The following is a 57,050-nucleotide window of genomic DNA, read 5'->3' on the forward strand; positions in this document are numbered from 1 at the left end:
TCGGTGAGCGGTCGTTTAAGGGTAGCCGGCTCGCCTGTCAACTCGTTCGGATCCGGGGGGATCTCGGCCGAGGTGGCGAGGGGAGGGCAGGGGACTGCCCGGTCCCGGCGGCCGGCACGTAACCTAGGTGGGTATATGCGCCCTGGGTTCAAGAGGCGACGTCAGTACCCCTGCGAGCGATCGATGGCGTGCGCGATCGGCTCGCCGCGCAAGTGCGCGCGCACGCCCTGGATCACTTGCCGGGCCGCGCCCGCCGGCTGGGTGGCGCTGGCCACGTGCGGCGTCACCATCACCAGAGGATGCGCCAGAAGGGAGTGGCTGGCCGGCGGCGGTTCCGTCGCGAGCACGTCGAGGACAGCGCCGGAGAGCCGGCCGTCATCGAGAGCGGCGAGCAAATCGGCCTCGACCGCATGGCCGCCACGGCCGACATTCACCAGCCCGGCGCCGCGGGGCAAGCGGGCGAACAGATCGCGGTTCAGCAGGCCGCGGGTCGCTTGCGTGAGCGGCAGGAGGCAGACCAGGATGTCGGTGCCGGACAGGAAGTCTTCGAGCTCGGCATCGCCCGCGAAGGTCTCGATCCCGTCGAGGGTCTTCGGGGACGCGCTCCAGCCGCGGATCGCGAAGCCGAACCCGGCCAGAGCCCGCGCCGCCGCTTGGCCGAGCACGCCGAGCCCCATGATGCCGACCCGGCGCTCCGTCGCCGGTCGCACCGGCCGCGGGGTCCAGCGCCCGGCGGCCTGCTCGGTCCGGTAGAAGGGGAGGTCGCGGTGGAGCGCCAGAACCGCCATCACGACGTACTCGACCATCGAGGCAGTGAGGTTCGGATCGACCATCCGCACCACTTGCACGGCTTGTGGCAAGTCGTGGACGGGAAGGTGGTCAATGCCGGCGCCGATGCAGAACAGCACTTCCAGGTTCGGCATTGCGCGGGGGAGGTCCGGCGGCGTCCAGGCGACGAGGTAGGGGGCCTGCGCGGCCTCGCCCTCCGGCGTCCAGTCGACGAGGCGCAACTCCGGCGCCTCTCGGGCGAAGATGTCGTGCCAGACGGCACCGCGGACCGGGTCCGACTTGTAGGCGACAACAGGGGTGGTCATTCGGGGCCTCGCTGGCTCTGAGAGGCGGCTTCCGTCCCGGTAGTGCCGCCGATGGACCGACGATAGGGGACTTCGCCTGCGGGAGGCGCTGAATCACGGGGCCTCGGCAGGCGGAACGTCGTGACGGGGGAGCCCGCGACGGCAGAGGCTGCCGCGAGGCCGTCCGGCAGGACATGCCGTCCGGCGGCGGCGAAAGCGCAGGAACACCGCTCCGGAGGGCGGGATATCGGCGTCCGCGCGCCGTCAGCCGGCCTTAGGTTTCGCCACGGCCGAACCCCGCAGGGAGATTCCGATGACCCGCATGGCGCCCAAGTACATCACCTTCGATTGCTACGGCACGCTGATCTACTTCGAGATGGCACCCGTCGCCCGCCGGCTCTACGCCGACCGCGTGCCCGTAGCGCGCATGGACGCCTTCGTGGACGACTTCTCGGCCTACCGCCTCGACGAGGTGCTGGGGGCGTGGAAGCCCTACAAGGAGGTGGTCGCCAACGCGCTGATCCGCACCTGCGAGCGCAACGACGTGGAATACCGCGACAGCGACGCCGACGCAGTCTACGCCGCGGTACCGACCTGGGGCCCGCACCCCGACACGGTCGAGGGCCTTGCCGAGGTCGCCAAGGAATTCCCCCTGGTGATCCTGTCGAATTCGATGACGGACCTGATCCCGCACTCCGTCGCCAAGCTCGGTGCGCCGTTCCACGCCGCCTACACCGCCGAGGAGGCTCAGGCCTACAAGCCGCGGATGCAAGCCTTCGAGTACATGCTCGACCAGCTCGGCTGCGGACCCGAGGACATCCTGCACTGCTCCTCGAGCTTCCGCTACGACCTGATGACCGCGCACGACATGCGCATCACCAACAAGGTGTGGGTGAACCGCGGCCACGAGCCGGCCAATCCCTATTACGGCTATCACGAGATCAAGGACATCCGCGGATTGCCGGGCCTGCTCGGCCTGTGAGGCCGGCCACCGCACCGATACGGTGAACGCGATCGGCAGCCGCGAACCAGCCTCGCAGGATCGCGGCTGCCGGACGATCTGGCCGGCGCCGCGCGTCCCGATTCATCTCCGTTTTGACGCCCCGAGGACGACCCATGTTCACCAAGGACCGCCTGCGCGATCCCGCGCTCCTGCGCTTCCAGGCCTTCATCGCCGGCGAGTGGCGCGACGCCGACAACGGCGGCAGCCTGCCGGTGACCGACCCGGCGACGGGCGAGACCCTCGGCACCGTGCCGGATTGCGGCGCATCGGAGACCCGCGCGGCGATCGCCGCGGCAGAGGCCGCCTTTCCTGCCTGGCGCCGCACGCCGCCGGCGGAGCGGGCCGCGATCCTCGAGCGCTGGAACGCCCTGATCCTGGAGAATGCCGAGGATCTGGCGGCGATCATGACCGCGGAGCAGGGCAAGCCGCTGGCGGAAGCCCGCGGCGAGGTCGCCTATGGGGCGAGCTTCGCGAAGTGGTTCGCGGAAGAGGCGCGCCGCATCACCGGCGACGTGTTCACCGCACCGGTGGGCGACCGCCGGGTGCTGGTGCTCAAGGAGCCGGTCGGCGTCTGCGCGGCGATCACGCCGTGGAACTTCCCGATCGCGATGATCACCCGCAAGGTGGCGCCGGCCTTCGCCGCCGGCTGCCCGATCGTGGTCAAGCCCGCCGACCTGACGCCGCTCTCGGCGCTGGCGCTCGCGGTGCTCGCCGAGCGGGCCGGGGTGCCGAAGGGCGTGTTCAGCGTCGTCACCGGCCAGGCGGTGCCGATCGGCGCCGAGATGACCGGTTGCGAGACCGTGCGCAAGCTGTCCTTCACCGGTTCGACCGCAGTCGGCCGGCTGCTGATGGCCCAGTCGGCCCCGACCATCAAGCGGCTCAGCCTCGAGCTCGGCGGCAACGCACCGTTCATCGTCTTTGACGACGCCGATCTCGACCAGGCGGTCGCCGGCGTGATGGCCTCGAAGTTCCGCAATGCCGGCCAGACCTGCGTCTGCGCCAACCGCATCCTGGTGCAGGACGGCATCCACGACCGCTTCGCCGCGCGCCTCGCGCAGGCCGCCGCCGGGCTCACCCTCGGCAACGGCTTCACGCCGGGCGTGAATCTCGGGCCGCTGATCAACGACGCCGCCGCCGCCAAGGTCGTCGGCCATCTCGACGACGCGCTCGCCCGCGGCGCGCGCCTCGTGGCGGGTGATCCCGACGCGGTGCGCGGCCGCTTCGTGCCGCCACTGGTGCTGACCGGGGCCGACACCGGCATGCGGCTCGCCGTCGAGGAAACCTTCGGGCCGCTCGCCCCGCTGATGCGCTTCTCCCGCGAGGAGGACGCCATCGCCGTCGCCAACGCGACGCCGTTCGGCCTCGCGTCGTATTTCTACACCTCCGACATCCGCCGGGCCTGGCGGGTCGGCGAGGCGCTGGAATTCGGCATGGTCGGGCTCAATACCGGCACGGTCTCGATGGAGGCGGCGCCCTTCGGCGGCGTCAAGCAGTCGGGCCTCGGCCGCGAGGGCTCGGCCTACGGCATCGACGAGTATCTGGAGCTGAAGTCGCTCCACATGGGCGGCCTCTGACCGTCCCGTTCCTCCGGCGCGCGGGCTCTCGTCGCATGGCCGGGGCGCCCCTCCTTTCCCGGCCCCGGCACGGAGACACGACGCGATGACGAACCCTGCCACGATCCCCCAGACGGACGTCACCCGGACAGACATGGCCCAGACGATCCGCCCGATGACCGAGGCCGACATCGGGGCGGTGCACGGCCTCTCGGGCGAGGTGCGCTGGCCGCATCGGGCGGAGGACTGGCGCCTGATGCTGGAGGTCGGCCACGGCCTCGTCGCCTGCGACGAGGCGGGCGAGGTGACGGGCTCGGCAATGTGGTGGCCCTTCGGTGACGGGCTCGCCACCATCGGCATGGTGATCGTCTCGCCCCGAATGCAGGCCAGGGGCACCGGCCGGCGGCTGATGCGGGAGCTCTTCTCCGCCGCCGGCGCGCGCACCATCCGGCTCACAGCGACGGAGGCGGGCCGGCCGCTCTACGAATCCGAGGGTTTTCGCGTCACCGGCACCAACACGCAGCATCAGGGCATCGCGGACGCGGCCGCCGTGATCGACGACAAGCGGGTGCGCCCCGTCGCGGAGGCCGATTGGCCAGCCGTCGCGGCCCTCGACCGCGAGGCGTCGGGTGGCGACCGGAGCCGGATGCTCGACGCCCTGCGCCGGGCCGGGCGGATCTCCGTCCTGGACGAGGGCGGCCGGATCGCCGGCTACTCGGTCTGCCGGCCCTTCGGCCGAGGCCACATCGTCGGCCCGATCGTCGCCGCCGACGCCGCATCCGCCGTCGCGCTCGCCAGCCCGCATGTGCGGGCCCATGCCGGCGCGTTCCTGCGCCTCGACACGCCGGAGCGCAACGGGCCGCTCGCCGACTTCGCGAAGGCCATCGGCCTTGCCAATGTCGACCGGTCGGTGACGATGACCCGGGGCTTGCCGCCCCGGATCGGACCGGCCCGAATCTTAGCCCTCGCCAATCAGGCTCTTGGGTAAACGCAGTGGAGGAGCGCGGCGCGCCGCGTCTCGTCGCGCTCGGCGCCGGGGAAGGGGCCGCGAGGCAGACAGGGTTCTGCTTCAGTCACGCGATTCGCATAATTAGCATTATGGAATGAGAACGGGGCTCGGGGACGCCATCGCGCACGGCCGGTTGAGCCATACCGGCTTTCGACCCGCAGCTGGGATGGATTGGGGCGTCCCGCACCGCCTCATGGCCGGCGCCACAGCCGGGTCAACGGCCCGCCAGGCCCGTGGACCGGGTCGCTGTCGGGAAAGCCGAGACGGGCCATCCGGGCGAGCGCGGCAGCGTCCGGGGCCGCGCGGCACAGATCGAAGCGCTGGCCCGGTGGGTAAGCGCCGACGACCAGGAAGTCCGGGCTCGCCGACAGCCGGCAATGGCCGGTGCCGACCGGCAGCACCAGCACATCACCGGCTTCGGCCCCGACCTCGCCGCCGAGGATCAGGCGGGCGCGGCCCTCGGCGATGCCCAGCACCTCGTGGGCGGTCGAGTGGTAGTGATGGTACGCGAACACGCCGTCGCGCCACTGCGCCGGCCAGCCGTGTCGGGCAAACAGCGCCTCCAGGGCGGCGGCCCGGTCCACGGCCCCTGCGACGACGCCGCGATAGTGCAGTACCGGAAGGACCGGGTTGTTCGGCACGAATCCGTTGCCGGCCAGGATGATGCGGTCGGGCTCCATCGGCGGCTCCTGCCTCACCTCACCCCGCCCGGTGTCCCGATCCCGGCCGGGTGACCCGGCGCAGGATCTGGCCGAGCTGCTCGGCCGAGTACGGCTTGTGCAGCAGCTCGAAGCCGTGGGCATCGTCCTGGGCGAGCACGTGGCTGTAGCCGGAGGCGAGCACCACCGGCAGGCGCGGCAGGCGCCGGCGCAGCTCGTGGGCGAGCGCGAGGCCGCCCATGCCGGGCATCACCACGTCGGAGAAGACCACGTCGAACCCGGCCCCGTCGGCCCCGAGCCGGTCGAGCGCCTCCTCGGCGTTGGTCGCCCAGGTGGTGCGGTAGCCGAGATCCTGCAGGATCTGGGTGCAGAAGCGGCCGACCTCGATATTGTCCTCGACCACGAGCACGCTCTCGCCCGCGCCCATCGGCGAGGCCGAGGCGTCGGCGCCGCCGCGGTCGCCGGATTCGGTGGCGGCCGGCGCCTCCGGCAGGTAGAGGGTGAAGGTGGCGCCGCCACCGGGGCGGCTCGTCACGTCGACGTCCCCGCCCGACTGCTTGGCGAAGCCGAACACCTGGCTCAACCCCAAGCCCGTGCCCCGGCCGACCTCCTTGGTGGTGAAGAACGGCTCGAAGATGCGGCCGATCAGGTCCGGCGGCACGCCCAGCCCGGTATCGGTCAGCGAGACCGCCGCGAAGGCGTTCTGCGAGCCGGCATGGCCCCGGATCGGCGGCATCGGGACGCCGCCGGTCAGGCTCAAGGTCAGCGTGCCCTCGCCCTCCATCGCGTCGCGGGCATTGACCGCCATGTTGATCAGGGCCGTCTCGAACTGGCTCAGGTCGGCGCGCACGAAGCACGGCTCGTCCGGCACCGCCACCACCACCCGCACCCGCGTGCCCGTGACCGTGTCGATCATGTCGGCCACGCCCCGCACCTTGTCGCCGACGTCGAACACCGCCGGCGACAGCGCCTGCCGACGGGCGAAGGCGAGGAGCTGGCCGGTGAGCTTGGCGGCACGGTCGACCGTGTCGGACACCGCATCGAGGTAGCGCGCCTTGCGCGCCTCCGGCAGCTCCGGCCGGCGCAGGAAATCCACCGACGAGCGGATGATGGTGAGCAGGTTGTTGAAGTCGTGCGCCACGCCCCCGGTCAGCTGGCCCACCGCCTCCATCTTCTGCGACTGCCGCAGCGCCTCCTCGGCCTGGGCCAGGGCGACGGTCTGCGCCTTGAGCGCCGTCACGTCGCGCACCGTGGCGTAGATGCGCCCGTCCCGCGGCACGGCGTTCCAGGACAGCCAGCGGTGCGAGCCGTCCCGGTGCCGGTAGCGGTTCTCGAAGGTCGGCAGCGGCTCGCCCCGCGCCAGGCCCTCGGCTGCCGCGACCGTCGCCGGCACGTCGTCCGGATGCACGAGGTCGAGGAACGGGCGGGCCAGGAGCTCGCTCTCGCTCCACCCGAGAAGCGCGGTCCAGGCCGGGTTGAGGCTGACGAAGTATCCGTCGAGGGTGGCGACGCAGAACAGGTCGGTCGAGGCCCGCCAGATCTGGTCGCGCTCGGCGGTGCGCTGGGCGACCTGCTCCTCCAGCGAGGCGTTGAGGACCCGCAGCGCCTCCTCCATGCGCTTGCGGTCCGAGATGTCGCTGAAGAACACCGCGACCTTGGGCTGTGCCGGGTCGCCGACCCGCAGGGCCCGCACGTCGAACCAGCGCCCGAACACGTCGGCCTGGTTCTCGAAATGGACCGGCTCGCCGGTCAGGGCCACGCGGCCGTAGCTGTCGAACCAGTGCCGCTCGAGGTCGGGGGCGAACTCGCTCACCCATAATCCCGCGACGTCGGCCCCGGTCTGGCGGACGAAGGCCGGGTTGGCCTCGGCGATCCGGTAATCGACCGCGCACCCCTCGCCGTCGAACTTCATCTCGAGGATGCAGAACCCGACATCGATGCTCTCGAGCAGGGTGCGGTAGCGGTCCTCGCTGTCGCGCAAAGCGGCTCGCGAGCGAACCTGCTCGGTGACGTCGTAGCCGCCGACGAAGATGCCGGTGACCGAGCCGGACCCGTCCCGCAGCGGCTGGTACAGCAGGTCGATGGCGCGCTCGCCCTCGTCGCCGGTGAGGAGGATCGGCATGGCGCGGGCCGCGAAAGGCCGGCCGGTGCGGTAGACCGTGTCGAGGAGCTCGTAGAAGCCCTGGTCGGCGAGTTCGGGGAAGGCCTCGTGCACGGTGTGGCCGACGAAGTCGCGCTCGCCGGCGATCGCCACGTAGGCGTCGTTGACGTATTCGAAGACGTGGGTGGGCCCGCGCAGCACTGCGACGAAGCCCGGCATCTGCTGGAAGATCTGCTCCCGCCGCTGATGCGCCTCCTGCAGGGCCGAGGTGTCTTGCAGGTCCAAGGTGTCTTGCGAGGCGGGAGACGGGATCGCCGGGCAGCTCCGGTGATGCAGCACCGCGCCGACCGCGCCGGTGGCGTCGCGCACCGGGATGTGAGTGACGCTCCAGGCAACGCCCTCCGGCGCCACCGTGTCGGGCCGGCCGGTCGCGACCGCGCGGGCGATGGAGGCCTGCAACGGCGCGCCTTCGTCCGGACACACCTCACCCAGGTGCCGGCCGACGAGGCCGTCCGGGCCGCGATCCGCGTCGTCGCGACAGCTCAGGCGGTAGGCCCGATTCGCCGCCACGACGCGGCCCTGCGGGTCGAGGACCAGGTAGGGATGGGGGGCGGCCTCGAAGAGGCTGCGGTAATCAGGGGCCGGCGGCTGGGCAGTCATGAGGCGGGGCAAGGGGTCAGGCCGCAGGCAAGATACGGGGTGGAGCCGGATCGGGACCGTGAGGTGCCGGGTGCGGAGGGGTGGCGCAGCGGACGCGTGCAGGCAACCATGGTCCGCCAGCCTATCACGCGCGAGGCGATCTGTCGCTGATCGTCCGGGAACGGACGGTCGGCCCGCGGAGAGAGCGCCCGAGGGCGCGGCGGGTTCCCTTGCGTCTCATCACCGGGCTCGATCCGGGCGACGCGCCGCCGCCGTGAGTCAGGCCTTGATCTCGGCGGCTTTTGCGTGTTCGGCATCGGCCGCGCCCGTTCCCTAATCGTCAGCCCATCGCCGCACCGGTCCGCATGCTCCTGAAAGGCTCGTCTCCCGCGAAGGTCCTGGTGGCGAGCACGAGCCCGGACGCGGTGAACCACAACGCGCCGATCCGCGACGCCCTCCGAGACGGCTTCGCGGAGGTGCTCGGCGCCTCCGCCGTGCGGTCGAGTCCGCTGGAACTCGCCGAGGAGGCCGTCGCGGGCTTTCGCCCGAGCCTCGTCGTGGCTCTGGGCAGCGTCGCGGTGGATGCCGCCCCGTTGCGCGCCCTGGCGCGGAGCGTCCGGCGGGTCGGCGCGCGCCTCGCCTTCTGGCTGCACGACGACCCCTACGAGTTCGATTACGGGCCGAAGGCCGAGACCCTGGCCGACCACGTCTTCACCAACGACCGCTGGGCCCTGCCCCATTACCGGCACCCCTCGGTCTCGCACTTGCCGCTGGCCGCCTGCCGCCGGACCCACGACCGCCCGGTGCGGCCGATGGCCGAGCGGAGTCTCGACCTGTTCTTCTGCGGTGCCGCCTTTCCCAACCGGATCGCGCTGCTGGAGCGGGCGCAAGGCAGCCTCGCCGGGCGCCGGGTCGAGGTGCGCGGCGCGGGCTGGCCGGCCGCCCTGCCCTTCGCCGAGAACACCCGGCTCAGCCCCGCCGCGATGGCCGACCGGGCGAGCATGGCGCGCCTGACCCTGGCGATCGGCCGCGACCTCGACATCGCCAACCGGCGCTGCCAGTTGCCCGCCTCGACCCCGGGTCCCCGGGTCTTCGAGGCGGCGCTCGCCGGCGCGCCGCAGCTCTGCTTCGCCGCCGGGCTCGAGATTCTGGACGCCTTCGAGGAGGGCCGCGAGATCCTGCTCTTCGACGACGTCGACGAGATCGCGGAGGCCATCGCCCGCTCCCACCGCGAGCCTGCCGCCTTCGAGGCGATGGCCGAGCGCGCCCGCGCCCGGGCGCTCGACGCCCACACCTATCGCCACCGGGCCGAGACCATCCTGGCGGTGATGGCCGCGTGACCGGAACCGCCATGCCCCTCTCCGTGCTTCTCCTGGACACCGAGCCGAGGACCAGCAACGCCTACATCACCCTGGCGGTCGCCGACGCCCTGCGGCGCCACCCGGCCGTCGGGCGGGTGGTCCGGGCGACCCATGCCGACGCGGTGGCACTGGCGCAGGATGAGCGGTTCGACCTCGTCCTCACGCTGGGCGGGGCGAGCCGCCACCACGCGCTGCTGCGGCGCCTCTGCGCGCTCGCCGGCACCAGCGCGCTGTGGACCACCGAGGATCCCTACCTGAGCGCCGCGAATGCCCGACTCTCGGGCTGCTTCGACCTCGTCTTCACCAACGATCGCGGCTCGCTTCCCCGCTACGGGGCCGGCGCCCGTCACCTGCCGCTCGCAGCCACGACCCTGTTCCAGGATCTGCCCGTCCGGATGGAGGATGCGGCCTACCGCTACGATCTCCTGTTCGTCGGAACGGCCTGGCCGAACCGGGTGGCGACGCTCAACCGGATCCTGTCGGCCTTTCCCCGCGACCTCAAGGTGAAGGTCGCGCTGCCGGCGAACGCCTACCTGCCGCAAGCCGTGCTGGTGCGCGACGACCTGATCACCGACTGGCGCTGCGGCAACGAGGATTTCGCCCGATTCGCCAATGCCAGCCGGGTGGTGCTGACCCTGCCCCGCATCTTCACCGCGGGCGCGGACGAGACGGCGTCCGGCACCACGCCGCCGCCGCGGCTGTTCGAGGTCGCGCTCGCCGGCGGGGCGCAGCTCGTGGTCGGCGCCGATCCCGAAACCTTCGCCTATTACGAGGCCGACCGCGAGATCCGCGCCTGCGCGGAGGAGGACGCCGTCCGGACGATCGCCGCCATGCTGGCCGATCCCGCGGCGCGCATCGCCATGGCCGAGCGGGCCCGGGCGCGCACCCGCGCCGAGCACCTCTACGACCACCGGGTCGACGTGATCCTGCGGGCGGTCATGGAGCGCGGGATTCCGGCTCCGGGCCGCGCTGCGCCCGCCGCGACCAGGCCCCGCCTGCTCTTCGTCGCCCACAACCGGGCCGGGCGGCGCCAGGGCGGCGGGGTGGAATTCTACCAGGAGCAGCTCGCTCGCGCGCTCGACGGGTTCGAGGCCCTGTTCCTCTATCCGTCGTTCGAGGAGGATGCCTGGGTCATGCGCCTCGACGAGGGCGAGACCTCGGAGGCGCTGCCGATCCCGCCGGCGGAACGGCTGCTCGCGAGCCCCGAGATCGAGGCCCTGTTCGAGCGCATCCTGGTCGAGCGCCGCATCGACCTCGTCCACGTCCACCACCTGCTCGGCCTTCCCCTGAGCCTGCCGGCGATCGCCCGAGCCCACGGCGTGCCGGTGGTGGCCCAGCTGCACGACTTCTTCCTGGTCTGCCACCGATACACCCTGATGAACCAGCACGGCGCGTTCTGCGACGTGGTGAACCGGGGCGAAGGACAGTGCGACGGCTGCCTCGCCACCGCCGAAGGATTGCCCGCCGGCGCGAAGGTCCGGCGCGACGGGTTCGTGGCACGGATGCTCGGGAGCGTCGACGCCTTCGTGACCAGCACGCCGGCCACCGCCGCGTATGTCCGAGCCTTCTATCCCGAGGCGGCGGCCCGGGTCGCGGTGATCGAGATGGTGGATGCGGAGCCGGCCCGCCTCCCGCCGCAGCCCGTCCCGCCGGAGAATTGCGCACCCAAATCGCCTCCCCCTCTGCGGGTCGCGGTGCTCGGCAACGTCGTCGACCACAAGGGCGCCCGGACACTGCTCGAGCTCGTCCGCACCACGGACGGCGAGAATGTCGTCTTCGAGGTCTTCGGCTATATCGAGACCTACCTCGTCGCCGCCTTCGAGGCGCAAGCCGGGGAGCGGTTGACCTTGCGCGGCGGCTATGCCCGCGAGGAGGTGCCGGCGCTGCTCGCCGGCTGCGACGTGTCCCTCCACCTCTCGCTCTGGCCCGAGACCTACATGATCTCGCTGACCGAGGCGTGGCGGGCCGGCCTGATTCCGATCGTCACCGATCTTGGCGCACCGGGGGAGCGGGTCACCGACGGCGTCGACGGTCTGAAGGTTCCGCCCGGCGAGTCGGGCGCCGTGCGCCAGGCCCTGCGGCGCCTGGCGCACGATCCCGGCCTCGTCGCAGGCTTGCGCGCCGCCATCGCGCAGAAGACCTTTCCGACCGTGGCCGGGCACGCCGCGCAGATGGCTGCGCTCTACCGCGACCTGATCGCGGCCCGGCCCACCCCGCACGCCGCGCCGGACGAGCCGTCCGCACCCTTCACCCTCTCGGCCCTCGATCTTGGCTTCCGCCTCAATCACCCGGACTGGACCGACCCGGCGATCGTCTGGGACGGGGCGGAGGAGACGAGCACCGTCACCGACGCCCTGCCGCCGGCGGTCGCTGGCCTGCCCGAGCGGGCGCTGGCGCCGAACGACCCCGGCCTGTCATGGGAGATCGCCGACCTCGTCGTCGACGGGCAGCGGCTGCCCGGCCGGATCGGCGCCTGCGCGGCCTGCGACAGCCTCTCGCTGCGCGGCTGGATCTGGCGGCCGGAGGCCGGCCGGCCGGTCCAGACCTGGCTGCGGCTGCGCTCCGCATCGGCCACGCGCTTCGTCACCGCCCTCCCCGAGCGCCGCCCCGAGCTTGCCGGCCGGTTCGGCACCGGCCGGGCCGAGCAGGCCGGCTTCGCGGCGCAGGTCCGCACCGCAGACCTGCCGGTGGGGCCGCACGCGATCGACCTCCTCCAGGTCTTTCCCGACCACGTCGCGGTCGCCCACGAGGTCGCGCGCTTCACCGCCCCGGGCTTCCCCGCGGCGGGGCCCGTGACGCCGTGGCGGACCGGGCTGCCGGTACCGGAGTCCGCTCTACGCCGGAGCGCGGAGCCCGCGCGCCTCGTCGGCCACGGGCTGCAGGTGATCGAGGGCGTGCCGGTGGCACGCCAGGGCGGCCTCACCCGCATCGAGGTGGTGTTGCCGGCCGGGACGCGGCGCGGGCCGTCCTTCCTCGTCCTCGAGGGCGATGGTCTTGAGGGGCATGAGGGTACGGCGTGGGCCCGGGCTTCGTGGCAGGACGAGGATGGGACGACGCGGATCGGCGCCGAGGCGCAGGCCCGCGAGATCCCGCCCGGCCATTACCGCGTCCGCGCCCTGATCGGGGACGAGGGTGGCGCGGACCTCCACGAGACCGGCACCACGCTCTTCGTCGCGCCCACCGCCCGCGCCTGCCTGGTCACGGCCGAGCCGCCGCCGGCCCTGCGCCGGGCGTGGATCCCTCAGGTGCGCGGCCGCCCGAACCTCGACGCCGTCACGGTCGGGGAGGCCTCGCCCCTCCTCGGCACGCCCGTCACGGTCTCGGGCTGGTGCTTCACGCCCGGGCGCGGCCGGCCGCTCGCCTGGATCGCCCGCTGGGGCGCGCGGGGACGGCGCCGGTTCATGATCGCCGAGAGCTTCGCCCGGCAGGATGTGGCGGCGCATCTGGCGGAAGCCGACGCCGTCACCGCCGGCTTCGAGGTCCAGCTGCCCCTCGCCGCCCTGCGGGACGGGAGCGTGCGGGTGTTCCAGGTCTACGAGCGCGGCGCGGTCGCCCTGCCGGATTTCCCGCGCCACGTCCTCGGGATGATCCCGGCGGGGACGAACGCGGGGTGACGGGCGGGGGGCGAGCCCCCTCACCCGCCGCCCGGCCTCACCACTTGTAGCTCAGGCTCGCGGTGATGCGGCGCTGCTCGCCGTAGAAGCAGGCGGTGACCGACTGGCACGAGGAGACGAAGCGCTTGTCGGCGAGGTTGGCGGCGTTGATGGCGAAGCGCCAGTTGTCGCGGCTGTAGTGGATCACGGCGTCGATCAGCGCCCGCTCCGGCACCGTCAGGGTGTTGTTCACGTCGGCGAAGGAGCGGCCGACGTAGCGCACCCCGGCGCCGAAGCCGAAGCCGGCCCAGTCGCCGGTCGGGATGGTGTAGTCGGCGAAGACCGAGGCCAGGGTCTCCGGCACGTTGGTCGGGGTCCGGCCGATCGTGCCGACGTCGCCCTTGGTGATCTCGAGGTTGTAGCTCGTGAACGACGCGACGACGTTGAAGTCCTTGGTGATGTTGGCGACGAGCTGAGCCTCGAAGCCGCGCGAGCGGGTCTCGCCGAGCTGAAGCTGGTTGAGATTGTTGGTCGGGTCGGCGGTCAGGGTATTGGCGAGCGCGAGATCGAAGGCCGCCAGCGTCAGGAAGGCGTTCGCGCCCGGGATCTCGTACTTGACGCCGACCTCGTACTGGTTGCCGGTGGTCGGCTTGAACGGCTGGCTGAAGAAGTTGGTGCCGACCTGCGGGTTGAAGAAGCTGGCGTAGCTGACGTAGGGCGCCAGGCCGAAATCGAAGTTGTAGATCAGGCCGTAGCGCTGCGTGAAGGCGTTGGCCGATTGCCGCGTCTGCGTGCTGGTGAGGCGGTTGTTGACCTCGTTCGAGGTGAAGTCGCCGCGGCCGGACACGACCAGGGTCAGCTCGGGCGTGAGCTTGATCTGGTCCTGGTAGTAGAGGCCGAGCTGCTGGAAGACGTCGTAGTTGACGAGGTAGGGCGCGACCGGGACGCTCGGGCTGCCGTAATTCGGCGTGATGATGTTGAAGTTCGCGACCGTCGGGCCGACGAAGCCGCCGGTGGCGTTGTTGTCGTTGAGCTGGAAGTTCTTGTAGTCGAGGCCCATCAGGAATGTGTGCTTGAACAGGCCGTCGTCGAACCGGGCCACCGCCTGGTTGTCGACGTTGAACAGGCGGGCCCGCGACGAGGCGCGGAAGCGATAGCGCGCGATCTGGGTCTGGTTCGCGTCGGCGTAGCCGAACCCGTTGAGGCCGAACAGGCCGCCCAGGAACGCGTCGTCGAGCGAATCGCTGAACGCGTAGCGCAGGTTCTGCCGGAAGGTCCAGGTGTCGTCGAAGACGTGCTCGAACTCGTAGCCGACACTGGCCTGGCTGCGCCGGTAGGTGTTGTTGAACGGATCCGAGACGTTGTAGTTCTGCGGGATGCGCAGGCCGAGCACCGTCGGCCGCACTGTGCCGTAATACGGCAGGAACGCGTTGAGGCGGCCGGTGTCGTCGTACTGGAAGCTCGACAGCAGCGTGAACGTGGTGGCGCCGTCCGGCCTGTAGGTGAAGGTCGGGGCGATATAGCCGCGATTCTCGTCGAGCCCGTCGACCTGGGTGCCGCCCTGCCGGCCGATGCCGGTCAGGCGGTAGAACCAGTGGCCCTCCTTGTCGGCCGGTCCGCCGAAATCGAAGGCGAGGTACTTCTGGCCGAACGAGCCGCCGCCGACCTCGACGTAGTTCAGGGGCTCGACGGGCGGCTTCTTGCTGATCAGGTTGATCAGGCCGCCGGGGCCGCCCTGGCCGAACAGCACCGAGGCCGGCCCGCGCAGCACGTCGATGCGCTCGAGGCCGAACGGGTCGACCTTGTAGGTGGCGAAGCCGTAATTGAAGAGCTGCAAGCCGTCCCGGTACAGGCCGGTGTCGTTCGCGGTGAAGCCGCGGATCAGGAAGAAGTCGACCCGCGGGTCGGGCCCGAAGACGTTGCCGTAGACGCCGGCCGAGTAGCTGATCGCCTCGCCGACCTGCTGCGGCTTGAGGGCGTCGAGCTGCTCGCGCCCGATCACGGTGATCGATTGCGGCGTCTCGATCAGCGGGGTGTCGGTCTTGGTCGAGGTCAGCGTGCGCTTGGCGACGTAGCCCTCGATCGGGCCGCGGGGATCCTCCTGCGGACGGGCCGCGATCGCTGTGCCCCCGGGGCGAGCGCCGTTGCCGGCGACGTCGATCGCCTCAAGCTGGATCGAGCCGCCGGCGGCCGCGCCCTGGCGGGGCGGCGTAGCCTCCTGCGCCGCCGCGCTCTGGGCCGCCACGGCCAGACCGATCAGGGAGACGCCGGCGGCGAGAGCGGCAACGAGACGGTGGGATCGGACGGAGACGGGGGGATGGGGACGCATGGCGTAACCTTCGGGCACGGCTCACCGGCCCTGGGAGCCGAGGCCGCCCGGGGTGACGCCGTTCTTTAGAATGATACTAAGCTTTTGTTCCAGTTCGATTTTTCCTAGCACGACGGGTCGGCGCGCGAATGCGGAATCCCGGATTGCGCGGTAGATGTTAGTGCCCGTGGCATATCCGCAACGACGCGGCGGCCGGGGGGTGATGCCCGCACCGGCGAGGATCTGTGAGGCCGATATCGGCGCGGATTCTCTCCTCTCCCCGCGGGCGGGGAGAGGAGAAGGCACCGCTCTTCTTGTCCTGACCAGCCCTGCGGCTGGACGAGAGAACGGGTCCCGTTTTCCCGTCAGCCCGCCCTATTGAACCGGAGCGGCATCACCGCCCCGCGAACGTATCCCGGATCGCCTTCGCGTTGCGCCGGACCATCGGGCGGAGCCAGGCGCCCGAGGCAAGGTAGGCGCCGGGGCGGACCGGCGCGAGGGCGGCGGCGAGGTCCCGCGCCAGGCCGGGCGCGGCGAGGCCCGGCGCGTCGGACGCACCGGCCTGACGGTAGACCGCCGTGGTGTCCTCGCGCCAATATTCCGGATGCGGTGCCAATCCGGCGCGGCGGGCGGCGCGGTCGAGGGTCTCGCGCACGAAGCCGTGGACATGGGCGAAGTGGAAGCGCTCGTGCGGCGGCTTGCCCGTCGCCGCCATGTTGGGCACCGCGGCGTAGAGCACGCCGCCCGGCGCGAGCCGGCGGGCGAGCCGCACCAGGGTGTCGACCGGATCGCGCAGGTGCTCCAGCACGTGGTGGACCGTGACGACGTCGAAGGTTTCGTCGGGCGCGAGATCGTCGAACCCGTCGAGCACCCGCACGCCGTGCTCCGCGCGGGCATAGGCCGCGTAGGCGCGCCCGGGCTCCACGCCGGTCACGTCGCAGCCCCGCTCCCGCGCGGCGGCGAGGAACTCGCCCGAGCCGGCGCCGAAATCGAGCACCCGGGCCCCGGGCCGCAGGGCGGGGCCGAGGAGATCCGCCCGGAAACCGGCCTCGCGCCGCGAGCGGTGGAGGTGGTGGCGCGGCGGGCGCCGGCCGAGGGCGAACTGGTAGGCGGCGCGGTAGGCCGAGGCGTAATAGGCATCGAGCTCGGCGGCGGTCGGCATCGGATCGGTGCGGATCAGCCCGCAGCCCGTGCAGGCGACGGAGCGCAGCCGCTTCAGCCGCCGGTCGGTCTCGGCCACGGTCAGGGTCTCGGTGCCGCCGCAGAGATTGCACGCCATCCCCTCGCCCCGGTACGGATAGGCGGTGAACGGGACGGCATGCAGGACGAGGTGGAGCGGCGAGGACATCGGCGGCCTTCTCTTGCAGATCGCGGCCGGCGGATCGCCAGGGCCGCCAGGTTGAGGACGTGCGAGCGCCCGGTTTTCATCCCGCCGGCGCGGAGTACCCTGAATGTTCGAACTGAGCCAGCTGCGCTGCTTCGTGGCGGTGGCCGAAGAGCTGCATTTCGGTCGCGCCGCCGAGCGGCTGCACCTGACCCAGCCGCCGGTGAGCCGGCAGATCCAGGTGCTGGAGCGCGTCCTCGACGTCGCGCTCCTCAACCGCACCAGCCGCGCCGTGCGCCTGACCCCGGCCGGGCGCCGCTTCCTGGTCGAGGCGCGCCGGATCCTGCGCCTGTCGGACGAGGCGGCGGCCACGGCCCGCCGGGTGGCGTCGGGCCAGGCCGGCAGCGTCACCCTCGGCTTCACGGCGGCCGCCGCCTACCGCACCCTGCCCGACCTGGTGCGGGCGGCCCGCGTGCGGCTGCCGGAAGCCGACATCCTCTTGAAGGAGATGGTCAGCGCGGCCCAGGCCGAGGCGCTCGGCGCGCAAGCGATCGATCTCGGCCTGATGCGCCCGCCCCTGCCGCCGGCGGCCGACGGCAGCTTACGCATCGCCCGCGAGACCCTGGTGGCGGCGCTTCCCGATGATCATTCCCTGGCGGCGGGCGAGGGCGTGACGGCGGAGGCCGTCGCGGCCGAGCCCCTGATCGCCTACGCCCCCGACGAGGCGCGCTACTTCCACGACCTCGTCGGCGACTACTTCGCCGAGTCCGACCTGAGCCCCCGGGCGGTGCAGCACCTGGCGCAGATCCACACCATCCTGTCGCTGGTGCGCTCAGGGCTCGGCCTCGCCCTGGTGCCGGAATCGGCGGCCTCGCTCCGGGTCGCCGGCGTGACGCTCCGACCCCTGATCCCGGCGCCGCGCCGGCCGGTGGAGCTCTTCCTGGTCTGGCGCCGCGGCAACGACAACCCGCTGATCCCGATCATCGCCGAGCTCGCGGCATCGATGCCGGAATTGAATTGAACCATGCCGACATGGTGCTGGAGGGGCATGATGCGGAGGGCTAGACCTCGAGACCAGCGGGGACAGCCCCGAGCCCCAGAAGCCCGTACCCGAGGATGAGGAAACAACCCCCGATGGCCACCGCGCTCTCGCCCGTCGACGTCGCCCAGCGCCTCGGCGCCGGTCTGCTCTCCTTCCCGGTGACCCCCTTCACCGCCGATTTCGCCATCGACGAGGCGCAGTACCGCAGCAACCTCGACTGGCTGTGCGGCTACGACGTCGCCGGCCTGTTCGCGGCGGGCGGCACCGGCGAGTTCTTCTCCCTGACCCCGGCCGAGGTTGCCCGTGTCGTCGGCATCGCGGTGGCCGAGACCAACGGCCGGGTGCCGGTGCTCGCCGGCGCCGGCTACGGCACCGCCATCGCCTGCGAGATGGCCCGCGCCGCCGAGACGGCCGGCGCCGACGGCCTGCTGCTGCTGCCGCCCTACCTCGTCGGCTCGGAGCAGGAGGGCCTCTCGGCCCATATCGAGGCGGTGTGCCGTTCGACGGGTCTCGGCGTGATCGTCTACAACCGCGACAACGCGGTGATCGGCCCCGACGCCCTGGCGCGGCTCTGCGACAAGCTGCCGAACCTCGTCGGCTACAAGGACGGCATCGGCGACATCGAGCTGATGACCCGGGTCTATTCGCGGCTGGGCGACCGGCTGACCTATATCGGCGGCCTGCCCACCGCCGAGACCTTCGCCCTGCCCTATCTCGAGATGGGCGTCACCACCTATTCCTCGGCGGTGTTCAACTTCGTGCCGGGCTTCGCCCTCGACTTCTACGCCGCCGTGCGCCGGCGCGACCGGGCGGCGGTGGCGAAAGGACTGCGCGACTTCATCCTGCCCCTGATCGAGATCCGCAACCGCCGCAAGGGCTACGCCGTCTCGATCATCAAGGCCGGCATGCGGGCGGTCGGGCGCGATTCCGGCCCGGTGCGCCACCCGCTCACCGACCTGACCGCGGCGGAGCAGGCGGAGCTGGCAGCCCTGGTCGCTCGGATCAGCCCGGCGCAGGCGCTGGCCGCCGAGTAAGCTCGGACACGTTCAGGCGGTGCCGTCTCCCGTGGACGGCACCGTCGTTTTACGCTCAAGAACCGGCACCCACGACGCCGGCCATACCGGGAGGGAGCCGATGCTGGACGAGCCGCGGACGACCGAGGGAACGACCCCCGAGACCACCCCCGCGCCGCGGGGCGACGCGCCCCGCACCATCCGCCTGCACGAGACCGACAACGTCGCCATCGTGGTCAACGCCTTCGGGCTGCCGGCCGGCACGGTCTTCCCCGACGGCCTGGTGCTCCAGGAATTCGTGCCGCAAGGCCACAAGGTCGCGCTCCGGGACATCCAAGAGGGGGCCGAGATCCGCCGCTACGGCGAGGTGATCGGCACCGCGTTGCGCGCCATCCCGCGCGGCGGCTGGGTCGAGGAATCGCGGGTGCACACCCCAATAGCGCCCGACCTCGACCAGCTGCCGCTGGCCACCCGCGTGCCGGCGCCGCTGCCGCCGCTCGACGGCTACACTTTCGAGGGCTACCGCAATCCGGACGGCTCGGTCGGCACCCGCAACATCCTGGCGATCTCGACCAGCGTGCAATGCGTCGCCGGCACCCTCGAGGTGGCGATCCGGCGCATCAAGAAGGAGCTGCTGCCGCACTTTCCCAACGTCGACGACGTGATCGGGCTGACCCACGCCTATGGCTGCGGCGTCGCCATCAACGCGCCACAGGCGGTCATCCCGATCCGCACGCTCCAGAGCCTGGCCCAGAACCCGAATTTCGGCGGCGAGGTGATGGTGGTCGGCCTCGGCTGCGAGAAGCTGGTCTCCGAGCGGCTGCTGCCGGACGGACAGTCCGACGGCGTGGTGCGGCTCCAGGACGAGCGCCACGAGGGCTTCGGGATGATGCTCGACAGCATCATGGCGATGGCGGAAGCCCGGCTCGCGGTGCTGAACACGCGCCAGCGCGAGACCTGCCCGGCGGCCGACCTCGTGGTCGGCCTGCAATGCGGCGGCAGCGACGCGTTCTCGGGCGTCACCGCCAATCCGGCGCTCGGCTTCGCCGCCGACCTGCTGGTGCGGGCCGGCGCCACCGTGATGTTCTCGGAAGTCACCGAGGTGCGCGACGCGATCCACCTCCTCACCCCCCGGGCCGAGACCGAGGCGGTGGCGCGGGCGCTGGTGCGCGAGATGGCCTGGTACGACGACTACCTCGCGCAAGGCGGGGCCGACCGCAGCGCCAACCCGTCCCCCGGCAACAAGAAGGGCGGACTCAACAACATCGTCGAGAAGGCGCTCGGCTCGGTGGCGAAATCCGGCACCAGCGCGATCCGCGGCGTGCTCGCGCCCGGCGAGCGGGTGCGCCAGAAGGGCCTGATCTTCGCCGCGACGCCGGCGAGCGACTTCGTCTGCGGCACGCTGCAGCTCGCCTCCGGCATCACCCTCCAGGTCTTCTCCACCGGCCGCGGCACGCCCTACGGCCTCGCCGAGGCGCCGGTGATCAAGGTCGCGACCCGCACCGAACTCAGCCAGCGCTGGTCCGACCTGATCGACCTCGATGCCGGCAAGATCGCCACCGGCGAGGTGACGATCGAGGAGACCGGCTGGGAGCTGTTTCGCCTGATCCTCGACGTGGCGAGCGGCAGGAAGAAGCCGTGGTCGGACCATTGGGGGCTGTACAACGACCTGACGCTCTTCAACCCGGCGCCGATTACCTGACGATCCACGACACGCCCGGGTCGTTCGCCCGGGCGTGTCGCATCACCGAAAAACCAAACAATCAATAAAGTTGCGGCGAGCGCTGGAAGCACCGCCGCAGGGGAGGACAGCATGAGTTTCGACCGCAGGGCGTTCCTGGCGGCGGGCGCCGCCACGATCGCGGCCAGCGCGGCGCGGGCCTGGGAGCCGGCACAGCGACTGCCCGATCCGGCCGTGGAGATCCTCGATCCGAGCTTCGCCAAGTACCGCATCGGCCTTGCCAGCATCGAGCGCCTCGCCACCGGCTTCCGCTGGGCCGAGGGGCCGGTCTGGTTCGGTGACATGCGGATGCTGCTGTTCAGCGACGTCTCGAACGACCGCATCCTGAAGTGGGACGAGGAGACCGGCGCGGTCACGGTGTTCCGCCGGCCGGCCGACTACGCCAACGGCAATGCCCGCGACCGCCAGGGGCGGCTCCTCACCTGCGAGCACCGCACCCGGCGGGTGACGCGGACCGAGCATGACGGGCGCCTCACGGTCCTGGCCGATCGGTTCGAGGGCAAGCCGCTCAACTCGCCGAACGACGTCGTGTGCCGCTCCGACGACTCGGTCTGGTTCACCGATCCGGCCTTCGGCCCGAACCCGCTCGAGGCCATGGCCTCGCCCGAGCTGCCCGGCACCATCTACCGGGTCGATCCCGCCACCGGGGCGGTCCAGGCGGTCGCCCGCGGCCTGAAAGGGCCGAACGGCCTGTGCTTCTCCCCGGACGAGCGCATCCTCTACGTCATCGAGGCGCGGGCCGAGCCGAACCGCCTGATCCGCGCCTTCGACGTGGCGCCGGACGGCACCGGCCTCTCCGGCGAGGGCCGGGTGTTCTTCGATTGCGGCAAGGGCACCGCCGACGGCTTCCGGGCCGACCGCGACGGCAATCTGTGGTGCGGCTGGGGCATGGGCGAAGCCGAGGACGGCGTCGTGGTGCTCTCGCCTCAGGCCAAGATGATCGGCCGCATCCGCCTGCCGGAGCGCTGCGCCAATCTCTGCTTCGGCGGCCGCGACCGCAACCGCCTGCTGATGGCCTCGACCCGCTCGCTCTACGCGCTCTACGTCAACACGCAGGGGGCGGATCTGGGCTGAGGGCGCACGACTCCCGCACGCCCGCGCTCACCAACGAATCACCTTTCGTGCCCCGCCGTCGAGGTCGTCTCGCGCACCGGCGACAGCAGGTAGTCGATCACCCGCCGCCGCCCGGTGCGGATCTCCACCGTGGCGGTCATGCCCGGCGTCAGCGCCACCTCCTTGCCGTCGGCCTTGATGAAGGTCTGCGACAGGGCGACCGTCACCGGGAAGATCAGGTTCTGGGTCTTGGGCATGCCGGTCACCGGGTTCACGCCCTGGCCGCGCGCCACCGACAGGGCGTCGCTGCCGCCGCCCGCCTCGCGGTCGTCGACCGCGTCGCGCGACACCCGCACGACCTTGCCCTCGATCGAGCCGTAGCGGGTGAACGGGAAGGCGTCGATCTTCACCACCGCCTCCTGGTCGGGGAGGATGAAGCCGATATCCTTGTTCTGGACCTGGGCCTCGACCTCGATCGGCCCGTCGGTCGGCACCACCACCATCAAGGGCTGGCCGGCGGTGACGACCTGGCCCAGCGTCGTCACGGCGAGTTGCTGCACCGTGCCGGAGATCGGGGCCTTCAGCTGCGTGCGCTCGCGCTTGAGCGTCGCCTTCACCACGTCCTGCACCAGGGCGTCGCGCTTCTGCGCCGCTTCCGTCAGCGCCTGGTACTGGCGCGCCACGGTCTCGCTGGTGAGCTGGGTGATGCGCCGCTGGAGCGAGGTGGCGGCGGCCTTGGCCTCGGTCAGCTGCCCGCGGTCATAGGCGAGATCGGCCGCGACCTGCTCGACCTGCTGCACCGCGTCGATCACCGCCGCCCGCGTACCGGCAGCCTTGGCCACCAGGGTCTCGCGCATGTCGGCGCGCTCCTTCAGTACTGCCTGCAGCCGCAGGCGGGCGGCGATGCTGGCGGTGAAGCGCTCCTGCGTCGCCACCTTCTCGGCGAGCTGCGCCTCGAACGCCTCGCGGGTGGTGACGTACTGGCCGATCTCGGCCAGCATCGCGCCCTCCTCGCGGGCGCGCACCGCCGGGGGGACCGCGGCCGGGAAATCCACCTTGGTGGTGGGCAGGTTCTTCTCCACCGCCGCGATCGTAGCGCGCCGGCGGGCGATCTGCGCCTCGAGCGCCGCGAGGTCGCCCTGGCGCGAGGACAGGTCGGCCTCCGCCTCGGTCGGCTCCAGGGTCAGGAGCACGTCGCCGGCCTGGACCCGGCTGCCGTTCTCGACCGCGATGGTCTGGACCTTGCCGGTGTCGAAGGGCTGCACGACCTTCGAGCGCCCGGAGGGCTGGATGCGTGCGGTGGCGACGGCGTGGATGTCGATCTGGGCGAAGATGCTCCAGACCAAAGCCGCCCCGAACATCAGGCACATCACCCAGGTGAACACCACCGCGTAGGGCGAGGGCGGGGTGTCGAGGATCTCGAGATGGGCCGGCAGGAATTCCTGGTCGGAGCGGTCGTCGGCGAGGCGCCGCACCCGCTCGGAAAGGCCGCGCGGGCTGAAGCGGGCCGGCGGCGGTACCGCGCGCCGCGGGGTGGGCAGGTTGGCGGGCGGGGGGGCGGGTTGCGGGTTGGCGCTCACGCGGCCTCTCCCTGGGCTGAGCCGTGGTCGGATTGCAGGCGCCAGAGGCGGCCGTAGAGCGAGGCCGGCCGCTCGACCAGCTCGCGGTGGGTACCGTCCTCGACGATGCGTCCGTCCTGGAGGGCGATGATGCGGTCGCAGATCCGCACCGCCGCCAGCCGGTGGGCGATGATGATGACGGTGCGGCCGCGCACGATGTGCTTCATGTTCTCCTGGATGATCCGCTCGCTCTCGTAGTCGAGGGCCGAGGTCGCCTCGTCCAGGATCAGGATGCGCGGGTTGGTGGCGAGCGCCCGGGCGATCGCCAGCCGCTGGCGCTGCCCGCCCGACAGGTTGGCGCCGCGCTCCTCGATCGGGGTATCGTAACCGAGCGGCAGGCGGTTGATGAACTCGTCGGCACCGGCGAGGCGGGCCACCTGCATCACCTGGGCCCGCGACAGGCCCGGATTGGCGAGCGCGATGTTCTCGAACACCGTCTTGTTGAACAGCAGGTTCTCCTGCAGCACGACGCCGATCTGGCGCCGCAGCCAGGCCGGATCGACCTGGGCGATGTCGACGCCGTCGACCAGCACCTGGCCCTTCTCGGGCACGTAGAGGCGTTGCAGCAACTTCGTGAAGGTCGACTTGCCCGAGCCGGACGGCCCGACGATGCCGATGACCTGGCCGGCCGGGATGTCGAGGCTGACGTCCTTCAGCACTTCCGCCGTGCCGGGCTGGTAGCGGAACGACACGCCCCGCACCGTGACTTGGCCCTTGGCCGGCGGCAGGTGGGCCTGCGCCAGCGCCCGTGTCTCCAGCGGGCAGTTGAGCACGTCGCCGAGGCGCTCCAGCGACACCTTGACCTGCTGGAAGTCCTGCCAGAGCTGGGACAGGCGCAGGATCGGCGCAGTGACCTGGCCCATGATCATGTTGAAGGCGATCAGGCTGCCGACCGTCAATTCGCCGTTCATCACCGCGTAGGCGCCGAAGAACAGCACCAGAGCGGTCGTGACCTTGGAGATGTACTGGATCGCGTTCTGGCCGATGCTGGCGACGAGGCCGGCGACGAACGAGGTCTTGACGTAGGCGGCGAGCCGCTCCTCCCACTGGCTCTTGAGGGTCGGTTCGACCGCGAGCGCCTTGACGGTATGGATGCCGACCACCGACTCGATCAGGAATTGGCTCGACAGGGCCGAGCGGTTGAACCGCTCCAGGGTCTTGTCGCGCAGGATCGGCCGCAGCAGCACCGCCACCAGGATGTAGCAGGGGATCGACAAGGTGACGATCAGCGCGAGCAGCGGCGAGTAGAAGTACAGGATGGCGAGGAAGAGCAGCGTGAACGGAATGTCGATCGCCGAGGTGAGGGCCTGTCCGGTGAGGAAGTTGCGCACCGTCTCGAGCTCGCGCACCCGGGCGACGGTCTGGCCGGCGGGCCTGGTCTCGAAATAGCCGAGGGGCAGGCGCATCAGGTGGTCGAACAGCCGCGCGCCGAGCTCGACGTCGATGCGGCTCGCGGTGTGGGTGAGGATGTAGCCGCGCAAGTATTGCAGCACGACGTGGAACAGGCCGAGCACCACGAGGCCGACCGCGACCAGCGTCAGGGTCGAGTAGCCGCGATGGACCAGGACCTTGTCGATGGTGATCTGGAAGAAGATCGGTGTGATGAGGGCGCAGAGCTGGATGAAGAGCGAGGCGACCAGCACCGTGGTGAGCGGCTTGCGGTAGCGCCAGATCGAGGGCACGAACCAGGTCAGGCCGAAACTGTGGAGCGCCGTCTGGAGGTTGGCCCGGCGCGCGACGAGCACGATGGTGCCGGTCCATCGGGCCAGGAACGCCTCGGCCGCGACGTGCTCGGCGGTGCGGGCGACCGGGTCGATGATCCTGAGCTTGCCGTCCTCGAAACGGCGGCCGAGGACGACGAAGCGCCCGTCGTCGACTTCCAGGATCGCCGGGAGCGGGATGGTGTCGAGGCGCGCCGGCTTCTGGTTCTGCAGCAGGCGGCCCTTGAGGCCGAGCCGGCGTGCGCCGCGCACGATGTCGGTGGCGCCCATGACCGTCTGGCCGAGGCCGAGATCGTGGCGGACCTGCGCCGGCTCGCAGGGGATCTGGTGGAACGAGGCGACGAGGGCGAGCGCGCCGAGGCCCGAATCGGGCCGTGCCGCCGGCAGCTCCGCGGGTCCAGGACCAGCTTGGCCGGGGCTGGCCTGTGCGGCCGCGTCTTGCACCATGTTCCGTTCCCCCACTCCTCGGCCATGCCGACGTCGGCTTCACGCCACGCTCCATTCCCGAGCAGCAACGTATACGAGAATTGCACCGTTCATGACCAGCTTGGAGCAATCCGAAGGCCGCAATGGCTCAGCATGGATTGCAGGCCGCGAGTGTTTCGCGCCGGCCGTGTCGGGAAACGTCTTCGTCAGGGCCAATGATGGTTTCATGACAGTCCGGTGGACGATCGCCCCCAAGCTCTGCCTGCTTCGGGGCGGTGGCGCAGCGCCGGCGGGTGGCGGGGCGCCCGGTTTCTGATCTCGGGCGGAATTGTCGCGCGGGCTCCGCGGGGTCGCGCGCCCGCCGCGCGGTCGGACGGGTCCTGCTTCCGTACGGCACACGATAGCGGCAGGCCGATGCTGGGCGAGCGGTCCAAGCTCCCCCTGTCCCGGACGATTGAAGCGACGTGGAAGGAGATCCGGGATCCGGGAGAGAGCTGCCGCGAAGCGGGTCCGCTGACACGGCCCTGCACCACGGCCGCGTACCGTTCTTCTCCGGAATTTCCGGTGCTTGCCACGCATCGGCCTGCCGACAAACGCAGCGGTTGCGCACGCGCGTTCCCTGGCGCTTTCCGCCGCCTGCCGGCCCGCTTCCTGCATGAGGGCGCAGATCGATCACGAGGACAGCGCGTGCCGGTACCTCCCCATCGCGACGACCCGGGCACGCCGAGGCTGATGTCGTCACCATGAGCATCGTCATCCTGGGTGGTGCCGGCTTCGTCGGGCTGAACCTCGCCGACGCCCTGCTCGGGCGCGGCATCGCCGTGCGGCTCGTCGACCGGGCGCCGCCCCCGCCACCCCTGCTGGGGGCGCTCGCGGCCCGGCCCGGTGCCCTCTCCCTCGACCTCGGCGACGTGACCGACCCGGCCTGCCTGGACGCGGCGATCCGGCCCGGCACCGACGCGGTGGTGATCGCCGCCGCGGTGACGGCGGATGCCGCCCGGGAGGCGGCGGATCCGGGCACGATCCTTGCCGTCAACCTCACCGCCCTGGTGCCGATCCTCGAGGCCTGCCGCCGGGCCGGGGTGCGCCGGGTGGTGAACCTGTCCTCGGCGGCAGCCTACGGAAGCGTGCAGGGAGAAGTCCTGTCCGAGGACCGTCCGGCGCAGCCGGAGAGCCTCTACGCCGTCACCAAGTTCGCGTCGGAAGCCGTGCTGGCGCGGCTCTGCGGCCATTGGGGCCTCGACGGGGTGAGCGTGCGCCTGAGCGCGGTGTTCGGCCCGTTCGAACGCGACACCGGCTTGCGGGATACGTTGAGCCCGCAGGCGCAGATCTGGGCCGCCGCCGAGGCCGGTACCCCGGCCCTGCTGCCGCGACCCGGCCGGCGCGACTGGCTCTACGCCCCCGACGCCGCCGAGGCCGTGGGGCGTCTGATCGCGGCGGAGCGCTTGAGGTCCCGGCTCTACAACGTATCGAGCCCCGCCGTCTGGCCGGTCCTGGCCTGGGGCGAGCGGGTGGCGCGTGCGCGGCCGGGTCTCGTCTGCCGCCTCGTCGCACCGGGCGAGACAGCGACGATCTCGCTGCACGGCGACCGCGACCGGCCGCCTCTCGCCACCGACCGGCTGCGCGGCGAACTCGGCTGGGAGGCGGCGCACGGCCTCGAAGCCTCGGCGGACGCATTTCTGGCCTGGCAGACGCGATTGCGGGAGAAATTTTCGTGAGGCTCGACGGCAAGGTCGCGGTGGTGACGGGGGGCGGCTCCGGCATCGGCGCCGCGACGGCACGGCTCTTCGCCGAGGCCGGCGCCCGGGTGGCGGTGATCGACCGGGACGGCCCGGCGGCGGAGGCGGTGGCGGCCGAGATCGGCGGCCTGGCCCGCCTCTCGGATGTCGGCGATCCCGGCACCGTGGCGGCCGACGCCGCCGCCATCATCGCTGCTCTCGGTGGCATCGACGTGCTGGTGACGGCGGCGGGCTTCTCGGTCGGCGGCACCGTCGAGACCACCGATCCGGCCGACTGGGATGCGGTGTTCCGCGCCCATGTCGGCGGCACGTGGCTCTGGGCCGGACAAGCGGTGCCGTCGATGCGGGGCCGGGGCGGCGGCGCGATCGTCACGGTCGCCTCGCAGCTGGCGCTGGCCGGCGGACGCGGCAACAGCGCCTACATCGCCGCCAAGGGCGCGGTGCTCAGCCTCACCCGCACCATGGCGCTCGACTTCGCCGCCGACCGCATCCGCGTCAACGCCGTGGTGCCCGGCGCGATCGAGACCCCTCTGCTCGCCCGCAGCTTCCGCCGGGCCGCCGACCCGGACGCCGCCCGCGCGGCCTCCGAGGCCCGGCACGCCCTCAAGCGCCTCGGGCAGCCCGAGGAGGTCGCCCGGGCTGCCCTCTACCTCGCCAGCGACGCCTCCTCGTTCACCACCGGCGCAGCCCTGCCGGTGGAGGGGGGCTGGCTCTCCGCCTGAAGGATCTGCATGTCCCTCGACGCTCTCCTCGTCCGAATCCGCGACGAGATCGCCCGCACGGCCCATCCCCGCGCGCCCTGGCTCACCCCCCGCACCGGCCTGGATGGGGAGCCGGCCTACGATGTGATCGTGGTCGGGGCCGGGCAGTCCGGACTCGCCATCGCCTTCGGGCTGATGCGGGCACAGGTGACCAACATCCTGGTGCTCGACCAGGCGCCGAAAGGCCAGGAAGGCCCCTGGCTCACCTATGCGCGCATGCGCACCCTGCGCAGCCCGAAGGATTTCACCGGGCCGGATCTCGGCCTGCCGGCGCTCACCTACCAATCCTGGCACGAGGCCCGCTACGGGCAGGCCGCTTGGGACGCCCTCGACCTGATCCCCCGGGAGGACTGGGCCGCCTACCTGGCCTTCGTGCGCGACGCGACCGACGTGCCGGTCGAGAACCGCGTCACCGTCACCGGCATCGCGCCGGCGGACGGGCTGCTGGCCGTGACCGACGCGGACGGCACGGTGCGCTACGCCCGCAAGGTGGTCCTCGCCACCGGCCAGGAGGGGGCCGGCTCCTGGGCGATCCCCGAGGTGCTGGCCGACCTGCCGGCCGGTCGCGTCGCCCGCACCGACGACCCGGTCGATTTCGCGGCCTTCGAGGGCCAGCGCGTCGCGGTGATCGGCGCCGGCGCCTCGGCCTTCGACAATGCGGCGACGGCTTTGGAAGCCGGCGCCGCCGAGGTCACCCTGCTCTGCCGGCGCGCGGAGGCGCAGGTGGTTCAGCCCTATCGCTGGCTCACCTTCGCGGGCTTCCTGCGCCATCTCGGCGACCTCGACGATGCCTGGCGCTGGCGCTTCATGAGCGCGGTGATGGGCCTGCGCGAGGGTTTCCCGCAGGCGACCTGGGACCGCTGCGCCCGGCATCCGAACTTCCGCTTCCGCCCCGGCGCGCCCGTCCGCGCGGCGCGGATGCAGGGCGGCGCGGTCCTCCTCGATACGCCGCAGGGCACGGTCGCCGCCGATCTCGTCATCGCCGCCACCGGCATCGCCATCGATTACGCCGCGCGGCCCGAACTATCAGCGTTTGCTCACAACATCGCCACCTGGGGTGACCGCTACGCCCCGCCGCCGGAGGAGCGCGACGACCGCCTGTCCACCTATCCCTATCTCGGCGACGACTACGCCTTCGCCGAGCGCGAGCCCGGCCTGACGCCGTGGATCACCGACATCCACCTGTTCGGCATCGCCTCGACGGTGAGCCACGGCCCGTCCGGCTCGTCGATCAACGCCATGACGACCGCCGTGCCGCGCCTCGTCTCCGGCCTCACCCGCGGACTGTTCACCGCCGACCTCGACCGGCACTGGGCCGACTTCCGCGCCTACGACGTGCCGCAGGCGGTTCTGCGCTGAAGCCCCCGGACGCCCCGTGCTGGAACGCTCCTTGCTAGACGTCCGGCCGACCGACCAGGGATGCAGGAAGGGATGGGCGTGACGAAGACCAGCATGCGGATGGGCGGCCTCGCCGGCGCCCTCATCGTCGCGCTCGCGGTGGGGGCGGCGCCGGCTCTGGCCCAGAGCCGGGCCGAGACCCTGCGCTACGTCACGGGCGCTTCGGTCAACACCCTCGACCCGACGATGCCGGGCACCACCCGCGAGGCCTTCGCGATCAGCCTCAGCACCTACGACCGTCTCGTCACCTTCGGCCGCAAGAAGCTCGGCGACAACTGGGTGTTCGACCTCGACACCATTCGCGGCGAGCTGGCCGAGCGCTACGAGGTCAGCCCCGACGGCCTGACCCTCACCTTCTACCTGCGCAAGGACGCCAAGTTCCAGGACGGTACCCCGGTCACGGCCGACGACGTGAAGTGGTCGCTCGACCGCGCCGTCTCGGCGAAGTCGCTCGCCGGGCCGCAGCTCCTCACCGGCTCGCTGACGAGCCCCGGCCAGTTCACGGTGGTCGATCCCCACACCTTCAAGGTCACGCTGCCGAAGCCCGACCGGCTGGCGCTGCCGAACCTCGCCACCGTCTACGCCATCGTGATCAATTCCAAGGCCGCCAAGGCCCACGCGACGCCGGAGGATCCCTGGGCGCAAAGCTGGCTCAAGGACCACGCCGTCGGCAGCGGCGCCTACAGCGTCGACGTGTTCAAGCCCGGCGAGCAGGTCGTGCTGAAGCGGAACGCCGACTGGACCGGGGCGGCGCCGGACAAGCCGGCCGGCTTCAAGCGCGTCATCGCCCAGACCATCCCCGATCCGGCGACCCGCGCCAACCTCGTCGAGAAGGGCGACGCCGACATCGTCATCGACCTCCAGGCCAACGACGCGCTCGCGCTCAAGGAGCGGGGCAAGCTCAAGGTGATCGCCACGCCGCAATTCAACGCGGTCACGCTGATCTCCTTCAACACGAAGATGCCGCCCTTCGACAAGGTCGAGGTGCGCCAGGCCCTCGCCTACGCCCTGCCCTACGACGCGATGTTCAAGGCCGCCCTGTTCGGCCGCGGCAAGCCGCTCTTCGGGGCGACCTGGGGTGAAGGCGATCCGCAGCCGGTCTTCCCCGTCGCCCAGCCGGTGACCCTCGATCTGCCGAAGGCCAAGACGCTTCTCGCCAAGGCCGGGCTGCCGGACGGGTTCTCGACCACATTCAGCTTCAATGTCGGCCAGGCCGCCACCGCCGAGCCGATGGCGGCGCTCATCCGCGAATCGCTGGAGAAGATCGGCGTCAAGGTCGAGATCCAGAAGCTGCCCGACGCGCAGATGTCGACCCAGGTCAGCGAGAAGAAGCTGCCGTTCTTCACCGAAGGCATCGTCGCCTGGCTGCCCTCGCCGGACTACTTCTACCGCAACTTCTACACTGGCAACCAGCGCTGGAACTACAGCTCGATCGACGATCCCGAGATCAACGAGATCGCCGCGAAGGCCCGCTTCGAGCGCGATCCGGCGAAGTACGACGACGACGCCCGGGCCCTCAACCGGCGCAACTTCGCCCTGATGCCGCAGATCCCGATCTGGCAGCCGAACCAGGACGCCGTGATGGCGCAATCGGTCGAGGGCTACACCTACCAGTTCCACCGGCAGGTCGATTACCGCGACCTGTCGCGCAAAGCCGCGGAGAAGTAGGCGGGATGGCTTCCGCCTCCGGCATCGCCCGGCGCACCGGGCGGCGCTTCCTGTCCTCGCTGCCGGCGCTGCTCGGTGTCCTGGTCTTCACCTTCCTGCTGATGCGGGTGCTGCCCGGCGACCCGGCGGTGTTCTTCGCCTCCGGGCCGAATGCCGGCAAGGCGGAGATCGAGGAGATCCGCCGCCAGATGGGCCTCGACAAGCCGGTGCCCGAGCAGCTGGTGCGCTACCTCGGCGACGTCGCCCGCGGCCAGCTCGGCCGCTCGATGACGACCGGCCAGCCGGTGCTGACGGATCTGCGCCAGCGCCTGCCGGCCTCGCTCGAACTCACCTTCACGGCGCTGGTCATCGCGCTGCTGCTGGCGATCCCGCTCGGCATCGCGGCGGCGCTCCGGCCCGGCTCGGCGGTGGACCACGCCGTGCGCTTCCTCTGCGCGCTCGGAGTCTGCGTGCCGACCTTCGTGTCGGGGCTGTTGCTGATCTATGTGTTCTATTACCTGCTCGGCGTCGCCCCCGATCCCACCGGCCGCATCGACGTCTTCGCGGCGAGCCCGCCGGACATCACCGGCTTCCTGCTCGTCGATTTCCTCCTCGTCGGCGACTGGGAGGGCTGGCGCGCCGCGGCGGGGCAGCTGGTACTGCCGGCGCTCACCATGGCGCTGTTCGTGCTGGCGCCGCTCGCCCGCATCACCCGGGCGGCGATGCTGAGCGTGCTCGGCAGCGACTTCATCCGCACCGCCCGCTCGCTGGGCCTGCCGCGCCGGCGGGTGATCGTCACCTATGCCCTGCGCAACGCGATCCTGCCGGTGCTGACCATCGCGGGCATCGTGTTCTCCACCATGCTCGGAGCCAACGTGCTGGTCGAGAAGGTGTTTTCCTGGCCCGGCGTCGCCTCCTACGCCCTCGATGCGCTGCTCGCCTCCGACTACGCACCGGTCCAGGGCTTCGTGCTCCTGATGGCGAGCCTGTTCGTCGTCGTGAACCTCACGGTCGACGTGCTCTATGGCCTCGCCGACCCGCGCGTCTCGATCGAGTGATCCGATGCGAGTGATCCGATGAACGCCGTATCCCCCACCCTCGCGCCCCCGCCCAGCACCTTGCAGCACGCCGGCCACGTCCTGCGCGAGAATCCGCTCACGGCGGTTGCCGCCGCCGGCGCCACGCTGCTCTGCCTCGTGGCCGTCTTCAGCCCCTGGCTCACCCCTTACGATCCCGTCGCCTCCGACGTCTCGGTGGCGCTGCAGCCGCCGAGCGCGGCGCACTGGGCCGGCACCGACCAGCTCGGCCGCGACGTGCTCAGCCGCATCATCGCGGCGACGCGGCTCGATCTCGCCATCGCGCTCTCGGCGGTGAGCCTGTCCTTCGCGCTCGGCGCGGTGATCGGGGGGGTGAGCGGCTATGCGGGCGGGCGGCTCGACCGGGTGGTCGGGCGCCTCGTCGACGTGCTGATGGCCTTCCCGCTCTTCGTGCTGGCGATGGCGCTGGTGGCGGCGCTCGGCAACCGGGTCGAGAACATCGTCGTCGCGACGGCCATCATCAACCTGCCGTTCTACATCCGCTTCGCCCGGGCCGAGGTGAACGTGCGGCGCGACGCCGGCTACGTCGAGGCGGCGCGGGCGGGCGGCGAGGGCCACCTCGCGGTGGTCCTGCGCTTCCTCCTGCCGAACGTCCTGCCTGCCATGGCGGTGCAGATCTCACTCAACCTCGGCTGGGCGATCCTCAACGCGGCGGGCCTGTCCTTCATCGGGCTCGGCGTGCGCCCGCCGACGCCGGAATGGGGCATCCTGGTGGCGGAGGGCGCGCGCTTCATCACCACCGGCAAGTGGTGGCTCGTGGCCTTCCCGGGCCTCGCCCTGATGCTGGCGGTGCTGTGCTTCAACCTGCTCGGCGACGGCCTGCGGGACATCCTCGATCCCCGGATGCGGACCTGATGCAGCCCTCTCTTCTCTCGGTCGAGGACCTGAAGGTCACCTTCGCGACCCGTCGCGGCCCGGTCGAGGCCTTGCGCGGCGTCTCCCTCGCGGTTGCGCCTGGCGAGAGCCTCGGCCTCGTCGGCGAATCGGGCTCCGGCAAGTCCGTCACCGCCTTCGCGGCGGCGCGCCTCCTCGACCGGGCGGGGCGCATCACCGGCGGCCGGGTCCGCTTTCGCGGCCAGGACGTCAGCCGGCTCTCGGCGGCGGACCTGCGGGCGGCGCACGGGTCGGCCATCGGCATGATCTTCCAGAACCCGCGGGCGGCTCTCAACCCGATCCGCACCATCGGCCGGCAGCTCGCCGACGTGCTGGTGGCGGGCGGCCTCTCGAAGGCCCAGGCGCGGGAGCGGGCCCTGGAGAGCCTGGAGGCGGTGCGGATCCGCGACGCCGCGCGCCGCCTCGACGCCTACCCGCACGAGCTCTCCGGCGGCATGTGCCAGCGGGTGATGATCGCGCTGGCGCTGGCCTGCCGGCCGGCGCTCCTCATCGCCGACGAGCCGACCACCGGCCTCGACGTGACCACCCAGAAGACCGTGATGGACCTTGTCGCCCGGCTCACCGCCGAGCGCGGCATGGCGATGATCCTGATCACCCACGATCTCGGCCTCGCGGCGCAGTATTGCGGCCGCATCGCCGTGATGGAGCAGGGCCGCCTCGTCGAGGAGGGCGAGCCCGGAACGCTGTTCTCGGCGCCCCGCCACCCCTACACGAAGCGCCTCGTGGCCGCCTCGCCGACCCCGACCTCCACCCTGGCCGACCTGGTGCCGGAGGGTGCGCGCCCCTCCGCATCCCCGCGACCGGCCCCGGCGCCCGGCACCCCGGCCCTCCTCGAGGTTCAGGGGCTCGGCAAGCAGTTCGGAGGCGCCATGGCGGTGGAGGACGTCTCCTTCTCGCTCCGCGAGGGCGAGAGCCTCGGCCTCGTCGGCGAGTCGGGTTCCGGCAAGAGCACCACGTCGCGGATGATCTGCCGCCTGCTCGATGCGAGCGAAGGGCGGATCCTGTTCGACGGTGAGTCGATCGGCACGATCCCGGCCCGTGACTTCCACCGCTCGCCCCACCGGCGCGCGATCCAGATCGTGTTCCAGGACCCGACCGACAGCCTCAACCCGCGCTTCTCGGCCTTCGACTGCATCGCCCACCCGCTGAAGCGCCTGACCGCCTTGCGCGGCGAGGCCCTGCGCCTGCGGGTGTTCGAGAGCGCCGAGCGGGCGGGCCTGCCCGCCGCCCTCCTCGACCGCTTCCCGCACCAGCTCTCCGGCGGCCAGAAGGCCCGCATCGGCATCGCCCGGGCGATCGCCGTGAAGCCGCGGCTCCTCGTCCTCGACGAACCGACGGCGGCCCTGGACGTCTCGGTCCAGGCCGGGGTGCTGCGCCTCCTCGACGACCTGCGCCGGCAGGACGGCCTCGCCTTCCTGTTCGTGAGCCACGACCTCAACGTGGTGCGGATGATGTGCGAGCGCACCCTGGTGCTCCAGGGCGGGCGGGTGGTCGAGGAGGGCGTCAGCCGCGACCTCTTCCGGACCCCGCGCACCGCCTATACGCGGGACTTGCTGGCCGCGATCCCGCATTTCCGGCCGGGGGCGCCGCGGGGACTCGCGGCGGCGGAGCCGGCGGCGTGAGGTCGACGCGGCGGAGGTGCTCGCATCCCACCCGCGACCTCATCCCGAGGCGCCCGGCGATCGCAGATCGCTGGGCCTCGAAGGAGGCCCCCAGAAGCCTCCGCGATCCCAGAGGCCTCCGCGATCCCAGAGGCCTCCGCGATCCCTGGAGCCCGCCTCCGCGGCTCCGCGATCTGCGATCGCTCCACACCTCAGGATGAGGTCGTGGGTGGGATAGATCCCACGGTCAAAACTCTTCAATCACGAACTCTTGCAGGTTTTTTCTCATGCGCGTGATCCGCACCGCCGCCGCCCAGCTCGGACCGATCCAGAAGGCCGAGGACCGCGACAGCGTCGTCGCCCGGATGATCGCCCTGATGGACGAGGCGAAGCGCCAGGACGCCGACCTGATCGTCTATCCGGAACTGGCGCTCACCACCTTCTTCCCGCGCTGGTACCACGAGGATCGGGCCGAGGCCGATCACTGGTTCGAGCGCGAGATGCCGGGGCCGGCCACCGCCCCGCTCTTCGCCCGGGCGCGCGAGCACGGCATGGCGCTATCCTTCGGCTACGCCGAGCTGACGCCGGAGGGCCGGCACTTCAACACCTCGATCCTGGTCGACCGCGACGGCACCATCGTCGGCAAGTACCGCAAGGTGCACCTTCCCGGCCACGACGAGTTCGATCCCGAGCGCAGCCACCAGCACCTGGAGAAGCGCTACTTCGAGCCCGGCGATCTCGGCTTCCCGGTCTGGCGGATGCTCGACGGCATCCTCGGCATGTGCATCTGCAACGACCGGCGCTGGCCCGAGACCTACCGGGTGATGGGTCTGCAGGGCGTCGAGATGGTGGTGCTCGGCTTCAACACGCCCTCGGTCAACGCGCAGCGCAACGCCGAGGGCATCGAGGAGCGGCTCTTCCACCACCGCCTCTCGGTCCAGGCCGGCGCCTACCAGAACGGGACCTGGGTCGTCGCGGTGGCCAAGGCCGGCGACGAGGACGGACACCACCTCACCGGCGGCACCCTGATCGTCGATCCGAACGGGAAGATCGTGGCGGAACTCCCCGGCGAGGCCGACGGGGTGATCGTCCACCCCTGCGACCTCGACGAGACCCGGTTCGGCAAGGAGACGATCTTCGACTTCGCCCGCCACCGCCGCATCGAGCATTACGGCCGCATCACCGCCCAGACCGGCGTCGTGCTCCCCGAGTGATGTCAGGCGACCGCCACGATCCCGATCGCCATCGCCACCGCGGCCTGCGTCGGGTCGATGACCGGGGTGCCGAGCTCCTGCTCGAGGCCGCGCCGGTGCACCGCCATGCCGGCGCAGCCCATCACGATGACGCCGGCCCCATCCCGGTCGCGCAGGTCGCGGCCGACGGCGATCATCCGGGCGAGCGTGTCCTTGCCGCTCGCGGTCTCGGCGACCGTCATCTCCAGCGCCCGCTCGCCCGCCAGCCGCTCGCTCACGCCCATCTGGCGCAGGGCGCGCAGGTGGCGCGGGATCGAGCGGCTCGCCACCGCGATGACGCCGAACCGGTCGGCCCGGGCGAGCGCGGTGAGGATCCCGCACTCGGCGATGCCGAGCACCGGCCGGTCGGTCGCCTCGCGGCAGACGTGGAGGCCGGGATCGGAGTAGCAGGCGATCACATAGGCGTCGGCGGATTCCCGCCGCACGAGGTCGCGCAGCGGCAGCGCCACCTGCTCGACATCGGCCTGCGACTGGATGCCGAACGGCCCCTCGGCAAGCGTGCGGCAGTCGATGGCGATGCCGGGGCGCACGAGCGGCGCGAGCGCCGCGTCAAGACCGCGCGTGACGGCGTCGTTCGAGTTCGGGTTGATGACGAGGATGCGCCGGTCGCAAGCCCTATCGGTCATCTGCATGGTGGTCCCCTGGTGTGGCAGGCCTCGAGCCTAGCAAGTTTCGGGCGCGAGGCCCGTCACGGTTCGGCTGCTGTCAGAAGCGCCGCTTCGATGAAGGAGATGCGGGACATGCCGCGAGCCTCAGCCGCCGCGTCGGTCAGGCGCAGGAGCGCCGCGTCGATCATCAGGTCGACGCGTGCCCGGTGCCGGATCCGGCGCGATGATCTGGATCAGGCCGCCTTCCATCATCGCCATGGCCTCGGGATCGGCACACAAATCGGCCAAGCTGCGCGCGGGAGGCAGCGGATCGCCCTCGGCACGCATGACGGCCAGATGGCCGGACAGGGCCTCGCGCCCGCTAGCGATGGCGGCCTCGAAGGTCTCACAACTAGACACCTTGCCCGGCTTCGTCGGATGCTTGAAGTGGCGATCGCTGCCTGTGGTGGAATGCCAGACCCAGCCGTCCCGCTCCAGTTCGCCGATCAGATCCCTGGAATCCATCGGCAGCCCCGCGCGTCCCACCGGGCGCGATCATGACACGGGCGGGCGACCTGCCGGAAGGCATTCCGAACGCCCACTCCCTCCTCCTCTCCGCGAGCCAGAGCGTGACGCGTATGTCCGATTCCACATTGCCCACCTTCGACACCGTGATCCGCGGGGGCACCGTCGCAACCGCGAGCGACGTCTTCTCCGCCGATCTCGGCATCAGCGACGGCCGGATCACCGCGATCGGCCTCGATCTCGCCCCCGGCCGGCGGGAGATCGACGCGACGGACAAGCTGGTGCTGCCGGGCGGGGTCGACAGCCACGCCCATATCGAGCAGCTCTCGGCCTCCGGGCTGATGAACGCCGATACCTGGGAGAGCGCCACCCGCTCGGCGGCGCTCGGCGGCACCACCAGCGTCATCGCCTTCGCGGCCCAGCATGTCGGCATGGATCTGGCGAAGGTCGTCGAGGATTACACGGCGCTGGCTCGGGCCGGCGCGGTGATCGACTACGCCTTCCACCTCATCATCGCGGACGCGACCGAGAAGGCGCTGACGCAGGACATCCCGGCGCTGGTGCAGGCCGGGCATTCCTCGCTCAAGGCGTTCATGACCTATGATCGCCTGCGGCTCGCCGACGAGGCCTTGCTCGACCTGATGGCGGCGGCCAAGGAATCGGGCGCGCTCGTCTGCGTCCACGCCGAGAATCACGGGCTGATCGCCTTCGCGAGCCGGCAGCTGCTCAAGGAGGGCAAGACGGCGCCGAAGTACCACGCCGCCAGCCATCCCCGCCTGTCAGAGTCGGAGGCCTTCGAGCGGGTGGTGCGGTTCTCGCAGTTCCTCGACCAGCCGGTGATGATCTTCCACGTCTCGACGGAGGAGGGCGCCGCGATCCTGCGCCGGGCCCGCGGCGAGGGGGCCAAGGTCTATGCCGAGACCTGCCCGCAATACCTCTTCCTCACCGAATCCGACCTCGACCGGCCGGGCCTGGAGGGGGCGAAGTGGATGTGCTCCCCGCCCCTGCGCGAGGCCCGCGACCAGGAGGCGCTGTGGCGCGCCCTCGATCTCGGGGACCTCCAGACCGTCTCCTCCGACCACGCGCCCTACCGCTACGACGAGACCGGCAAGCTCAAGGCGGGCCCCGGCGCGACCTTCAAGGAGATCGCCAACGGCATGCCGGGCCTGCAGATGCGTCTGCCGCTCCTGTTCGACGCCATGGTGTCGGGCGGGCGGCTCGGCCTGCGGAAATTCGTCGAGATCACCGCGACGGCGCCGGCCCGGATCTACGGCCTCGCCAACAAGGGCTCGGTGGCGGTGGGCCAGGATGCCGACCTCTGCCTGTGGGATCCTTCACGGCGCGTGACGCTCTCGGACGAGATCGTCGAGGACCGCACCGGCTTCACGCCCTATGCCGGCCGTACGGTGACCGGCTGGCCCGAGACGGTCCTGTGCCGCGGCCGGGTCATCGTGGAGGGTGGCGCGGTCACGGCGGAGGCCGGCAGCGGCGCGCCGATCAGCCGAGGCTAGCCGTCGGAACATCCGACGGGCCTCCCGGTTGCGCCAGCGGGGCCATGCTCGCCCCCAGCATGGAGGCCCGCATGACCGACCTGCACAACGCCGTCGTGGTGCTCACCGGCGCCTCGAGCGGCATCGGCCGCGCCGCCGCCCTGGCCTTCGCCCGGCGGGGCGCCCGGTTGGTGCTGGCGGCGCGCCGCCGCGACGCCCTGGAGGAGGTCGCGGAGGCCTGCCGGCGCCTGGGCGCGGAGGCGATCGCCGTGCCGACGGACGTGACCGAGCCGGAGGCCGTGCAGGCCCTGGCCGACGAGGCCGAGCGGGTCTTCGGCGGCATTGACGTCTGGATCAACAATGCCGGCACCGGGGTGTTCGGCCCCTACCAGGACGCGCCCCTCGACCTCCACCGCCTGACCATCGCCGTGAACCTGTTGGGGGGCATGCACGGCGCCTACGCGGTCCTGCCGGTCTTCCGGCGCCAAGGCCACGGCACGCTCATCACCAACATCTCGCTCGGCGGCTGGGCGCCGGCGCCGTTCGCCGCGGCCTACACGGCGAGCAAGTTCGGGCTGCGCGGCTTCACCGCGGCGCTGCGACAGGAACTGCGCCGGCACCGGCACATCCATGTCTGCTCGGTCTTCCCGGCGATGATCGACACGCCCGGGCTCGACCACGGTGCCAACGTCTCGGGCAAGCGCATCGATGCCGGCCCCTTCGTCTACGCGCCCGAGGACGTGGCCGAGGCCTTCGTGCACCTGGCGCGCCATCCCCATGACGAGGTCGCGGTCGGCTGGCCGGCCCGGGCGGCGCAGGCTGCCTACGCCCTCGCGCCGGGCCCGACCGAGCACCTGATGGGCATCGCGATCCACCGCGCCCTCGACCGGGCTCGGCCGGCACCGGTGACCCACGGCGCACTGCGCGCGCCCCTCGACGATCGCCGCAGCACGAGCGGCGGCTGGCGCGCCCGGCACGGCGTGCCCTCCGCCCGGCGCCTCAGCACCGGCCTCGGCCTCGCTCTCGGGGCAGGCGCACTGCTCCTCGCCGCGAACGCGGCGGCGAGGTCGCGGTGACGGACGTCGTCGCGATGACAGCGGGCCGTTCATCCCCTGCTCACTCCCGCCGGGCTTCATGGACCGGGCTCGCCGAATCGGATTAAGCTCGCGGCCTGGATCAAGGAGCCACCCCACTGCCAATTGCCGAACCGACGGCCCCGGCTTCGTCCTTCCAGGCCGCGCCGGCGCAGGCGTCACGTCGCAGCCGGTTCTGGAGCGTGATCCAGGCGACCGAGTCCCTGCGCGCACGGCCCTGGCTCGGCGACCTCGTGGCACTCGGTGCCACGGCCGTCGCCCTCGGCGTGCGGCTGGCCGTCGACGACGTGCTGCCGCCGGGCTTTCCCTACCTGACTTTCTTCCCGGCGGTCATCCTCACCACGTTCTTCTGCGGGCTGCGCGCTGGCATCACCTGCGCGACGTTGAGCGGGCTGTTCGCCTGGTACTTCTTCCTGCCGCCGAGCATGGGCTTCATCGTCTCGGCGCAGTCCGCGCTGGCGCTGGCCTTCTACGTCTTCATCGTCGCGGTCGACATCGCGCTGATCCACATCATGCACACGGCGAGCGCGCGGCTGCGCCGCGAACGCACGGTCACGGCCGGGCTCTACGAGCAGCAGCGGACCATGTTCCAGGAGCTGCAGCACCGGGTGGCGAACAACATGCAGTTCGTCGCCGCGCTCTTGACCTTGCAGAGGCGGCGGGTCGGCAACGACCCTCAGGCGGCTCTCGCCGCCCTCGACGAGGCGCGGGTGCGGCTCGAGACGATCTCGCGCATCCACCGCCGGCTCTACGACCCGGGCCGAATCAGCCTGCCGGTCGACCAGTACCTGCAGGAGCTCTGCACCGACCTCCTCGACGCGACGGGCGCCCGCAACATCGTCTGCCTGGTCGATGTCCCCCCGGTGCGCTTCGACCTGACGCGGCTCACCACCCTGTCGCTCCTGATGGTCGAGGTGGTGACCAACGCCCTCAAGCACGCCTTCCCGGACGGCGCACCCGGGACGATCACCATCCGCCTGGAGGCGACCACGCCGGAGCGGATGGCGCTCACCATCGCGGATGACGGGCGGGGCATTCCCGCCGGATTCGATCCCGAGACGAGCCGCAGCCTGGGCCTGCGCATCGCGCAAGGGCTGGCGGCCCAGCTCGACGGCACGCTCACCTATGGGGGCGGGGCCGGCACGGTGGTGCGGCTGGACTTCGCCGCCGCGTCGCCGACGGTCTAGGCGAGACGCAGCAGCAGCACCAAGGCGGCGACGATCAGCACCGCGACGGTTGCCAGGATGCCGCCGCCCCGGCAGGCATATTGCCGGGGAGAGTTCGCCGGCGCCGTCATGCCGAACGGGTGCAGCACCCGGCCGACCAGCAGCACGAGGAGGAGGCCGTGCACCAGGGCCCGGCTCGCCCCGTGCGCCTCGAGCAGGCCGACGAGGAGCAGGATGAGCGGCACGTACTCGGCGAAGTTGGCTTGGGCGCGGGAGCGGTGCAGCAGCACGGCATCGCCGCCATCGCCGTGCAGCACGTTGGCGGAGAGGCGCCGGGCCATCACCCAGCCGGAGAGCCCGGCGAACAGGAGCGCCAGCACGGCCCCGTAGGCGGCGGTCAGCGACGGGAACACCATGGCCAAGTTCTTCCTTCGTCACGCCTTCCTTCAGGCGCGGGTGGGTTCGTGAATCGGGCAGCCGTTGTGCCGGGCCCGGAAGCCGGCCGAGCACGGATAGACGGCGCGGCGCGCCCGCATCACCGAGCCGAGGGGCCGGTGCGCCGCGATCCCGTGCCATGGGCTGAAGGCGAGGCCGTCATCGAGGCAACGGACCTTCTCGTCGCTCCAACTCTCCTGCGGCGGGACGGTGATCCGGGCGACCGGCACGTAGGGGCTCTCGTGCTCCGGCCAGGGCTTCGAGGCGTCCTCGACCGGCATCGTCTCGCGATTCGTGAGGAGCTGGGCGCGCAGCTCCCACACGCCCTCGTGGGCGGAGAAGAACGCCGAGACCGCCTCGCGCAGGCCATTCGGCTTGTCGTTGACGTCGAGCGACGCACCGGTCAGCGCGGTGAGGCCCGGCGAGACCGGGGCCACTGCGACCTTGGCGACGTAGCCACCCCAGCGTAAGGGGGCCTGGCTGTAGAAGGTCTCGCCGAGGATGTGCGTCTCGGGATGGCCGCCGAGGCTGATCAGCGTCGCGCTCTTGCCGCCCACCGCCTCAAGGGCGGTCTCGACGCCGCGGAGTGCCGCGGAAAGGACCGTCTTGAATACCTGCGGCGTATCGGTGGTGGCGGCCAGGAGCTTCAGGCTCTTGAGGAACGCCTTGGCGTCCGGCGCCGTGAAGGCGGGGGCGTTCGCCATCACGAAATCCTGGGCGTCACCCTCCGCCCCCGGCAGCCGCTCGCCAGGTACGCCGATCACCTTCACGGCAAGGCCGCGCGGGGTCGAGACGCTGTCGTTCAGGATGTCGCCAGGATTGGTCGAGAGCCGCAAGATCACGTCATACGTGCCCGGCGTCGCGAACAGGCCCTGCGCCAGCGATGGGGGAAGATCCGGCAGCACCGTGAACCGGCCGGTCAGGAGGCCATGGCTCTTGGCATGGACGCTGCGCACCGCGTGGCCGTAATCCTTCAGCGTCGTCTCCTGGATCGTCTCGAAGACGCGGATCATCTCCGCCTGCACCTCCTCTTCATCGGGATGCATGCTCTCCAGGGAGGGATCGAAGCGGATCGGCGCCTGCATTCCGGGGTGTACCTTGCTCGTCTCGGGACGCTCAGGCGCGTCGCTGCGTCAGCGGCAACGGCGCCGCTCCGCTGGTGTTCCGTTGCGCTTCGATTCCCGTCGCGACGCTGCGGAGCGGCCCGGCATCGTGGTCATCTTGCCGCCGCGCCGAATCCGGGATGGAGGACGGGACGAGTCGCGCGCGCGGGAGAACCGAGCGGGAGAACCGATTAGTCTCCTTCGGCGTGTCAAAGGCGAAGCGCCAGAAAAATATCCTACAAGAACGGGAATCGGTAGTCGTATTATTCTAAATCCTGGCACCTCTTTGGGAGGTGCGTTCATTGACGGCGAGGGCATCGCCCGGCTTGAATGTGCCCGGGGAGCGACACCGTGCGTGCAGCCGGATCTCGCGACCACACGCATCCCCTGCGAACCACCTAGCGGGCGCCGCTCGCCCCTCACCGAGGAGCCCTGTTCCATGCCCGCCGCCGTCAAGACCCGCACCCTGGTCGAGCGCAGCCGCTACCTGGCCTGGAACGCGCTGACGGTCCTCGTCTTCCTCATCCTGACAGCCTACGTGGCGCGGGCGGAGGAGGTGGTGCTCACCGCCATCGCCGGGTAGCTGGGTTCGGCTGATCCGACGCCTAAGGTTTCGCTCCATCGGGCACGATTCGGGGATCCCGGCTCGGATTGGGATGACGAAGGAGGGTTTGAACTCCGTCGACATACGCGAACAGGCTCTGGGTGGCCTGAGGTTCAGCCATTACGGGATCCTCCCGGGTGAATGGCGGTCGGGTTGAAGCGCGGTCGCAACGACGATCCGGTGAGCGGTCTCCGAATGTCCGATCCCGAGATCGTATTTCCCTGCTGCACCCGCCACAAAGCCATCACCATCGGCCAAGCTGAGAACCGCCCTGCCCGCGCCTTCTCGGTGAGGTCGCGCAGATAGGCACCCGGCACGGCGATCGCCGGCCCGCGCTGCAGGATGCCCGCGACCACGACCGCCGCCTGTTCCTCGCCCATCGCCTCGACCGCGGCGTTCCAGGCCAGCGGCGCGATCCCGAGGCTCGCCCGGGCCACCACGGCCGCACCGAGGAAGTCCCGCCAGTTCCCGACTCCGTGCCGGGCGTAGGCCACGATGTCGGGGCAGGCCTCGAGCACCAGCCCCAGTGGCAGGGCCCTGTTCGCCGGCACCACGCTGGCCGTCCGGGGGACCGCGACCTCGTCGTCCTGTCCCCGCAAACCCCGTTCAAGATTCTGGAAAGACTCAGGTTTTGAACTCTGATGGTGGCAGCCGGCCTGGGACTCACTGGCGTCCGTTTCTTGGAATTCGATCGAGTCCGCCAGGCACTTATCCACTGCGGCGCGCAAGGTCCGCAATCCCGTTGCGATCTCGGCCAGGACCGCGTTGCCGGCCGAGCGCGGCGGCATGGCGCCCGCTCCCTGCAACTGTGCCTCGATCCCGTCCCACGCGCCGCTCAGTCCCGTCTCGCGGGCGAACGCGACGATCTTCCCGATGTCCCGGCGCAGGAGCGAGATCTCCTCGCGCAGGAGCGTCCGCGCCTTGGCGGCGGCCCGCACCTCGGCGGCCAGCGCCTCGAATTCGCTCGCCCGCGCCACCAGAGGCGAGAGGTCGAAGCCGAAGGCCTGCTCGATATGCCCGCCCTCGCCGCGCCGGGCGTAGCGCTTGCCGTTGGGGCTGTCGCGCCGGATCACCAGGCCGGCCTCGACGAGCTGGCTCAGTGCCCGCCGGAGCGTCGTCGGCGACGGCCCGTGCGCCCGCACCGACAACTCGCGGTTCGAGGGGAAGACCACGAGGTCGGGCCCCGGCGTCAGGGCGGTCCCGGGATGGAAGCTGAGGAGCGCCGAGAGCACGGCGAGGGCCCGGTCCCCGAGGCCGAGGCGCTGCTTGGCCTCGGTCAGGTGGCGGAATGTGCGCCACTTGTGGCTGACGGTCTCCTCCGGGCAGGCTTTAGCCGCCGCCTGCGCTGCCATCATGGCGAGCGACAGCGGCCGCCGCCCGAAGGGCGTCGATGGTTGGGTCTGGGTCATGGCTGTGCCTGTCGTCAGGCAACAGAAAAGGGTTCGCCGAATCGGCGCCACGCTTGACAGAATGTGCCGGATTTGATTCTCTCAGGCTGCCAGGCACTAAGAGAAGGGCTTCCGGGGCGTCGCTTCGGGGGCCTTTTTCTTTTGCCGGATCGGTCCTTTCCAGGTTCGAGTGAGTGGAACCGCCGTGAGGCGGGATTACGCGTCGCCGCGTGAGCGGGAACTCACTGGGCGGCAGTCACCTGGGGCGGAACCCCGGGATGAGGGAAGGGCTCACGCGGCGCGGCCCCAACACGGGCGGCCCCAGGCCCGTGCGATCTCGCCGGCAATCTCGGCATTCACCGCATCGAGCGCCTCGACCGTCCGGTCATAGGCCTGCCGCGAAGAATTCTCGCGGCCCGCCTCGTAGAGCGTGCGGCCGGCAGCGCCCGCCTCGGCGATCGCAGAGGACAGAGGCACCGCGTGCGTCATCACCTGCTCGCCGAACAGCGCCCGCAGAAGCCCGACGATCTGGGTCTGCGGCCCATCATTCGGCTCGTAGCGGGTGACGAGGTAGCGCAGGAAATCGTGCCGCTTCTCGCCACCGGCGTCGCGCAGCACGGCGCCGAGGAGATCGGCGGTCATCCGCAGCGAGCCGGACATGCCGGCGAGATCCAGCATCTGCGGCTGCACCGCCACCAGGATGCCGGTCGCGGCGGAGAGCGCCCCGAGGGTCAGGAGGCCGAGCTGGGCTGAGCAATCGACCACCACCACGTCGTAACGCTCGGATACGCCCGCCAGCGCCCCGGCGACGCGGCCGACGGTGTTCTCCGGGAGAGCGCCGTGCTCGCAGGCCATCAGCTCGAGGTGGCCGGGCACCAGATCGATGCCGGGAAAGTGCGTCGGGCGCAGGATCTCGGTCAGCGGGCGCTCGGCCCCGTCGCGCCGCACCGCGCCATAGAGCGTCTGGCTCAACCCTACATCGAGCTCCGGCCGGCAGCCGAACAGGCCCGAGAGCGCCGCCTGCGGATCGAGATCGACGGCGAGCACCCGAAAGCCCTGCAATGCCAGGTACTGCGCCAGGTGCGCCGCCGCCGTGGTCTTGCCCGAGCGCCCCTTGACGGTGGTGACAGCAATAATCTGCAGGTGCTCCCCCGCCCGCCGGTGGCGCAGGTAGCCCGGCCGCGTCCGCGCCAGGCGCCGGCGCAGGTCGTTGATCTGGCCGAGGGTGAACAGCCGCCGGCCGGCCGGCCCCTTCTCGGGCTCCAGCGCCTCGTCGGAGAGGATCAGCTGGCGCAGATAGGCGTCGGTGATGCCGATCAGCCGCGCCGCCTCGCCGGTCGGGAAGCGCCGTAATTCGCGCCGGGCCGCCGGCGGGGTGAACCGCCCGCCCGCCCGCGCGAGCTGGCGCGTCAGGGCCTCGGCATGGGCCGCGATCACGGCGTCGAACGGCGCGGGGGAGGCTCGCTTCCGCCCGACGATTCGACTTTCGGCCGCCTTCGACATCTACGCTTTCGAGCCTCATCCGACCACCTGGGCGTAGTTTGGCGGAGTCAGCCGACGGAGAGTCAAGCGTTAAGCCCGGGCCCCTCCGATTCAGGAGTCGACAACCTTTTCTCCACAGGAGTCAGGCGTTTCGCGGCGGATGCGGTGGTACCGAACCGCCGAATCGTGCGTTGGCCGGGAATCAATTTCCGGCTCGCAGGCGGTCGAGCAGCGTGGAATCGGCGTAGCCGTCCGGCACCAGCCCCTCGGCGGCCTGCCACGCCCGGATCGCCGCCCGGCTGCGCGGACCGATCCGCCCGTCGACCCCGCCGACCGGGTGTCCCTTCGCCTCGAGGACCGTCTGGATCTCTCGCCGCTCGTCGTTGCTGAGCGGACGGTCGCCCCGGGGCCAGGCCTGCACGAAGCCGGGCTCCCCGCGCAGCCGGTCGGAGAGGTGCGCGACCGCCAGCGCGTAGGAGAAGGCGGTGTTGTAGCCGAGCAGCGCCCCGAAGTTCGGCCGAAGCAGGAAGGCCGGTCCGCGGGCCCCGGCCGGCAGAACCAGGCGCGCCGTGTCGGTGTCGATCCCGATCTCCCGGCCCGCCGGTCTGAGGCCGAGCGCGCGCCATTCCGCCAGCGTCCGCGATGTCGTCTCGTCGGCGAGGCGGTAATCGAAGCCCGCCGGCAGCACCACCTCGCCGCCCCAGCCCTCGCCCGGGCGCCACCCCAAGGTCCGCAGGTATTGTGCCGTCGAGGCGAGTGCGTCCGGTGCCGATGTCCAGATGTCGGCCCGCCCGTCGCCGTCGAAATCGAGGGCATGGCGCAGATACGTCGTCGGCATGAACTGGGTGTGGCCCATCGCGCCGGCCCAGGAGCCGGTCAGGCGCTCGGGCGTGGTGCGCCCGAGATCGAGGATGCGCAGGGCCGCCACCAGTTCCTCGGTCCAGGTCGCGGCCCGCTTGTCCCCGGCGCAGGCCAGGGTGGCGAGGGAGCGCAGGACCGGCCGCACCTTGCGCGGATCGTCCAGGACGCTGCCGTAGCCCGATTCGATGCCCCAGATCGCCACAAGCACGTGACGGTCGACGCCGTAGGCGGCCTCGATCGCCGGCAGGCTCGCCTCGGATACGAGCTTCGCCCTGCCGTCGGTCACCGCTTCCTCGCTCACCGCGGCGTCGAGATAGGCCCAGACCGGCTTCTCGAACTCCGCCTGCTTGCGCGTCGCCGCCAGCACGTCCGGATCGGCGGCAAGTCCGGAGAGCTGCGCCTCCGCCAGGGCCGGCGTCACCCCCTGCTCCCGCGCCCGGGCGACGAGGCCGGGCAGGCAGGCGGCCATCGCGGGGTCTTCCGCCGACGGCGTCTGCGCCAGGGCGACCGGCGCCGCGAGCAGCCACAGGAGTGCGACCGGCACCCGCATCGAAGAGCCTCCGTGATGGTGGTCCGGGAAGAGTGCGGCCGGATCGTCCCGGGTCAACCCGGGTCCTTCAAGGCTCCGGCAGGGCGAAGACCGTGAGCTGGCCGCCCGCGGCGGTGTACTGTGCCAGGCCCGCATAGCCGCCGACGGCGCCCGATCCCTCGGCCGGGTCGGTGAGGCCCGCCGCGAGCCCGATTCCGGCCCAGCCGCCGATGCCCGACAGCACCGCCACGTATTGCCGCCCCTGATGCATGTAGGTCGTGACGTTGCCGACGATCCCCGACGGCGTCTTGAAGCGGTAGAGTTCCCGGCCGGTCTCGGCATCGACCGCCTTCAGGTAGCCTTCGAGGGTGCCGTAGAACACCACCCCGCCGGCGGTGGCGAGGGCCCCCGACCAGACCGAGAACGGCTCCGGGATCGACCACTTGATCTGCCCCGACAAGTTGTCCCAGGCGATGAAGGCGCCGGTGCGATCGGTCCCCGGCGGCGGATGCAGCGTCAGCGTCGCGCCGACATAGGGCTGCCCCGGCGTGTAGGTGACGTGGAACGGCTCGTAATCCATGCACATGTGGTTGGTCGGCACGTAGAACAGGCCGGTGCGCGGCGAGTAGGCGGCGGGCTGCTGGTTCTTGGCGCCGAGCGCCCCGGGGCAGATGCCCTTCACGGTCTCGTCCTCCCCGGCCGTGCCCGGGGCGTAGCGCGCGTCCACCACCGGGCGGCCATAGGTCGGGGAGGCGCGGTCGAGGTCGATCCGCGTCGCCCAGTTCACGCTCGGATCGAATTTCTCGGCCACCAGCAGCTCGCCGGTCTCCCGGTCGAGGGTGTAGCCGAAGCCGTTGCGGTCGAAATGCGTCAGGAGCCGTCGCCGGCGCCCCTCGTGCTCCTGCTCCGTCAGGATCATCTCGTTGACGCCGTCATAGTCCCACTGGTCGTGGGGCGTCATCTGGTAGACCCACTTCGCCATGCCGGTATCGGCGTCGCGGGCGATGATCGCCATCGCCCAGCGGTTGTCGCCCGGGCGCTGCGCCGGGTTCCAGGTCGAGGGATTGCCGGTGCCGTAATAGACGAGGTTCAGCTCCGGATCGTAGGAGAACCAGCCCCAGGCGCAGCCACCGCCGGTCCTCCACTGCTCGCCCTCCCAGCTCTTCAGCGAGGAGTTCTCGCCGATCGGGCGGCCGAGTTCCGTCGTCCTCTGGGGATCGACCAGCATCTCGGCATCCGGACCGGTGGCGAAGGCGCGCCACAGGCGCCGCCCCGTCGCCTGGTCGTAGGCGGTGACGTGGCAGCGCGCCCCGTACTCGCCGCCCGACAGGCCGACGATCAGCTTGGTCCCCACCGGCATCACTGTCGCCGTGTTGGTCTCGCCGCGGGTCGGATCGCCGTTCCGCACCGACCACAGCTCCCGTCCGGTCACGGCCTCGAGCGCCACGACGGTCGTATCGGCGAGCTGCAGGAAGATCCGCCCGTCCTGGTAGGCGGGGCCGCGATGGACCGTGTCGCAGCACATCACCGCAACCACGCCCGCCTCCTGCCGCGGCGTGTAGCGCCACAGGATCCTGCCGTCCCGATCGAGATCGAGGGCCGTGACGGTATTGGGGAACGGGGTGTGCACATACATGACGTGGCCGACGACGAGCGGCGCGCCCTCGTGCCCGCGCAGCGCCCCGGTCGAGTAGGTCCAGGCGACCTTCAGCCGGCCGACAGTCTCGGGCGTGATCCGGTCGAGCGCGGAATAGCGCGTGTTGGCGTCATCGACGGTCGGCAGTGCGAGATCCCGACGGGCGGCCCCCTCCCCGGCAAGCGCCGGGCCGAGACCGGCCAGCAGGGCCGCCAGCACCACGAATCTCATGCGTGTCTCCTCCCCGGTCGCGCTGGGTCCCCTGCGTCGGCCGTCATAGTGATGGATGGCCACGCTGGACAAGCGGACCGTCGGTCATGGGCTCCTCCCCTGTTCCGGACGGTTGGAACGACGTGGAAGGAGATCCGGAATCCAGCTCGGGAAGCGCTGCCAAGCGGCTCTGCATGGTGTGCCGTTGCAGACAGGCGGACGCTTCGCGATTGATCGTGCGGATCCCCGATCTTTTTCCGTTGAGGCTCCAGTGCCCGGGAAAAGACAGGAGAGATCGACTGGTGAGGCTCCGCTCAATGGGCAGGTCCTGACACGGCGGCCGTCGGCTCCCTCCGCGCAGCGATGGCCTCGGCGTCACCGGCTGCAGGGCCGAAGACCCTTCGGCAATACGCCACCAGATGATCGATCCGGCCGGCATCGGCCCGGAAGCCGATATGCCCGTCCGGACGCACCAGCACCAGGGCCGGCCGGCCCTCCAGGCCGTAGGCTCCGTGCGCCCTGCCGTCCAGGTCGGAGAGAACGGGGGCGTCGGCGCCCTCGATCATCGGGCCCGCCAGGACCAGCCGCGGCCGCACCCACGGCCAGGGCACGACGGCATCGACGGCGGCGAGCAGCGCGCCGCGCGCGCTCGGCGACCGCCCGTCGAAGCACAGCAAGGTCCAGCCCGTCGTCCAGCCGTCCGGGTTGGTGAGGAACCGGAACAGGGTCGAGGTCTCCCCGCCGGCCGTCACCTCCGCGTCCGGAGCGCGCTCGCCCGGTTTCGGCCCCGGCCGCAGCAGCGTCGTCAGCCCGGACAGGCGGTCCTCGTTCAGGCTGCCCGTCGGGTACGCGACCGCCATCTGCTGCATGTCGTCCGTCCCCTGCAGCAGCGACCCGAGATTCGGCAGCGCCTTCGCGGCGAGCCCCAGCGCCGCGTCGGTGACCGGCCCGCGATAGACGGTCCACCGGAACCCGCGCGCCTGCTGCGCGCTCAAACGGGCGTGCTCGCCGCCCCGCTCGCCGTCGTAGGACTCGAGCACGACCGGCGCCGCCTCGCCCCGCAGCGTCATGGAGAGCCGCCACGCGATCTCGACCGCATCGTGCAGGCCCGCATTCATGCCCTGACCGCCGACGGGCAGGGACAGGTGCCCGGCATCGCCCGCCAGGAACACGCGGCCGCGCGCATAGCCGGGCGAGACGCCGTGATCGAACCGGCTGTGGGTGAGCCATTGCGGGTCGGTCAGCGTGAGCGTGTCGTCCCCCGTCACCTCCCGCGCGACCGCCTGGATCTCGTCCAGGGTCGGGTCGCGGTCCGGTACGCCCGTGTCGTCGGCCAGGAAGAACAGCCGGTGGTAGCCGCCCCAGACCGGCATGACGCCGGCGAAGCCGCGCTCATAGTAGAAGAACCAGAGCTGGTCCGGCTCCATCGAACGCCGCCAGGACAGCCGGGCATCCACCTGCCGGTTCATGCAGTTCGCGAACCGCTCGGGCGCGAAGTCGAGGCCGAGCAGGGGGCGGATCGCGCTGCGGGCGCCGTCCGCGGCGACGAGGTAGCGGCCGCGCCGCCGCTCGTCCGGCGCGTCCTCGCCCCGCCGGAACACCACGGTGACGCCCGCCTCGTCCTGAGCGAGGTCGATCACCGTGCAACCCCGGTCGAGCCGGCCGCCGCGCGCCTCGAACGCCGACACCAGGGTCCGCTCGATCACGTCCTGCCCGCTATAGAGAACCTTGGGATAGGGGCTGGCCACGTCGGCAATGGGGATGGGGGCCGTCGGCGTGCCGTTGACGAAGAAGTTGATGGTGTGGATGGCGTAGGCGTTCTCGGCGAGGACGTCGCGCAGGCCGACGCTGGCGAGCAGTTCCTGAGGCCGCGCCCACAGGTTGTTGGCGCGCGAATACGCCTTGACCTCGGTGCGCTGTTCGAGAAGCAGGCACGACACGCCGTGATGGCGCAGGGCGCAGCCCGTCGTCAGACCGACTGGCCCCGCCCCGACCACGATGACCTCGGCGTCGTATCCCGGCGAAGCGGCGGTGCGGGTCATTCCGGGATCTCCTGCCGTGTGGCCTTGGTGCGGGTGGACTGGGCGACGCTCGACTTGCCGACATTCGACTCGCCGACACGCGACTCGGCGATGGCCGCGATGACGCCGTGGGAGGCGCCGATCCGCTGCTGGAGTGTGCGCAGGAGCGTCGCGGCGGCCTCGACGGCCTCGGGCGACAGCCCTTCGGTCAGCACGTCCGCCCAGAGGTCCTTGCGCGCCATGGCCTGCCCGTAGGCGACCTCGCCGCGCGGGGTCATGGCCACGAGCGGGGCGCGGCGGTGATGGGGATTGGGCTCGAGTCGGACGAGCCCGTCCGCACGCATGTCGTCGACGAGGCGCTGCACCGATTGCCGGGCGAGGCCCATGTTGCGGGCGATGTGGGCGACCGGCAGCGGGGCCGGGGCAAGGGCCACGGCTCCCAGCACCTGCCAGCGGGCGCTGGTCAGCCCGAGGTCCTGGACGAGGGCGTCTCCCGCCTCGATCAGGTCGCCGTTGAGGCGAAACACCTCGATGACGAGGCCGGACAGGGCCCGCCTCGAGCGGTCCGGGTCGGCGGGGCCCGGTCGTCGGGCAGAGTTCATGGAAGCACCTTTCTGCACCAATCTGTCATCATGACAGCAGCCTGTCATGATGGCATGAACGGCATGCCGCCCGTCCGGTTCCCGGCACGGGGCCGCCCGAACGAGGCTGGCGCCGTCGTCGAGGAGGTCGTCGGTCAAGCCGCCGCCGACCACGCACGCAGATGGCGGACGAGCTCCTGCGGCTGACCCGGGACGAGAGCCGACGGCACCGCTTCGGCTCGCGCCTCTTCCGACGGGCCCCCGGGACGGGTTCTCGAGCGCAGCCTGGGCGGGTGCCTCGGTCGGATCATCAATGCGGGCGGCCTGCACGTCGAGGCGATAAGCACTGCGCGGCCGGGAGCGCTCATGAATGTCATCAAGGCCGCTGGGCTAAAATGCCAGTATTTCAATCACGAATTTTCCCCAATAGATTCTTAAAACTGCTGAATTTAATTCTAACTATCGAGAAGGACAATTTAAATTTATCATTATACACGAGAATAAAAGTAACAGGGCGCGCGAGACCAACGTTGAACATTCTGTTGGACTTGGCTGATTCCTCACCGGCTGCGCTTTTGCATCATCCGGATGCCCATGGCGCACGGGAATGAAATGCGGACGCTGTGAGGTTTTCTCACAGGTAGGGGAGCCGATGGTCAATTCCCGAACGGCATGCGGTGTGTCAGCATCTGCATAATCAGAACGGTCCGGGCGAAGCGCCCGTGTTCCGGATCCTCGATGGTTCGGACGACCGCAGCAGGGAGAGACGCGATGGCATGCACCGGCGCATCTGGCCCGTGCCGACGAGACGCCGCGCCCGGCGCGACCCGGCCCCTCAGCACCACGCCCCGATTCCCGTCCACGTCTTCGAGGGATCCCGTCATGTCGCGCCCGACCCGTCGCGTCCTCCTCGCCGGCGGGGCCGCCTGCCTGGCCGCTCCGTACGTGGCCCGTGCCGCCGAGCCGGACTTCCGGCTGAAGCTCGGCAACATCGTCTCGGCGGACCATCCGCTCAACGTCGCCATGGCCCGCGTGCGCGACCGCGTCGCGCGCGAGACCGACGGCAAGGTGATGATCGAGCTGTTTCCCAAGAACCAGCTCGGCTCGGATGCCGACATGTTGAGCCAGCTGCGCTCTGGCGCCCTCGAGCTCTTCGCCCAGACCGGGGTGCTCATGTCGACGCTGGTGCCGGTCGCCTCGATCAGCGGCGTCGGCTTCGCCTTCCCGACCTACGACAAGGTCTGGGAAGCCCTCGATGGCCCGCTCGGCCGACACGTCCGGGGCGCGTTCGAGAAGGCCAACCTCGTCTGCATGGAGAAGTCCTACAATCACGGCTTCCGGCAGACAACCTCGTCCACGAAGCCGATCCGCACCCCGAACGACTTCAGCGGCTTCAAGATCCGGGTACCGCCCTCCCCGCTCTGGACCTCGATGTTCAAGTCCTTCGGGGCGGCGCCGGTCTCGATTCCCTGGGCCGAGACCTACTCGGCGATGCAGACGAGGATCGCGGACGGGCTGGAGCAACCGCTGATCGGGCTGCTCGTCGACAAGATGTACGAGGTGCAGAAGTACTGCTCGCTCACCAACCACATGTGGGACGGGTTCTGGGTGCTGGCCAACCGCAAGGCCTGGGAGCGCATTCCGCCGAACCTGCGCGACATCCTCGAGCGCAACATCAACGAGGAGGCCCTGGTGCAGCGGCGCGAGGTCGAGCACATGAACGCGACGCTGCAATCAAAGCTGCAGACGCTCGGCCTGCAGTTCTTCGAGGTCGAGAACGCCGCCTTCCGGGACCGCCTCGTCTCCTCCGGCTTCTACCAGGAATGGCGCAAGCGCTACGGCGACGAGGCCTGGGGGCTGCTCGAGGCGACGACGGGCAAGCTCGGGTGATGGCGGTGCAGCGCCGCGGGCCTGGCGGCCCTCCGACCCGGCGCGGCGCGAGCCGTCGATTCCGCCCTGGACCGTGGATCCGGGTGGGCTGAAGGCCTGGAGCATCCCTGAGGAACTGATCTGCGAATCCACCCTGTCCTCTCACCCGGAGACCCGAGCATGACCCCGATCGCGAGCCGCTTCGCCGACCTCGACGGCGCGAGCCTGCACTACCTCGATGCCGGCGCGGGCGACGCCGTCGTCCTCGTGCACGGCATCCCGCAGACCTCTCACGAGTGGCGCCACATCCTGCCGCGCCTCGCCCAACGCTACCGGGTGATCGCCCCGGACCTGCGCGGGCTCGGCGATTCCTCGCGGCCCGCCACGGGTTACGACAAGAAGACGCTCGCGCATGACGTCTGGCAGCTCGTGCACGACCACCTCGGCATCGAGCGCTTCTTTCTCGTCGGGCACGACTGGGGCGGACCGGTGGCCTTCTCGCTCGCGGCCCAGCGCCGGGAGGCCGTGCGCCGCCTCGCCATCCTCGACGTGGTCATCCCGGGCGACGGTGCGGATTTCTCGCAGGGTGGCCGGCGTTGGCACCACGCCTTCTTCCGCACCCTCGACCTGCCGGAGGCGCTCTGCGCCGGGCGCGAGGATCTCGTGGTGCGCTGGCTGTTCGACAATTACGGGCACAGGCCGACCGCGATCCCGGAGGCCGATCAGCGCGAGTACCTGCGTACCTACACGACCTTCGGAGCCTTCCGGGCGATGCTCGCCTTCTATCGCGCCCTGCCCCAGGACGCGGAGGACAACCGTGCGATGCTCGACCGCGACGGCAAGCTCAGGATGCCGGTCCTGGCGCTCGGCGGCGACAGGAGCTTCGGGCGCGGCCTGGAATGCATCGAATCCCTGCGCCGTGTCGCCGAGGACGTGCGCGGGGGCGTCGTGGAGGCGTGCGGGCACTGGATCCCCGAGGAGCAGCCGGATGTCCTGAGCGAGGAACTCCTCCGCTTCTTCGGTGAGGAGGATGACGGCTGATCCGCTGGCCGACGGCTCAGCGCCGGGGCGGGCGGATCTCCTGCCGGACCCCACGCAACAGGTCCGTCGCGATCCGCACTTGCTCCTTCAGGCGCGCGGGCCGGTCGCGGTCACGCTCGAGGTGGGCGATGACGAAGCCGTAGCTCTTACGGCGAACGAGGCGGGTTTCGTGGCCCATCGCGAGGTGTCACCTGTAGCAACAGCCTGTGGCACAGGTGGCGGCTAACCCTTTGTATGTCAACGCTTCTCGATGATTCAAAGACTTAGCTATAGCTTGGCGGAAGGGGTGGGATTCGCGTGCCCGGCCGCGAGATGACAAGCATCTGATATGGAAGGGGAAATATTCTTTTCCCAGGATCCATGTTGGACATTTTGTTGGACGTGATCGGCCCCTCCCCGATCAGCCTTTCCGCATCATCCGACCGGGGCGCGGCGAGAGGTTTTCATCCCGACCGAAGAGCGGCAACCCGAACTCTAGACTCCGTCCTGACGCGAGCCTCGCGCCACCTCGGCGATCATCTCGTCCGGGAGCGGCCGCTGTAGCTGCAGCGCCTCATCAGTTGGCGCCTCAAGCCAGGTGCGCCACTCCTCCGCGCTGGTGAGCAGCACCGGCATCGCCTTCGGGTGTACCGGCCGGACCACGCCGTTCGCCTCCGTCGTCAGGAACGAGAACAGCCGGTGCTCCTCCGGTACGGGCTCGTCCCGCTTCGGCCCGCGCACGCCCGTCCAGGGGCGCCAGATCCCTGCAAAGGCGAAGAGAGGCCGGTTCTCATCGAGGGCGAACCACACCGGCGTCTTGCGGGGCTTCGTGTCGGCGTACTCGCTGAACGAGGTGACCGGCACCAAGCAACGGTGTGCTGGCTTGAGCCAGGGCCGCCAGTAGGGAGAGGCGACGTTGCGCACGTTGGTGACCGGCTGGGTGCCGACCTTTGGCGGCGGCGGGAAGCCCCAACGCATCATCGTCAGCACCCGCTCACCGTCGGCGGCATGGACGACCGGCGCCATCTGGTCGGGGAAGATCCCGGGCAGCGGCGGCAGGTTGCCGGCCTCGTCGCGATCAACCGCGAAGGTGCGGCGGATCTCGTCCTGAGAGCGAGCGAGGCTGTAGAGGTTGCACATGATCGGGATCGTAGCCGATCTGGCCTTCTTCGTCCCTTGATGCGGAGCGAGCGGTCAGGGAGCACACCCAGTATTGCACACCGCCACAGATCGTCCGCATGAGCAGGTGGGACGAGGCTGCTCAGAAACTCCGGGCTGCGATTACGCAACAGGGGCTCGCATCCGCCACGCCACTTTCACCGCCTACGAGTGATTAGGGTGACAGGTAGGCGAGATGCTTGCCTGGTCTGCTCTCTGAAACTGTCTTGGCGAAGCTGTCCGTGCGGAACAGGTTCGGTTCGGTCTTCTTGGAAGCGGCAACAATCTAGATCTGACAATTATATTGCCTTAAAATGCCTCTTGGTCAAGGGATCATGCTCCGATAGAGCAGCATACATAGATAATTAGTAAAGTTTAGGCATTATCCGCGCATGTTCTACATGGTTGTAGACGCCGGTTCGAATGGCGGAACGAGTGATGGCTGTGAGAAATTTCTCGCCGAAGATCGGCACGACCCTTCAGATCCTGCTCGGATCGATGGCCGTCCTGGTCGTGGTAGCGGCCGGAACTCCGATCTACGGCGACATCACCAAGCTGCGCGACAGCGCGCGTGCGGCACGCGTCGCCGACACTGGTTATGAGGTTTTCGCTGCTCTCCAGAACACTCGCACCCAGCGCGGGCCCACCCGCGTTGCCCTTGAGGCGCGCCAGCCGGCGTCCGAGGCGTTCCTCGCGATGCTCTTCACGGCACGCCAGAAAGCAGACCCGGCCCTCTCCCGGGTCACCGAACTCTGCGGGCAGATCGACTGCACAAGCGGTCGGCCTGAAGTCGCCGCTGGCCTCGCTGCGAGCGTCGCGAGGTTCTCCAGCTTGCGTGGTGAGGCGGATGCCGCTCTCGCGGTGCCGCTGGAGAAGCGGCCCTCGGGCTTGAGCAAAGCATACGCCGCCGCGGCCACCGACGTGATTGATCGGTTGGAGGCGATGTCGATCGCCTTGGGCGAAGCCATCCGAATGGCCGACACAACGACGGCCGAGCTTATGGCCGTCAAGCAGGCAGCTTGGCTTGCCCGCGACGGAGTCGGCCTGGAGCGCACGGTCCTGGCAGAGGTGCGCAGCAGAGGCGAACTCACGCCGGACCTGGACCGCAAAATGGCCGAGCTGCGCGGTCGCGCGCTGGTGAACTGGTCGGTGCTCAACGAACTCGTCGCCCGACCCGGCGTCCCGGCCGAACTGGTGGATCTGACGAATGCGGCGAAGAGCGTCACGTTCGGCACCTACGAGCGCATCCGCAAGGCAGCCTATGACGATGCGGCCGCCAAGCGCGCACCAGGCATCGGCAACGACGATCTGGACCGCCTCGGCAATCAGGGCCTGGAAGCCCTTACTGCCATTTCGAATGCCGCGATGTCATTGGCGCGGCAGCACGCGCAGATCCGGCACTCCGAGGCAACGGCAAGGCTTGCCGGGGGGGGCGGGCTGCTTGCCGTTGCGCTCGTCCTCACCCTCATCGGGTTCGTCATCGTGCGCTGGCGGGTGATCGGCCCGATCGGCCGGATGACAATAACGATGCGCCGCCTCGCTGGCGGTGATCTCGCGGTATCTGTCGAGGGCACCGGGCGCCGCGACGAAGTTGGCGAGATGGCCACCGCCGTGCAGGTGTTCAAGGACGGCCTGATCCGCGCCCGCGCACTGGAGGAGGAGA

At 70.8% G+C, this 57,050-nt stretch carries 43 protein-coding genes; 24 read left to right on the forward strand and 19 right to left on the reverse strand.

Features of this window, described 5'->3' with window-relative positions; all coding sequences use genetic code 11:
- Positions 1-161: 161 nt before the first annotated feature.
- Positions 162-1,094, reverse strand: coding sequence for a 2-hydroxyacid dehydrogenase (locus tag MFF64_RS28905; RefSeq protein WP_099905945.1), 933 nt, complete (start codon positions 1,092-1,094; stop codon positions 162-164).
- Positions 1,095-1,386: 292 nt separating this feature from the next.
- Between MFF64_RS28905 and MFF64_RS28910 the strand changes: the two genes are divergently transcribed.
- The 3 genes from MFF64_RS28910 to MFF64_RS28920 all read left to right on the forward strand — a co-directional run bounded on the left by MFF64_RS28910 (position 1,387) and on the right by MFF64_RS28920 (position 4,617).
- Complete coding sequence (locus tag MFF64_RS28910; RefSeq protein WP_099905947.1) at positions 1,387-2,055, forward strand: haloacid dehalogenase type II; 669 nt, start codon at positions 1,387-1,389, stop codon at positions 2,053-2,055.
- A gap of 134 nt (positions 2,056-2,189) precedes the next feature.
- Entirely contained in the window at positions 2,190-3,650 is a 1,461-nt protein-coding gene (locus MFF64_RS28915) for an NAD-dependent succinate-semialdehyde dehydrogenase (protein WP_099905949.1), read from the forward strand.
- An 85-nt stretch (positions 3,651-3,735) separates the two neighbouring features.
- Positions 3,736-4,617: a GNAT family N-acetyltransferase gene (locus MFF64_RS28920; protein ID WP_099905951.1), complete on the forward strand. Its 882-nt coding sequence runs from the start codon at positions 3,736-3,738 to the stop codon at positions 4,615-4,617.
- Positions 4,618-4,829: 212 nt separating this feature from the next.
- On the opposite strand, the gene MFF64_RS28925 is transcribed toward MFF64_RS28920, so the two are convergent.
- Positions 4,830-5,318, reverse strand: coding sequence for a cupin (locus MFF64_RS28925; RefSeq protein ID WP_099905953.1), 489 nt, complete (start codon positions 5,316-5,318; stop codon positions 4,830-4,832).
- Between the two features lie 19 nt (positions 5,319-5,337).
- Positions 5,338-8,058 (reverse strand): PAS domain-containing protein, encoded by a 2,721-nt coding sequence (locus tag MFF64_RS28930; protein ID WP_238192998.1) that lies wholly within the window; start codon positions 8,056-8,058, stop codon positions 5,338-5,340.
- Positions 8,059-8,438: 380 nt separating this feature from the next.
- Here MFF64_RS28930 and MFF64_RS28935 point away from each other — a divergent pair, with 380 nt between their 5' ends.
- The gene (locus tag MFF64_RS28935) at positions 8,439-9,377 is read left to right on the forward strand and encodes a CgeB family protein (protein ID WP_238192999.1); all 939 of its coding nucleotides are present in this window, start codon (positions 8,439-8,441) and stop codon (positions 9,375-9,377) included.
- A gap of 11 nt (positions 9,378-9,388) precedes the next feature.
- A complete protein-coding gene (locus MFF64_RS28940) occupies positions 9,389-13,012 on the forward strand; it encodes a glycosyltransferase family protein (RefSeq protein WP_238193000.1) in 3,624 nt (1,207 codons plus the stop codon).
- A 37-nt stretch (positions 13,013-13,049) separates the two neighbouring features.
- Here MFF64_RS28940 and MFF64_RS28945 read toward each other — a convergent pair whose 3' ends face one another.
- Together MFF64_RS28945 and MFF64_RS28950 are read right to left on the reverse strand one after the other, a co-directional pair.
- Positions 13,050-15,320 (reverse strand): TonB-dependent siderophore receptor, encoded by a 2,271-nt coding sequence (locus tag MFF64_RS28945; RefSeq protein WP_238193001.1) that lies wholly within the window; start codon positions 15,318-15,320, stop codon positions 13,050-13,052.
- A 373-nt stretch (positions 15,321-15,693) separates the two neighbouring features.
- Positions 15,694-16,647, reverse strand: coding sequence for a class I SAM-dependent methyltransferase (locus tag MFF64_RS28950; RefSeq protein ID WP_099907796.1), 954 nt, complete (start codon positions 16,645-16,647; stop codon positions 15,694-15,696).
- 103 nt (positions 16,648-16,750) lie between these two features.
- Here MFF64_RS28950 and MFF64_RS28955 point away from each other — a divergent pair, with 103 nt between their 5' ends.
- The 4 genes from MFF64_RS28955 to MFF64_RS28970 all read left to right on the forward strand — a co-directional run bounded on the left by MFF64_RS28955 (position 16,751) and on the right by MFF64_RS28970 (position 21,493).
- Positions 16,751-17,644 carry a LysR family transcriptional regulator gene (locus MFF64_RS28955; RefSeq protein WP_099907798.1) on the forward strand — a complete coding sequence of 298 codons (894 nt, stop codon included), beginning with the start codon at positions 16,751-16,753 and terminating at the stop codon, positions 17,642-17,644.
- A gap of 113 nt (positions 17,645-17,757) precedes the next feature.
- A complete protein-coding gene (gene kdgD / locus MFF64_RS28960) occupies positions 17,758-18,699 on the forward strand; it encodes a 5-dehydro-4-deoxyglucarate dehydratase (protein ID WP_099907799.1) in 942 nt (313 codons plus the stop codon).
- Positions 18,700-18,799: 100 nt separating this feature from the next.
- Complete coding sequence (gene garD / locus MFF64_RS28965) at positions 18,800-20,380, forward strand: galactarate dehydratase (protein WP_099907801.1); 1,581 nt, start codon at positions 18,800-18,802, stop codon at positions 20,378-20,380.
- Positions 20,381-20,491: 111 nt separating this feature from the next.
- On the forward strand, positions 20,492-21,493 hold the full coding sequence (locus MFF64_RS28970; RefSeq protein ID WP_099907803.1) for an SMP-30/gluconolactonase/LRE family protein: 1,002 nt from the start codon (positions 20,492-20,494) through the stop codon (positions 21,491-21,493).
- A 38-nt stretch (positions 21,494-21,531) separates the two neighbouring features.
- On the opposite strand, the gene MFF64_RS28975 is transcribed toward MFF64_RS28970, so the two are convergent.
- Together MFF64_RS28975 and MFF64_RS28980 are read right to left on the reverse strand one after the other, a co-directional pair.
- Entirely contained in the window at positions 21,532-23,052 is a 1,521-nt protein-coding gene (locus MFF64_RS28975) for an HlyD family type I secretion periplasmic adaptor subunit (RefSeq protein ID WP_099907805.1), read from the reverse strand.
- Entirely contained in the window at positions 23,049-25,259 is a 2,211-nt protein-coding gene (locus tag MFF64_RS28980; RefSeq protein ID WP_238193002.1) for a type I secretion system permease/ATPase, read from the reverse strand. Before MFF64_RS28980 ends, MFF64_RS28975 begins: the two co-directional genes overlap by 4 nt.
- A 722-nt stretch (positions 25,260-25,981) precedes the next feature.
- On the opposite strand from MFF64_RS28980, the gene MFF64_RS28985 reads away from it, so the two are divergent.
- The 8 genes from MFF64_RS28985 to MFF64_RS29020 all read left to right on the forward strand — a co-directional run bounded on the left by MFF64_RS28985 (position 25,982) and on the right by MFF64_RS29020 (position 35,589).
- Positions 25,982-26,956, forward strand: a complete 975-nt coding sequence (locus MFF64_RS28985; RefSeq protein ID WP_099908403.1) for an NAD-dependent epimerase/dehydratase family protein — start codon at positions 25,982-25,984, stop codon at positions 26,954-26,956.
- Entirely contained in the window at positions 26,953-27,699 is a 747-nt protein-coding gene (locus MFF64_RS28990; RefSeq protein WP_099908401.1) for an SDR family oxidoreductase, read from the forward strand. Before MFF64_RS28985 ends, MFF64_RS28990 begins: the two co-directional genes overlap by 4 nt.
- Before the next feature lie 3 nt (positions 27,700-27,702).
- A complete protein-coding gene (locus MFF64_RS28995; RefSeq protein WP_425324423.1) occupies positions 27,703-29,097 on the forward strand; it encodes an NAD(P)-binding domain-containing protein in 1,395 nt (464 codons plus the stop codon).
- Positions 29,098-29,190: 93 nt separating this feature from the next.
- Positions 29,191-30,804, forward strand: coding sequence for an ABC transporter substrate-binding protein (locus tag MFF64_RS29000; protein WP_099908409.1), 1,614 nt, complete (start codon positions 29,191-29,193; stop codon positions 30,802-30,804).
- Positions 30,805-30,809: 5 nt separating this feature from the next.
- On the forward strand, positions 30,810-31,841 hold the full coding sequence (locus MFF64_RS29005) for an ABC transporter permease (RefSeq protein ID WP_099908397.1): 1,032 nt from the start codon (positions 30,810-30,812) through the stop codon (positions 31,839-31,841).
- A gap of 18 nt (positions 31,842-31,859) precedes the next feature.
- The gene (locus MFF64_RS29010; protein WP_099908395.1) at positions 31,860-32,735 is read left to right on the forward strand and encodes an ABC transporter permease; all 876 of its coding nucleotides are present in this window, start codon (positions 31,860-31,862) and stop codon (positions 32,733-32,735) included.
- Positions 32,735-34,396, forward strand: a complete 1,662-nt coding sequence (gene nikE, locus MFF64_RS29015) for a nickel ABC transporter ATP-binding protein NikE (protein WP_099908393.1) — start codon at positions 32,735-32,737, stop codon at positions 34,394-34,396. The genes MFF64_RS29010 and nikE overlap by 1 nt, the downstream gene beginning before the upstream one ends.
- 266 nt (positions 34,397-34,662) lie before the next feature.
- Positions 34,663-35,589: an N-carbamoyl-D-amino-acid hydrolase gene (locus MFF64_RS29020; protein WP_099908390.1), complete on the forward strand. Its 927-nt coding sequence runs from the start codon at positions 34,663-34,665 to the stop codon at positions 35,587-35,589.
- Positions 35,590-35,591: 2 nt separating this feature from the next.
- Here the strand turns inward: MFF64_RS29020 and MFF64_RS29025 are convergent, their stop codons facing one another.
- Positions 35,592-36,254 carry an aspartate/glutamate racemase family protein gene (locus tag MFF64_RS29025; protein ID WP_099908407.1) on the reverse strand — a complete coding sequence of 221 codons (663 nt, stop codon included), beginning with the start codon at positions 36,252-36,254 and terminating at the stop codon, positions 35,592-35,594.
- Positions 36,255-36,380: 126 nt separating this feature from the next.
- The gene (locus tag MFF64_RS29030) at positions 36,381-36,740 is read right to left on the reverse strand and encodes a hypothetical protein (RefSeq protein ID WP_238193003.1); all 360 of its coding nucleotides are present in this window, start codon (positions 36,738-36,740) and stop codon (positions 36,381-36,383) included.
- A gap of 113 nt (positions 36,741-36,853) precedes the next feature.
- Here MFF64_RS29030 and hydA point away from each other — a divergent pair, with 113 nt between their 5' ends.
- From hydA to MFF64_RS29045, 3 genes are all read left to right on the forward strand, one after another.
- A complete protein-coding gene (gene hydA / locus MFF64_RS29035) occupies positions 36,854-38,251 on the forward strand; it encodes a dihydropyrimidinase (RefSeq protein WP_099908405.1) in 1,398 nt (465 codons plus the stop codon).
- A 71-nt stretch (positions 38,252-38,322) separates the two neighbouring features.
- Positions 38,323-39,306 carry an SDR family oxidoreductase gene (locus MFF64_RS29040; RefSeq protein ID WP_238193004.1) on the forward strand — a complete coding sequence of 328 codons (984 nt, stop codon included), beginning with the start codon at positions 38,323-38,325 and terminating at the stop codon, positions 39,304-39,306.
- 200 nt (positions 39,307-39,506) lie between these two features.
- Complete coding sequence (locus MFF64_RS29045; RefSeq protein WP_238193005.1) at positions 39,507-40,511, forward strand: sensor histidine kinase; 1,005 nt, start codon at positions 39,507-39,509, stop codon at positions 40,509-40,511.
- Here the strand turns inward: MFF64_RS29045 and MFF64_RS29050 are convergent.
- Positions 40,508-40,906: an MAPEG family protein gene (locus tag MFF64_RS29050; protein ID WP_238193006.1), complete on the reverse strand. Its 399-nt coding sequence runs from the start codon at positions 40,904-40,906 to the stop codon at positions 40,508-40,510. The genes MFF64_RS29045 and MFF64_RS29050 overlap by 4 nt on opposite strands.
- A gap of 30 nt (positions 40,907-40,936) precedes the next feature.
- Complete coding sequence (locus tag MFF64_RS29055) at positions 40,937-42,010, reverse strand: catalase family protein (protein ID WP_099899795.1); 1,074 nt, start codon at positions 42,008-42,010, stop codon at positions 40,937-40,939.
- 457 nt (positions 42,011-42,467) lie between these two features.
- Between MFF64_RS29055 and MFF64_RS29060 the strand changes: the two genes are divergently transcribed.
- The gene (locus MFF64_RS29060) at positions 42,468-42,611 is read left to right on the forward strand and encodes a hypothetical protein (protein WP_165795524.1); all 144 of its coding nucleotides are present in this window, start codon (positions 42,468-42,470) and stop codon (positions 42,609-42,611) included.
- A gap of 134 nt (positions 42,612-42,745) precedes the next feature.
- On the opposite strand, the gene repC is transcribed toward MFF64_RS29060, so the two are convergent.
- The 6 genes from repC to MFF64_RS29090 form a co-directional block, all read right to left on the reverse strand.
- Positions 42,746-44,041: a plasmid replication protein RepC gene (gene repC / locus MFF64_RS29065; RefSeq protein ID WP_099899793.1), complete on the reverse strand. Its 1,296-nt coding sequence runs from the start codon at positions 44,039-44,041 to the stop codon at positions 42,746-42,748.
- Positions 44,042-44,311: 270 nt separating this feature from the next.
- Positions 44,312-45,523 carry a plasmid partitioning protein RepA gene (gene repA / locus MFF64_RS29070; RefSeq protein WP_099899791.1) on the reverse strand — a complete coding sequence of 404 codons (1,212 nt, stop codon included), beginning with the start codon at positions 45,521-45,523 and terminating at the stop codon, positions 44,312-44,314.
- A gap of 181 nt (positions 45,524-45,704) precedes the next feature.
- Positions 45,705-46,913, reverse strand: a complete 1,209-nt coding sequence (locus tag MFF64_RS29075) for a lytic murein transglycosylase (protein ID WP_238193007.1) — start codon at positions 46,911-46,913, stop codon at positions 45,705-45,707.
- 67 nt (positions 46,914-46,980) lie between these two features.
- The gene (locus MFF64_RS29080; protein WP_099899789.1) at positions 46,981-48,759 is read right to left on the reverse strand and encodes a methanol/ethanol family PQQ-dependent dehydrogenase; all 1,779 of its coding nucleotides are present in this window, start codon (positions 48,757-48,759) and stop codon (positions 46,981-46,983) included.
- A 293-nt stretch (positions 48,760-49,052) separates the two neighbouring features.
- Positions 49,053-50,780: an FAD-dependent monooxygenase gene (locus MFF64_RS29085; RefSeq protein WP_238193008.1), complete on the reverse strand. Its 1,728-nt coding sequence runs from the start codon at positions 50,778-50,780 to the stop codon at positions 49,053-49,055.
- A complete protein-coding gene (locus MFF64_RS29090) occupies positions 50,777-51,361 on the reverse strand; it encodes a MarR family winged helix-turn-helix transcriptional regulator (protein WP_099903498.1) in 585 nt (194 codons plus the stop codon). Before MFF64_RS29090 ends, MFF64_RS29085 begins: the two co-directional genes overlap by 4 nt.
- 861 nt (positions 51,362-52,222) lie before the next feature.
- Between MFF64_RS29090 and MFF64_RS29095 the strand changes: the two genes are divergently transcribed.
- The gene (locus MFF64_RS29095; protein ID WP_099903502.1) at positions 52,223-53,230 is read left to right on the forward strand and encodes a TRAP transporter substrate-binding protein; all 1,008 of its coding nucleotides are present in this window, start codon (positions 52,223-52,225) and stop codon (positions 53,228-53,230) included.
- 159 nt (positions 53,231-53,389) lie between these two features.
- On the forward strand, positions 53,390-54,250 hold the full coding sequence (locus MFF64_RS29100; protein ID WP_238193009.1) for an alpha/beta fold hydrolase: 861 nt from the start codon (positions 53,390-53,392) through the stop codon (positions 54,248-54,250).
- Between the two features lie 16 nt (positions 54,251-54,266).
- Here the strand turns inward: MFF64_RS29100 and MFF64_RS29105 are convergent, their stop codons facing one another.
- On the reverse strand, positions 54,267-54,428 hold the full coding sequence (locus MFF64_RS29105) for a hypothetical protein (protein WP_165795724.1): 162 nt from the start codon (positions 54,426-54,428) through the stop codon (positions 54,267-54,269).
- Between the two features lie 296 nt (positions 54,429-54,724).
- Entirely contained in the window at positions 54,725-55,369 is a 645-nt protein-coding gene (locus MFF64_RS29110) for an SOS response-associated peptidase (protein WP_099902806.1), read from the reverse strand.
- 456 nt (positions 55,370-55,825) lie between these two features.
- Here MFF64_RS29110 and MFF64_RS29115 point away from each other — a divergent pair.
- Positions 55,826-57,050: HAMP domain-containing protein (locus MFF64_RS29115; RefSeq protein ID WP_238193010.1), on the forward strand; the 1,225-nt coding region annotated here is incomplete at its 3' end.

Source organism: Methylobacterium frigidaeris (genome assembly GCF_022179185.1).
Taxonomy (GTDB): Bacteria; Pseudomonadota; Alphaproteobacteria; order Rhizobiales; family Beijerinckiaceae; genus Methylobacterium; species Methylobacterium frigidaeris.

What these genes read in the sequence shown, in the direction of transcription:
- MFF64_RS28905 (WP_099905945.1), bottom strand. Translation starts at nt 1,094, where the DNA reads ATGACCACCCCTGTTGTCGCCTACAAGTCGGACCCGGTCCGCGGTGCC.
- MFF64_RS28910 (WP_099905947.1), top strand. Translation starts at nt 1,387, where the DNA reads ATGACCCGCATGGCGCCCAAGTACATCACCTTCGATTGCTACGGCACG.
- MFF64_RS28915 (WP_099905949.1), top strand. Translation starts at nt 2,190, where the DNA reads ATGTTCACCAAGGACCGCCTGCGCGATCCCGCGCTCCTGCGCTTCCAG.
- MFF64_RS28920 (WP_099905951.1), top strand. Translation starts at nt 3,736, where the DNA reads ATGACGAACCCTGCCACGATCCCCCAGACGGACGTCACCCGGACAGAC.
- MFF64_RS28925 (WP_099905953.1), bottom strand. Translation starts at nt 5,318, where the DNA reads ATGGAGCCCGACCGCATCATCCTGGCCGGCAACGGATTCGTGCCGAAC.
- MFF64_RS28930 (WP_238192998.1), bottom strand. Translation starts at nt 8,058, where the DNA reads ATGACTGCCCAGCCGCCGGCCCCTGATTACCGCAGCCTCTTCGAGGCC.
- MFF64_RS28940 (WP_238193000.1), top strand. Translation starts at nt 9,389, where the DNA reads ATGCCCCTCTCCGTGCTTCTCCTGGACACCGAGCCGAGGACCAGCAAC.
- MFF64_RS28945 (WP_238193001.1), bottom strand. Translation starts at nt 15,320, where the DNA reads ATGCGTCCCCATCCCCCCGTCTCCGTCCGATCCCACCGTCTCGTTGCC.
- MFF64_RS28950 (WP_099907796.1), bottom strand. Translation starts at nt 16,647, where the DNA reads ATGTCCTCGCCGCTCCACCTCGTCCTGCATGCCGTCCCGTTCACCGCC.
- MFF64_RS28955 (WP_099907798.1), top strand. Translation starts at nt 16,751, where the DNA reads ATGTTCGAACTGAGCCAGCTGCGCTGCTTCGTGGCGGTGGCCGAAGAG.
- kdgD (WP_099907799.1), top strand. Translation starts at nt 17,758, where the DNA reads ATGGCCACCGCGCTCTCGCCCGTCGACGTCGCCCAGCGCCTCGGCGCC.
- garD (WP_099907801.1), top strand. Translation starts at nt 18,800, where the DNA reads ATGCTGGACGAGCCGCGGACGACCGAGGGAACGACCCCCGAGACCACC.
- MFF64_RS28970 (WP_099907803.1), top strand. Translation starts at nt 20,492, where the DNA reads ATGAGTTTCGACCGCAGGGCGTTCCTGGCGGCGGGCGCCGCCACGATC.
- MFF64_RS28980 (WP_238193002.1), bottom strand. Translation starts at nt 25,259, where the DNA reads ATGGTGCAAGACGCGGCCGCACAGGCCAGCCCCGGCCAAGCTGGTCCT.
- MFF64_RS28985 (WP_099908403.1), top strand. Translation starts at nt 25,982, where the DNA reads ATGAGCATCGTCATCCTGGGTGGTGCCGGCTTCGTCGGGCTGAACCTC.
- MFF64_RS29000 (WP_099908409.1), top strand. Translation starts at nt 29,191, where the DNA reads ATGCGGATGGGCGGCCTCGCCGGCGCCCTCATCGTCGCGCTCGCGGTG.
- MFF64_RS29005 (WP_099908397.1), top strand. Translation starts at nt 30,810, where the DNA reads ATGGCTTCCGCCTCCGGCATCGCCCGGCGCACCGGGCGGCGCTTCCTG.
- MFF64_RS29010 (WP_099908395.1), top strand. Translation starts at nt 31,860, where the DNA reads ATGAACGCCGTATCCCCCACCCTCGCGCCCCCGCCCAGCACCTTGCAG.
- nikE (WP_099908393.1), top strand. Translation starts at nt 32,735, where the DNA reads ATGCAGCCCTCTCTTCTCTCGGTCGAGGACCTGAAGGTCACCTTCGCG.
- MFF64_RS29020 (WP_099908390.1), top strand. Translation starts at nt 34,663, where the DNA reads ATGCGCGTGATCCGCACCGCCGCCGCCCAGCTCGGACCGATCCAGAAG.
- MFF64_RS29025 (WP_099908407.1), bottom strand. Translation starts at nt 36,254, where the DNA reads ATGACCGATAGGGCTTGCGACCGGCGCATCCTCGTCATCAACCCGAAC.
- MFF64_RS29030 (WP_238193003.1), bottom strand. Translation starts at nt 36,740, where the DNA reads ATGGATTCCAGGGATCTGATCGGCGAACTGGAGCGGGACGGCTGGGTC.
- hydA (WP_099908405.1), top strand. Translation starts at nt 36,854, where the DNA reads ATGTCCGATTCCACATTGCCCACCTTCGACACCGTGATCCGCGGGGGC.
- MFF64_RS29040 (WP_238193004.1), top strand. Translation starts at nt 38,323, where the DNA reads ATGACCGACCTGCACAACGCCGTCGTGGTGCTCACCGGCGCCTCGAGC.
- MFF64_RS29050 (WP_238193006.1), bottom strand. Translation starts at nt 40,906, where the DNA reads ATGGTGTTCCCGTCGCTGACCGCCGCCTACGGGGCCGTGCTGGCGCTC.
- MFF64_RS29055 (WP_099899795.1), bottom strand. Translation starts at nt 42,010, where the DNA reads ATGCAGGCGCCGATCCGCTTCGATCCCTCCCTGGAGAGCATGCATCCC.
- MFF64_RS29060 (WP_165795524.1), top strand. Translation starts at nt 42,468, where the DNA reads ATGCCCGCCGCCGTCAAGACCCGCACCCTGGTCGAGCGCAGCCGCTAC.
- repC (WP_099899793.1), bottom strand. Translation starts at nt 44,041, where the DNA reads ATGACCCAGACCCAACCATCGACGCCCTTCGGGCGGCGGCCGCTGTCG.
- repA (WP_099899791.1), bottom strand. Translation starts at nt 45,523, where the DNA reads ATGTCGAAGGCGGCCGAAAGTCGAATCGTCGGGCGGAAGCGAGCCTCC.
- MFF64_RS29075 (WP_238193007.1), bottom strand. Translation starts at nt 46,913, where the DNA reads ATGCGGGTGCCGGTCGCACTCCTGTGGCTGCTCGCGGCGCCGGTCGCC.
- MFF64_RS29080 (WP_099899789.1), bottom strand. Translation starts at nt 48,759, where the DNA reads ATGAGATTCGTGGTGCTGGCGGCCCTGCTGGCCGGTCTCGGCCCGGCG.
- MFF64_RS29085 (WP_238193008.1), bottom strand. Translation starts at nt 50,780, where the DNA reads ATGACCCGCACCGCCGCTTCGCCGGGATACGACGCCGAGGTCATCGTG.
- MFF64_RS29090 (WP_099903498.1), bottom strand. Translation starts at nt 51,361, where the DNA reads ATGAACTCTGCCCGACGACCGGGCCCCGCCGACCCGGACCGCTCGAGG.
- MFF64_RS29095 (WP_099903502.1), top strand. Translation starts at nt 52,223, where the DNA reads ATGTCGCGCCCGACCCGTCGCGTCCTCCTCGCCGGCGGGGCCGCCTGC.
- MFF64_RS29100 (WP_238193009.1), top strand. Translation starts at nt 53,390, where the DNA reads ATGACCCCGATCGCGAGCCGCTTCGCCGACCTCGACGGCGCGAGCCTG.
- MFF64_RS29105 (WP_165795724.1), bottom strand. Translation starts at nt 54,428, where the DNA reads ATGGGCCACGAAACCCGCCTCGTTCGCCGTAAGAGCTACGGCTTCGTC.
- MFF64_RS29110 (WP_099902806.1), bottom strand. Translation starts at nt 55,369, where the DNA reads ATGTGCAACCTCTACAGCCTCGCTCGCTCTCAGGACGAGATCCGCCGC.